We start from the raw sequence: 57,671 nt of genomic DNA on the forward strand, positions 1-57,671 counted from the left end.
CAATGACAACCCTTGCCCATCTCCGAGTGTATAATAGGCTTTAGTTTCAGGCTTAGCGCGGCGAATCTGCATATCGTTTAAAGGCATGTGGATAGGAATCCAAGACCGAACAGGAACATATACACAATCCTATACACATTCAGTGTCGGATTCTACTGGATGGTTACGGACGGTGATGGACAAAAAAGCAATAAAGTCGTTATAAATCAGTGTATTTATGGATGAATACGGACGTTTGAGGAACTTGAGATGGTGCCGATAATAGGAGTCGAACCTACGACCTTCGCATTACGAATGCGCTGCTCTACCAACTGAGCTATATCGGCCCTGAGAAGGGTGTGTTCACGCGGGTGAATCACGGGGTAGAAGGTTAAAACTAACCGGGCGGTGCGTCAATAGCCTTGCTACTCAACCGGCTATTTTTGCACCGCTCGTCATTAATTACGCACGAATCGTACCATCGCCAAAGCCTATCCACTTATAGGTGGTAAGCGCTTCAAGCCCCATCGGACCGCGGGCATGTAATTTCTGCGTGCTGACCGCCACTTCTGCGCCAAGCCCAAACTGCCCGCCGTCGGTAAAACGGGTAGAGGCGTTGACATAAACCGCAGCGGAATCCACTTCGTTCACGAAACGCGCAGCATTATGCATATCACACGTCAAAATCGCATCGGAGTGCTGAGTGCCATGTTCGCGAATATGGCCGATAGCGCCATCCATATTTTCGACCACCACAACGTTCAGATCCAGAGACAGAAACTCGTTATCCAGCTCTTCCGGTTTCAGCGGCACCAGTTTGGCAGGGCCATGCAGTACCTGCATGACGGTTTCATCCCCATGCAACGTCACGCCGCTCTCCGCCATCTGCTTGCTCAGCGCAGGCAAAAAGCGTTCTGCGATGTCCTGATGCACCAGCAAGGTTTCCACCGTGTTACAGGTGCTCGGGCGCTGGGTTTTAGCGTTGACAATAATCTTCAGCGCCGAGGCGATGTCTGCGCTGCTATCAACAAAAATATGGCACACGCCAATCCCGCCGGTAATCACCGGAATGGTGGATTGCTCGCGGCACAGTTTATGCAAGCCTGCGCCGCCGCGCGGGATCAGCATATCGATGTACTTATCCATACGCAGCATTTCATTGACCAGCGAACGGTCCGGATTATCAATCGCCTGAACCGCCGCTTCCGGTAAACCGCAAGCTTTCAGCGCCTTCTGAATGACACGAACGGTTGCGGCATTCGTGCGATGCGTCTCTTTCCCACCGCGTAGAATCACCGCATTACCGGTTTTCAGACACAAAGAAGCCACATCAACGGTAACATTCGGACGCGCCTCATAGATAACGCCAACCACGCCCAACGGCACGCGGCGGCGCTCCAGACGTAGCCCGCTGTCCAGCAGACCGCCGTCGATCACCTGCCCGACCGGGTCGGCGAGATTACAGACCTGGCGCACATCGTCAGCAATCGCTTTCAGACGCGCAGGGGTCAGCGCCAGGCGGTCCAGCATCGCTTCGCTCAGGCCATTGGCTCGCGCCTGCTCAATATCTTGTACGTTCGCGCTGAGGATACTTTCCATTTGCGCTTCCAGTTCATCGGCTATTTTTTCCAGCACGCGATTTTTTTCACCGCTGGAGAGCAGCGCCAGCTTATACGACGCCGCTTTAGCAGCAATGCCCATTTGTTCCAGCATATGCCTGTTCCTTATCGAGTAATCATGTCATCACGATGAACAGCGACCGGGCCATATTCATAGCCCAGAATCGCATCGATTTGTTGAGAGTGGTGACCGGCTATCCGCCGCAAAGCATCACTGTTATAACGGCTGACGCCATGAGCGATATCACGCCCTTGCAGGTTACAAATTCTGATGACCTCCCCCCGCGAGAAATTGCCCGTCACGCTTTTGATGCCTTTTGGCAGAAGTGAACTGCCACGTTCCAGCATTGCCGCGGTCGCGCCTTCATCAACCGTAATTTCGCCTGCCGGCGGCGCGCCGAAGATCCAGCGTTTGCGGTTCTCCAGCGGCGAGGCTTGCGCATGAAAACGGGTGCCGACGGAAATCCCCTCCATCACATCGCCGATCACGCCCGGTTTACTGCCTGAGGCAATAATCGTATCAATACCCGCGCGACAGGCTACGTCTGCCGCCTGAAGCTTAGTGCTCATACCACCGGTTCCCAGCCCGGAAACGCTGTCTCCCGCGATAGAGCGCAGCGCATCGTCAACGCCATACACATCTTTGATAAGCTCCGCCTGCGGATTGCTACGCGGATCGGCGGTAAATAATCCTTGCTGATCGGTCAGCAGCAGCAGTTTATCCGCGCCTGCCAGGATCGCCGCCAGCGCGGAGAGGTTATCGTTATCGCCCACTTTAATTTCCGCTGTCGCAACGGCATCATTTTCATTGATAACCGGCACAATATGGTTATCCAGTAATGCACGCAGCGTATCGCGGGCGTTCAGAAAGCGCTCTCTGTCTTCCATATCCGCACGCGTCAACAGCATCTGCCCGATATGGATACCGTAAATTGAAAACAACTGCTCCCACAGTTGAATCAGACGGCTTTGCCCTACCGCCGCCAGAAGCTGTTTAGAGGCGATCGTTGCCGGCAGTTCCGGGTAGCCGAGATGTTCACGTCCGGCGGCAATCGCGCCAGAGGTAACAATAACAATACGATGTCCCGCGGCGTGTAGCTGCGCGCACTGGCGGACAAGTTCTACGATATGGGCACGGTTCAGGCGGCGCGATCCGCCTGTTAGCACGCTGGTGCCGAGTTTTACGACCAGCGTCTGGCTGTCACTCATGATTCTCTGCCGTTCAAAATAAGAAATAAAGACCAAATGAACGTTTTAGCAGGACTGGCTCCGGTTGCCAACAACCTGTACGCGTAGCGTGAAATTTTGTTGCGCAGGATCAGCAAGCGTAGCGGCGGAATTTGACCATTTTATTACCGCAACAATTAAACATATTTTTTTAAAGGAATTCTCACTTTGTCATAAATCTTTCATTACCGAACGTTAAAAACCTTCCTGTTTTTTACCGGGTTTCCCGACAAATCATAGCGCGTAATTAAAACAGGAATGGAAATGAATAAGAGCACTCTGGCAATAGTGGTGACTATCATCGCATCAGCATCTGTTCACGCCGCCGAGGTTTACAATAAAAACGGTAATAAGCTTGATGTGTATGGAAAAGTTAAAGCCATGCACTATATGAGCGATTATGACAGCAAAGATGGCGATCAAAGCTACGTTCGTTTTGGTTTTAAAGGCGAAACGCAAATTAACGATCAATTGACCGGCTACGGGCGCTGGGAAGCTGAGTTTGCCGGTAATAAAGCCGAAAGTGATTCGTCCCAGCAAAAAACCCGCCTGGCCTTTGCTGGTCTGAAATTAAAAGATATCGGTTCTTTTGACTATGGACGTAACCTGGGCGCGCTGTACGATGTTGAGGCCTGGACGGATATGTTTCCCGAATTCGGCGGCGACTCTTCCGCCCAGACCGATAATTTTATGACTAAACGCGCCAGCGGGCTGGCGACTTACCGCAATACCGATTTCTTCGGCATCGTTGATGGACTGGATCTTACCTTACAGTATCAGGGGAAAAACGAAGATCGCGATGTGAAAAAGCAAAACGGCGACGGCTTCGGCACATCCGTGAGCTACGATTTCGGCGGCAGTGATTTTGCCGTCAGCGGCGCTTATACTCTCTCCGATCGCACCAGGGAGCAAAATCTGCAGCGCCGCGGTACGGGCGATAAAGCCGAAGCCTGGGCTACGGGTGTAAAGTATGACGCGAATGATATTTATATTGCGACCTTCTATTCAGAAACCCGCAACATGACGCCAGTTTCCGGCGGATTTGCCAATAAAACCCAAAACTTCGAAGCAGTTATCCAGTATCAGTTTGATTTTGGTCTGCGTCCGTCATTAGGCTATGTGCTGTCAAAAGGCAAAGATATTGAGGGCGTCGGCAGTGAGGATTTGGTGAATTACATTGACGTTGGCGCAACCTATTACTTCAACAAAAATATGTCCGCGTTTGTAGATTACAAAATCAATCAGCTTAATAGCGATAACACGTTAGGCATTAATGACGATGATATTGTGGCAATAGGGTTGACCTACCAGTTCTGATAAGTCGCATTGTGCCTGATGGCGCTACGCCATCAGGCATGACAGCAGGGTTATGCCGACAGTTTTACCGGCTCGTCGTTGAAATCGTCAGACGGCTCCAGCGCCAGCTCCATAGAAATCAGCAGGTCGCGTAGCTTTTCATGAAACTCGCGTAGCGTGTATTCCAGTCGCTCCACCACTTCGGTTTCGTTAATCGGCACTGCGGTCCAGTTGCCCTCTTTATCAAACAAACCAAACTGATAACGATAAGTGAAGCGTTTCTCTTGTGCTTCCAGCTCCATCCACCAGCCCCAAAATTCACGCTTCTCTGGCGCGGGCTTCACGTTGACGCAAACTGCCAGGCAATCGAAAAAAAAACGATTGTCTTCGCACTGCCCTTCCCGGATATAGGGGCCAAGCGCGGTAAATTTCTTGATCAATCTACTTTTCGGGTGTCCACTCGGTAACGTCATTGCGATCTCCTTTAATGAAGCAACTGTTTTACCAAATCAATAGAATTTATCAATCTATTAACACAATCTATGATTAATCCAGTCGGTAATTTCTTGCAGCGCGCGGTCAAAATTGCGGTACACCGGGTTAAAAGGGATCTCTATCAGCTTACCGTCTGAAGATGATGTTGTAATTAAGCGAGACTCTTCTTCCGGGCTGAAAGGATCGTTTTTCCAGAAGCCGGAAAGCATTGGCGTAGGACAACGTCTGCCCAGTAGCCCCTGTACTTTCAACGAATAGCGATTGAGCTCCACACGCAGCGCCTCATCCGAAGCATCATGCATACCCAGACGGCTGGCCAGCACATCCAGATACATCTCCGGCACCGTGCTCTGTCGTTGCGGATCGCTAAGTAGCGCATGGACCACCGGCCCCAGGCAAGCCACCGCTTTCAAACGCGGCGCTTCCAGATAGGCCAGACGCACCGCAACGTTGGCGCCAAAACGGAAACCAAACGCCGCAACACGGGTATGATCCACCCAGGGGACATTAGGAAGCGCTTTTAACACATGCTGGTGGAGCAAGCTGGAATCCTGGGTTAATTTCCACTTTGATGAAAACCCAACCGAAGGCATATCAAGCGTTAACATCGCGATACCGCGCGGCGCGAAATAGCGTTCATACAGGGTGTAATAGTCGGTTTGCATGGCGTCCAGGCCGCCGCACATGAGCACCGTCGGAAACGGACCATCCCCTTTCGGCATATGTAAAAACGCGGTGACAGGCGAACCGCCAGGAACGGCAAATTCCATTTCACGTAACGAGCCGGGCAACCGCTGCGCGGCCTCTTCATAGGCGCGATTCGCCAGCGCCTGCGCCTGCTCCGCCAGCTCATCGCCCTTCAAATGCGGGTAGGCGGCAATGTTATAGAGCGTTGAAGCATGAAGCCAGTAGCGTCCGCTGCGCATGGCGTCCTGTTCCTGACAGGCTTTCTGCTGCCAGTCCATCGCCTGCTTTGCCCACTCATAAATCCAGTTGCCGCCGCGGTAACCGATGACCGTATCGTATAAATCATCATCCGTTCGCTCTGCGTCGCTCATCACAATGCGCGCCTGCACATCAAGGATTTCTCGTGGATCAACGCCGCGCCAAATCCACATCAGGCGGTTTATCATGCGGTACCAGTGCGGGACGTTCTTACCGTCCAGCGCGGATTGCATGGGCGGCTGCGACCCACGATTGAACCGACGGACAAGGGTAGACGTTTCAGTATGTTTAAAGCGGGGTTTGAACAGGGTTTCGCTGAGGTTAGCCTGTGTCATTCGTGCAGCCTCCTTGGATACTCATAGAGGCTTATTGTAACCAATAAAACAGCGCCCGGCATTGCCGGGCGCTCTGAAAAGCTGCTGATTAACGACCTGAAATCGGCGGTACAAATACCACACCCATATCCCAGGGCTGTTCAATCCAGGTGTTCTGAGGAATATCAATAACATAATCATCAACCAGCGGACGGCCCGCCGGTTTAGCGAAAATCGTGACGAAATGCGCTTTAGGGTACATTTCGCGAATCGCGACGGCGGTGCCGCCGGTATCGACCAGATCGTCGATGACGATAAAGCCTTCGCCGTCGCCTTCTGCACGTTTCAGCACTTTCAGTTCGCGCTGGTTATCGTGATCGTAGCTGGAGATGCATACGGTATCGACATGACGAATGCCCAATTCACGCGCCAGTAGTGCGCCCGGTACAAGGCCGCCACGACTTACGGCAATAATGCCTTTCCATTGTTCTGAAGGCATGAGGCGGCTCGCCAGTTTGCGTGCGTGAATCTGCAACATGTCCCAGGTGACGACGTATTTTTCGCTCATGTGAAGTGTCCCAGCCTGTTTATCTACGGCTTAAAAAGTGTTCGAGGGGGAAATAGTTGCGCGAGATTATAGAGACCTGACGCGCTAAAAACCAGTGTTTAGCGGAATCCACGCCTCTTTTTGAATGCTTTATACTACCCGCAGGCGGAGAAAGTGGTATTCTCAGTCGCATCTCGTAAGAGTTATCAATTCCGCTAACCCTGTGGCCTGTAAGAACGTTTTTCAGACCACCGCCAAGGAGACTTATCGTGTCTGAACTGTCTCAGTTATCACCACAACCTTTGTGGGATATTTTTGCCAAAATCTGTTCTATTCCTCACCCGTCCTATCACGAAGAGCAACTCGCGGAACATATTGTGAGTTGGGCCAAAGAGAAAGGCCTTTACGTGGATCGCGACCAGGTCGGTAATATTCTGATCCGTAAGCCCGCCACTGCAGGTATGGAAAATCGCAAGCCGGTCGTTTTACAGGCGCATCTGGATATGGTGCCGCAAAAAAATAGCGACACCGTTCACGACTTCACTACAGATCCTATCCAGCCTTATATTGATGGCGAATGGGTTAAAGCGCGCGGTACTACGCTCGGCGCCGACAATGGTATTGGAATGGCTTCTGCGTTAGCGGTACTGGCTGATGATAATGTCGTCCATGGCCCGCTGGAAGTGCTGCTGACCATGACCGAAGAAGCCGGCATGGATGGCGCGTTCGGCCTCCAGTCCGGCTGGTTGCAGGCCGACATCCTGATCAACACCGACTCTGAAGAAGAAGGTGAGATCTATATGGGCTGCGCAGGCGGCATCGATTTTACCTCTAATCTGCCGTTGACCCGTGAAGCTGTACCCGCAGGATTTGCATGCTTTAAGCTAACCCTGAAAGGCCTGAAAGGCGGCCACTCCGGTGGTGAAATTCACCTCGGCCTTGGCAATGCCAACAAATTGCTGGCGCGTTTTCTGGCCGGGCACGCAGAAGAACTGGATCTGCGTCTGATCGATTTCAACGGCGGCACGCTGCGTAACGCGATTCCGCGCGAAGCGTTCGCTACCCTCGCCGTTGCCGCAGACAACGTAGGCGCTCTGAAAACGTTAGTGAACGCTTACCAGGATATTCTGAAAAACGAACTGGCGGAAAAAGAGAAAAACCTGACGCTGCAACTCAATGAGGTTGCCAGTGATAAAGCCGCATTGACCGCGCCGTCACGCGATACCTTTGTGCGCCTGCTGAACGCAACGCCGAACGGCGTGATCCGCAATTCAGACGTGGCGAAAGGCGTAGTGGAAACATCGCTGAACGTTGGCGTGGTCACAATGTCCGATGCGAATGTCGAAATTCACTGCCTGATTCGCTCTCTAATCGACAGCGGTAAAGATTATGTGGTGAGTATGCTGGATTCGCTGGGCAAGCTGGCTGGCGCGAAAACCGAAGCAAAAGGCAGCTATCCTGGCTGGCAGCCCGATGCGAACTCGCCGGTCATGCACCTGGTGCGGGAAACCTATCAGCGTCTGTTCAACAAGACACCGAACATCCAGATTATCCACGCCGGCCTGGAATGCGGTCTGTTTAAGAAACCCTATCCGGATATGGACATGGTTTCTATTGGGCCTACCATTACCGGACCTCACTCTCCGGATGAGCAGGTACATATCGAAAGCGTCGGCCACTACTGGACTCTGCTGACCGAATTGCTGAAAGCGATTCCTGCGAAGTAAGAAAGCGCTAAAATGCCCGTCCCATTTCTGGACGGGCTAGCAATATGGAATATCGGGTATCCATTGCCAGATAAGCTCTCCTGGATGCGCTGAATAGCGCTGCGGCTACACGCGAATAGCCGGACAGCCCTATAACAGCGCCGGTAACACCGAATTATTGTGGCGTAAACGCCATTCCTTTAAATATCCGTAGCGGATTGCCGCGCTCAATCTGATGATGGAACAGACGCCTTTCAGACTTCAACGCCGCACACTCATTTTGCCGTTGCTGTTCCAGCCGCCAGGCAATCAGCAGCCGGGCCAGACGCTTATTCGCATGTTGACTGCGCTCCGACTGAACCTTCACGCTAATCCCGCTCGCCAGGTGCGTGGCCCGCACTGCCGAGTCGGTTTTATTAACGTGCTGCCCACCCGGGCCGGAAGAGCGCAGAGTCTCGAAACGAATCTCATCAGACTGTATGTGTTCGTCGGCGGAAAAGCGCCCAATGCCGACGTACCAGTTTTTTCGCCCATGGTGCGGGCGATACGGGCTGGTACAAATCCACAGTAACGTGCCGCACCAACGTTCACTGAAAGCCATAGCTTTTTCGCCGTCCAGCGAGACCAGCGCGGAACGCAGCGTGTCTGGTAATCGTCCCGGCTCCGTTTCAAGCCGTGTCAGCGATACCTTTTCTCTGGCAGCTTCTTTCGTCAGACAATCCAGCGTTTTTTTTACCGCCAGACAACACTCGTCTGGTCCCTGCGCAGAAGAAAGTTGCAGTAAGATCATGCGCTTTTCTCCCCTGAGGTTTTCAGCGTCAGCACCGGACGCAGGCAGGCAACTGGCGTAATCAGTCCGGCGTCTGCCAGACAATCCACAACGCTATCGATGGATTTATACGCCTGCGGCGCTTCTTCATAAATGAGCTGGCGATCGCGGCAAATCACCCGGCTACCCATCCCGGTACGGCAGAGCTGTCGCGGGGTAAATTTTGCCGATAACCGGTCTTTACACTCGGTACGCATCCATTTGCGCCCCGCGCCATGCGCCAGGGAGAAGAGGCTCTCCTCGCTGACGACGGGTTTCACCAGCCAGCTATAATCGCCGCGCGAGCCGGGGATAATCACCAGTCCCTGCCCATCTGGCGTAGCGCCTTTACGATGCAGCCACCCCGCCTCACCCGCGACAGTACAGGGTTCAACGAAGTTATGCGCCACATCCAGCCGCGGTTCGCCCTCAGCCCTGAGCTGTTGCAGTATCCGGCGGGCAATCAGCGCGCGATTACTGCGGGCAAATGCCAGCGCATCGTCATGTTCTGCAAGGTAGCGGCGCGCATCGTCGCTATCTTCCGGCAAACCGTTATGCGAAAACGCCTCCACATGACGACGCAGGATAGCTTGCCCCAGACCGCGTGAACCACTGTGTACCAGCAGTAATAACTGCGTTTTTTGTAACCCCGACAAAGCGAACGAATCAGCATCGACGATGCGATCGACCTGCTGCAGCTCGGCAAAATGATTGCCGCCGCCAATGGAACCCAGCGCAGAGCGCCACGAATGATGCTGCATTGCGGCGGGGACATTCTCCTCCAGCCACTGCGCGTCCGCCACGTCAGGCAGCGACGCCAGCCGCTTCTCCAGTTTATCGGCGTTATATTTACGCCCTAAAATATCCGTTTGCCATAACGCCATGCCGCAGCCGATATCGTTGCCGACCAGCGCCGGATAAAAGCGTCCACGCGAGAAAAAGGCTGCGCCAATAGGATAGCCACGCCCCGGATGCAGATCTGGCATCCCGATAACGCGTTTCATACCGGTTAACTTAGCCGTCGTATATAATTGTTGGATCGCGGAATCTTCGATCCACAGGTTATCTGATGCGATAGAAAATACCACATCTGATAAAGGACGAATATAATTGCCCATATACCATTCCATATATGAATTAAAAAATCAGGAAATGGCAGACTAATCCAGGGCAATAAAAGAAAATTAATCCTGGAAATGTCTGCAAAGTGCGTTCAGAGAATAAAGTGTCATGATGAACCTCCTTTGCAGTTATTGAGAATGAGAAAACGCGGGTATAGTAATACTGAAATTTAGATGGCGCAATCGTAATAGTGATAAAATCTTAATAGCCTGACTTATAACCCTAACACCAACTGTCGTTCCAACTGAGGGTCGAGCAGCGTTACGTGTAGCCCCACCAGCCGTACGCCGCGCTCGCCGCGACGCTCGTCCCAGGTTTTACGGGCGGTGGTAATTAAGTCTTCTTTATTTAATTGCGGCCAGACATGTTCCTGAGTGGTTTGCTGAAAATCATTAAATTTTAATTTAACGCCCTGTCGGGCAATCAGTAAATCGGGCTTTACTATAGCCAGACGACGCTCCAGTTCCGGATATAAATGTTCAATAATGGCCTCGCAGTCCGACCATTCATGAATATCCTCCGCCAGAGTACGCTCAACGCCTACCGATTTACGCAGCCTTTCGCTGTTAACATCACGCTCGTCAATACCCTGACTACGCTCCCATAATACCCGGCCAAATTTACCAAAGCGTTTGAGAAGCATCGCCAGATCGCACTGTTGAATATCCCCGCAGGTTCTTAACCCCATATTTTCCAGTTTGGCGGCGGAAACTTTCCCCACGCCTGGAATTTTGGCTAACGGCAACGTTTTAAGAAAGCCGGGTACATCGGCTGGCGTAATAACATATTGTCCGTTCGGTTTATTGAGATCGGAGGCAATCTTCGCCAGAAATTTCACTGGCGCAACGCCGGCGGAGGCGGTGAGTTGCAGTTCATTGAAAATAGTCTGACGAATCTCCCTGGCGATCAGCGTCGCCGAACCATAACAGTGCGGGCTGTCAGTCACATCCAGCCAGGCTTCATCCAGCGAGAGCGGTTCAATCAGTGAAGTGTAGCGGGAAAAGATGTCACGTACATGCCGCGAAGCCTCTTTATAGGCGTCAAAGCGGCCAGGCAGTAAGGTGAGATGGGGGCACAGCTTTAGCGCCATGGCAGTCGGCATCGCGCTGCGTACGCCAAACTGGCGCGCAGGATAGTTGGCGGTACTGATAACGCCTCTTCGCTCACGACTCCCGCCAATGGCAATGGGGATATCGCGTAACGCCGGATTATCACGCATCTCTACCGCGGCAAAAAAACAGTCCATATCAACATGTATGATTTTGCGCATCGCTCGCCCCCACAATACTGTTTAAGTGTACAGTATGTTTTATTGCGCGCAAAGAGACATTCGCGTTAAAAATGCGACATATTCGAAGGTATGACGACGAAAGCGGCGGGAAAATTGTAAACGTACACACGGGGACTTGCGAAAAACTGCCGTGGTGCTAATGTGAGCGCTCCAAATCCAGATTACTCCGATTTGGGGACTCTTTTGCCGTTCTGGCGTGTGTAACCGTTTTATCAAGGAACAAGCAGTATGCGTAAAATCGCATTTTTTCTTGCGATGCTTCTGATGCCGTGCGTCTCGTTTGCCGGTTTGCTGAGCAGCAGCAGCCCCGTCACGCCGGTCAGTAAAGAGTATAAGCAGCAGTTAATGGGCTCACCGGTCTATATTCAGATTTTTAAAGAAGAGCGCACTCTTGATCTCTACGTCAAAATGGGTGAGCAATACCAGTTGCTTGATAGCTACAAAATTTGCAACTATTCCGGTGGGTTAGGCCCGAAACGCCGTCAGGGCGATTTTAAAAGTCCGGAAGGGTTTTACAGCGTTCAGCGCAATCAACTCAAGCCAGACAGCCGTTTTTATAAGGCCATCAACATTGGTTTTCCCAATGCCTACGATCGCGCGCATGGCTATGATGGTAAGTATCTGATGATTCACGGCGCCTGTGTTTCCGTCGGCTGCTATGCCATGACCGACAGCGGCATTGATGAGATTTTCCAGTTTGTCACCGCCGCGCTGGTCTTTGGTCAGCCGAGCGTGCAGGTGAGTATTTATCCGTTCCGGATGACCGACGCCAATATGCAGCGTCATAAATATTCATATTACAAAGATTTCTGGGCGCAGCTAAAACCCGGCTACGATTATTTTGAACAGACGCATAAGCCGCCAACTGTTTCTATCGTTGATGGACGCTACGTCGTGAGCAAACCGTTGAGTCACGAAGTCGTTCAGCCACAGCTGGCCTCAAATTATACGCTCTCCGAGGCAAAATAACGCCCATTCGCCTGGCATAATCTTTTGCCAGGTTTCATTCCCCGTTAGCGGCTGGGTAGCAATCACGGTAACCACGTCATTTGGCGTGGTCTGTGAACTGAAATCAATTTCCATATCCTGATCCACCAGCGTGGCTACGCCAAACGGCGCCCGGCGAGTGATCCAGTGCAAATGGGTTGAGCAAAACGCCATCACATATCGCCCATCTGACAGCAGCATGTTAAAAACCCCTTTTTCACGTAATACCGTCGCCAGTGTCGCAATATATTTAAATACCGCCGTCATGTTGCCCGGCGTGCGGGGATAACGCTGCGTTAATTTATGCAATAGCCAGCAAAACGCTTTTTCGCTGTCGGTTTCCCCCACCGGACGAAAATTACCGGTTTCCAGCGACTTATAACCGTTGAGCTGACCGTTATGAGCATAAGTCCAGTTGCGTCCCCATAATTCCCGGGTAAAAGGGTGTGTATTTTCCAGCGCCACTTCACCGCGATTAGCCTGACGGATATGGGCGATAACCGAGCAGGACTTGATCGGGTAATTCTGTACCAGTTTCGCAATCGGCGAATGGTAGCTCGGTTGCGGATCTTTAAACGTGCGACAGCCCTTTCCTTCGTAAAAGGTAATTCCCCAGCCGTCTTTATGCGGCCCAGTTCCGCCGCCACGCTGCACCAGTCCGGTGAAGCTAAAGCAGATATCCGTCGGCACATTGGCGCTCATCCCAAGCAGTTCGCACATACATCACCTCCACTAACGCCTTAAGCGGGAAGGCGTAATTTTTACAGCCAATCAAAAGTCAAAATATCAAAGAAAACAATATGCTATACCCTAAATAATTCGAGTTGCAGGAAGGCGGTAAGGGAGGAAATCCCCAGGAGCATAGATAACTATGTGACTGGGGTTTCTGAGCGCAACCAACGCACCTGCAGCTTGAAGTATGACGGGTATAGTTATTTAACCATCTCTTTTTCGATCAACTGAATCAAAATATGAATCACTTTGATATGAATTTCCTGAATACGATCGGCATAACCGAAGTGCGGTACGCGAATTTCAATATCCGCCGTTCCCGCCATTTTGCCGCCGTCTTTGCCGGTCAACGTGATCACTTTCATGCCTTTTTCACGGGCCGCGGCAATCGCTTTAATCACGTTACCAGAGTTACCCGACGTCGAGATCCCTAACAGGACATCGCCTTCGCGCCCTACCGCCTCAACGTAACGAGAGAAAATATAGTCATAGCCAAAATCATTACTGACGCAGGATATATGGCTAACATCAGAAATCGCAATTGCCGGGTAGCCCGGACGATTTTCACGATAACGACCTGTCAGCTCTTCAGCAAAGTGCATCGCATCGCAATGGGAGCCGCCGTTACCGCAGGAAAGTACCTTACCACCCGCTTTAAAACTGTCAGCCAACAGGACCGCCGCGCGCTGAATAGCGTGAATATTGGCGTCATCTTTTAAAAAATTAGCCAGCGTTTCCGCCGCTTCGTTCAGTTCGTTACGAATAAGATCCTGGTACATGAGGATATCCTTCAGCATGAATGTAAATGACAGTATGCAGTGTACCGGATAGCAGTACAGGCGAGAAGCATAAGCCGAATTAACGCCTCACGCTTTTGATTTTTCGTGCCCCCAAAAACGGCAACAATGTGAGCTTTGTTGTAATTATTTTGTAAACACATTGCTAAAAGATTTTACATCCACTACAACCTAATCATCACAAGTGGTCAGACCTCCTACAAGCAAGGGAGCTTTTCGTTATGATGATTTTGAGTATTATCGCTACGGTTGTTCTGCTCGGCGCATTGTTCTATCACCGCGTGAGTTTATTTCTCAGCAGCCTGATTCTGCTCGCCTGGACCGCCGCACTTGGCGTCGCTGGCCTGTGGTCCATCTGGCTGTTGGTTCCTCTGGCCATTATCCTCGTGCCGTTTAACCTCACACCGATGCGAAAATCAATGATTTCCGCACCGGTGTTCCGCGGCTTCCGTAAGGTCATGCCGCCGATGTCGCGCACTGAGAAAGAAGCGATTGATGCCGGTACAACCTGGTGGGAAGGCGATCTGTTCCAGGGCAAGCCAGACTGGAAAAAACTGCACAACTATCCGCAACCGCAACTCACTGCCGAAGAGCAAGCGTTTCTCGACGGTCCGGTAGAAGAAGCGTGCCGGATGGCGAACGATTTCCAGATTACCCATGAACTGGCGGATCTGCCGCCGGAACTGTGGGCTTATCTGAAAGAGCATCGTTTTTTTGCGATGATCATTAAAAAAGAGTACGGCGGGCTGGAGTTCTCCGCTTATGCGCAGTCCCGTGTACTGCAAAAACTGTCCGGCGTCTCCGGGATTCTGGCTATCACCGTCGGCGTTCCAAACTCACTCGGCCCTGGCGAGTTGTTGCAGCACTATGGTACGGAAGAGCAGAAGAATCACTATCTGCCGCGACTGGCGCGCGGCCAGGAGATCCCCTGCTTTGCGCTGACCAGCCCGGAAGCAGGTTCTGATGCAGGCGCCATTCCGGATACCGGCGTGGTTTGCATGGGCGAATGGCAGGGCCAGCAGGTGCTGGGTATGCGCCTGACCTGGAACAAGCGTTACATTACGCTGGCGCCGATAGCTACCGTGTTGGGCCTGGCGTTTAAGCTTTCCGATCCGGATAGATTGTTAGGCGGAGAAGAAGAGCTGGGTATTACCTGCGCCCTGATCCCTACCTCAACGCCGGGTGTGGAAATTGGTCGTCGTCACTTCCCGCTTAACGTTCCGTTCCAGAATGGCCCAACCCGCGGTAACGATATTTTCGTGCCTATTGATTATATTATCGGCGGCCCCAAAATGGCCGGACAGGGCTGGCGTATGCTGGTGGAATGTTTGTCGGTAGGACGCGGTATTACCCTGCCGTCCAACTCCACTGGCGGGGTGAAATCCGTCGCGCTGGCAACCGGCGCCTATGCTCACATTCGTCGTCAGTTCAAAATATCTATCGGCAAGATGGAAGGTATTGAAGAACCGCTGGCGCGTATTGCAGGTAACGCTTATGTGATGGATGCCGCCGCATCGTTAATCACCTACGGCATTATGCTGGGCGAAAAACCGGCGGTACTGTCGGCTATCGTGAAGTACCACTGCACCCACCGCGGCCAGCAGTCCATTATCGACGCGATGGATATCACTGGGGGTAAAGGCATTATGCTGGGCGAGAGCAACTTCCTGGCGCGTGCTTACCAGGGCGCGCCTATCGCGATTACCGTGGAAGGCGCGAATATCCTGACCCGTAGCATGATGATCTTTGGTCAGGGCGCCATTCGCTGCCATCCTTATGTACTGGAAGAGATGGCCGCAGCGCAGAATAATGATGTGAATGCCTTTGATAAACTGTTGTTTAAACATATTGGTCATGTCGGCAGCAATACCGTTCGCAGTTTCTGGCTTGGCCTGACCCGCGGATTAACGAGCCATACGCCAACCGGCGACGCCACGAAGCGTTATTACCAGCATCTGAACCGACTGAGCGCAAACCTGGCGCTGCTGTCTGACGTGTCAATGGCGGTACTGGGCGGCAGTCTGAAACGCCGCGAGCGTATCTCCGCGCGTCTGGGCGATGTGTTGAGTCAGCTTTATCTGGCCTCAGCCGTACTGAAGCGTTACGACGACGAAGGTCGCCACGAAGCCGACCTGCCGCTGGTGCACTGGGGCGTACAGGATGCGCTGTATCGTGCTGAACAAGCGATGGACGATCTGCTGCAGAACTTCCCGAACCGCGTCGTGGCCGGATTGCTCACCGCGATGATCTTCCCGACTGGCCGTCATTATCTGGCGCCGTCTGATAAGCTGGATCACGCCGTGGCGAAGATCCTGCAGGTGCCGAACGCCACACGTTCACGCATTGGGCGCGGTCAGTATCTGACGCCCGCCGAACATAATCCGGTCGGTTTACTGGAAGAAGCGCTGCGTGATGTCATCGCTGCCGACCCTATCCACCAGCGCATCTGCAAAGAACTGGGTAAAAATCTGCCGTTTACTCGTCTGGATGAACTGGCGCGCAATGCGCTGGCGAAAGGGCTTATAGATAAAGATGAAGCCGCCATTCTGGCGAAAGCGGAAGAGAGCCGCCTGCGCAGTATCAACGTTGATGATTTTGAACCTGAAGCGCTGGCGACCAAACCGGTAAAGCTGCCGGAGAAAGTGCGTAAAGTCGAAGCCGCATAATCAGTCTCGCGTCTTTCCTGCCCCGCTTTCGCGGGGCTTTTTCTTGCCGCTTTTTTATTATTGCTCATGCTACAGTGTAAAGACGCTGTTCAATGAGGAGCTCCGATCGTGTCTGGTTTGAAAATTACTCTGTTGCAACAACCTTTAGTCTGGATGGACGGCCCGGCAAACCTGCGTCATTTTGACAGACAGCTAGAGCTCGTATCTGGCCGGGATGTGATTGTTCTACCTGAAATGTTTACCACCGGCTTCGCGATGGAGGCCGCTAATAACTCACTTTCGCAAGATAGCGTGATTACGTGGATGCAGGCCAAAGCCCGACAAACTGACGCTCTGATTGCCGGCAGCGCGGCGCTACAAACTGAGCGCGGCGCCGTAAATCGCTTCTTACTGGTTGAACCGGAAGGCAAGGTTCATCTCTATGATAAGCGCCATCTGTTTCGTATGGCGGATGAACATCAACATTATGCCGCAGGCGATAAACGCATCATCGTGCAGTGGCGCGGTTGGCGCATTCTGCCGTTGATCTGTTACGATCTGCGCTTTCCGATATGGTCGCGCAACCGCAATGATTACGATCTGGCGCTGTATGTAGCGAACTGGCCTGCGCCGCGCTCGCTACACTGGCAAACATTACTGACAGCGCGCGCTATTGAAAATCAGGCTTATGTCGCAGGCTGCAACCGGGTTGGCACCGATGGCAACGGGTTACATTATCGCGGCGATAGCCGGATCATTAATCCCCAGGGCGACATTATCGCCACCGCCGAACCACACCAGGCGACACGTATCGATGCCGATCTTTCTCTCGTCGCCTTGCAGGACTATCGCGAAAAATTTCCAGCCTGGCGCGATGCCGATCCATTCACCTTGTAAGCAACCTGCCGCTCACCGCGGCGGGATTGTTTCACTCCGTAACTCTCCGTAAAACAAATTCGCGTGGCGTAATGTGGCAGGCAACGTATTCTGACTAAGAGCCTATCCCACCAGGCGTTATTGGCGCAGCCAGTTTGGACACGGACAGCGCGCAAAAACCGGAGCGTACACGTAGTACGTGAGGTTTGACTCGCTACGCTCGCCCTTCGGGCCGCCGCTAGCGGCGTTCAAAACGCTAACGCGTTTTGGCAAGCACTGCCCAGGTCCAAAATGGCAAGTAAAATAGCCCTAATGGGATAGGCTCTAAGATAATTGCTCGCCATTCGTGGGTAATAAAAACGGTTAATCACTCCCTTATCAGGATATCTTCATGAAAAACTTTGTACGCACAACTTTACTGGCAGCGACTCTGGCGGGCGTTTCTTTTGGCGCTTTCGCCACCGCTGTCCCCAATCCTCCCCTGCCCGCCCAAGATCCTATTGTCCAGCATCTGAAGCTGACAAACGATCAGATTACCCGGATCAAAAAACTTCACCAACAACTGGAAACCGACGTCAGTCAGATTTCTATGAAGGGAATTAAAGACGGTGCGCTGATAGAGGTGATTAAATCCGGTAAATGGGATGACGCCGCCGTAAAAGAGCAGCTTGCAGCCTTTAGTAACATAGAACAACAGGCTCGCTATTATCGGGTTAAATATTATTTTGATTTAAGCAAAGTCTTAACACCAGAACAGCGTCAACAGGTACAACAAGATCTCGCCCAGGCACTTGAGTAAATATTTTTGCCCGTTATTTCTGGATAACGGGCTTTATCCAGGACAGGTACAAATTCATCTTCATCTTTTTCTTACAACATCGCACCATCTCACACTACCCGTTACATAACGTAGAAGTGAAACCGTACGTGGGGCTGGCATACGTTGGGCAATTTGGCAAGGAGATGGATTTCCATACCGACGATTATCGTATTGTTATTTAAAATCTTCATCTCATTTTTTACCCGCTTACAGAAAACCCAGCGTTACAATAGACCGTTTTTTGGGCTTCGTTTATGTAATCGTTATATCACACCCTATACCGTGAAACTTGTCTTTTAGCCCAATATTAAGGCAGGTTCTGAAATGAAAAACTTTTTCGCAGTCTGCATCATTCCCCTTGTGGTAGCCTGGTCCGCTACTGCATCAGCAAAAGAAGGGATCTATATCACCGGGAAAGCGGGGACATCCGTAGTAAATGTCTATGGAATCAACTCAACCTTCAGCCAGGATGAGATAGTCAATGGTCATGCAACGTTACCTGACCGTACCAAAGGCGTTTTTGGCGGCGGGGTTGCTATCGGTTATGACTTTTATGATCCATTCCAGCTTCCAGTACGTTTAGAACTGGATACCACTTTCAGAGGTGAGACGGATGCTAAAGGCGGGCAGGATATTATTGCATTTGGTCAGCCAGTACACATAAATGTAAAAAATCAGGTCCGAATGACCACTTACATGGTTAATGGCTATTATGATTTTCACAATAGTACGGCGTTTACACCCTATATCAGCGCAGGCGTTGGCCTCGCTCATGTGAAGCTAAGTAATAACACCATTCCTGTTGGTTTTGGTATTAATGAAACTCTGTCTGCTTCAAAAAATAACTTTGCCTGGGGCGCAGGTATCGGTGCAAAATATGCTGTAACAGATAATATTATGATTGACGCCAGTTATAAATACATTAATGCAGGCAAAGTAAGCATTTCAAAAAATCACTATGCTGGTGATGAACATACCGCTTATGATGCAGACACAAAGGCTGCCTCCAATGACTTCATGCTCGGCATTACTTACGCCTTTTAAACACTATCGGTAAAATAGCTGGTCCTGTGGGTTCCCGAAGGCGCAATGGAGGATATCAGTAATGAATACTCCTGCGCCTTCAGAAAATCGTTGAACAGGTGCAACCTGGCGCCATTTTTCAGTACACTGCAACGTTTCTGGTATGGGCTTAACTTCCGGCTGCCCAAAAACAGCCCCGTCCTGTTGTATGATCTCTAAATGTGAATGGCACGATTATGCGAGATACTTACAAGTGTCTGGTATGAAGATATACTGCGAACGCCGATGTAAACGGCGCGCGTAACATTTTAGAGCGGGACACGCCGTGCTTGCCTGTGGAAGGAGCGTGCAGTCAGGCCGCCCGTTGAAGCAGGAACCCACGCCCTTCAGGACGTGGAGGATGTCAATGCACAAGAATTGGGGAATCTTTAGCAGAATTTATTATCTCTACAGTAGCATCTCTCTTGTTCCCGTCATAAATAACCCAATGCCTCCAGAGCTGAAGCCGCCTTCAGCATGAGCACTGGCTGCAAATAACACCAAATAAAATAATAATATAACAACTACCGAGACAAAAAACACCTCTCTAAAGTATTTAGAATTCATACAGTCAGCTCATTTAAATTTAACGTCACATGCAACCATGCATGCGTAAAACAAGAACCACACTCATATTAATAATGATTAGTAATGTGAGCGTGCGTATAAAGAGATACAGATGTATATTCCTTAATATAACGGAACATCATCAATGCAAATAGTAACCATCGATATATTAAACTAAAATAATACATCTAGTGCATATATAAACCATTCGTATGGTGGCTGTAATAAAATTGTTGATAAACGGTCATCCCCTAAACTTCCAGCCTCCCCACCACACGAACAATGATGTTCTTTATATTTAATCGTAATAAAAAAACAAAACAATAATTAAACAAAAAATAAATAAGATATTTTTGATTCAAATTTTCACTCCTTCTGTTATATACACCAAGTTTCATTTTTTTTATGATCCCGAAAGAAAAAACCGTCATATGACGATGGCCATTGCATTCCATACATGTAATCAACTTCGTTCTGGTACACGGCCCTCTGTTCTACATCATTTATATCCCCGACAAGAATCTTTTGGAACTTATGATAATGATAAACACTACTAATAAAATTAGGATCACGAGGCACTACGCAAGCCTGAAAAAAGAACCCAAGGTTTTTAATTTCACTGGAATAAGAATGTTTACCACAAAAATCAAACCAAACTTCCATACCATAATCTCTGCGACTCCTGATGTACTCGCTCAGAAATTTGTGGTTGTTATTAAAGTCAACAGAAACAGCAAATAACCCGACGCTATTTAATTTACTGATCCTTTCCATATGTATGAGCACAAATTCCCAGGGGATCCTGAGTATATATTTATTTAACCCATATTTATGGTTGAATAAATTAAATGACTTTTGTAACTCTTCAAAAAACATCAATGACTCAATTATGTTGTTTTCGCCTTCTTTCCAGAAGGGTTCAACGAAATAAATATCAGTAACATCATCTGTTTTAATGCGGTTTTTTGTTACATGCACGGGGTGATATTTAACCATGTGATATTCCGCTGTGTTATTCTGTGCCGCTTAATTTCACCACTGCTGATTAAAATCCTTGTTCAACAGCCGCAATCTGCCGTTGTTGTTCCGTAAGAAGGATAATAATGTATTAAATCAGTAAGTACACATCACACTTTCACACTGGTAGTTCGTTTGTTTCCTTTATTTGCTCAAGAACAAAGCTCGATGCAGATCCACTAATTGAAGAATTAGTTAATATTATTTTCTCATAAAAACTATAGTAATCGTTCATATCTGTAAATACTGTATGCATTAAATAATTAAATGATCCAGAAATTCGATAAAAGGCAATAACCTCAGGCATTGACTTTATTTTCTCAGAAATACTAGCGTATTGCTCCTCAGATATGTTAATCATAATAAAGACATTAAGTGAAAGACCTAGTTTTTCTTTATCCAATAAAGCGAACTGACCAATGATAACCCCCCTGTCTTTAAGTTTTTTTAAACGTTTGAAACATGGTGTGGGCGTAAGTCCCACTTTATATGCAAGTTGCCATAAAGTTTGCGCACAATCTTTTTGGATTTCTTTCAATAATTCTTTATCTTTATCATCTAAATACTCAGTCATAGGAAAGCAGAACCTCACGCATTGATTTTCATAAGTGAATAGATTCTCTTTATTAAATAAAACAAGTATATAAAGAGAACTCTGATTTAAAAAACCATATAAGAAAGATATCAATAAAATAAATAATTACTGTCAGGGGGTTTGTGTTCCCATCAGCATTGTCACTGTCAGCGTTCCCTGATATTCACCAGAACGCTTCTCCCTGATGTTAAAGGGTTGTGTTGTCAGGGTAAGGGGCACTGGCACACAACGTACCGCCTGCCGTTGCCCGGGAAGTACCACCGGACGCGTTGCTGCTTTATCCACGTTATCCAGACTGAACTCCACGCCACGGGTGACAGGAATACTTCGTCCTCCATAATTCATACTGACCGCATAATCAATCGTATCAGCAGAATCACTCTTTATAACCTGAAATCCCGTACCTGACTTATTGCTTCCTTCTATCTTCATCTGTAATGAACGGGCTTTCACACCTCCGTCATACAGACACATATCCAGATTAGCCCTGCCCGACATTTGTGAGGCATTCAGCCGGTGAAGATTCAGGTCAACACGAGGGGTTGCAGTACCAAACTGCGGAAAGTAAATAGCCGCATTTTCTGCAAAGTGGTCTGTTACATTCAGCGTGATATCCGACACTAAACTACCGATTGGAATATTCCACCATCGCAAAGATCGCATCTGCAGATGCGCAGTCCAGATGCCGGTAGTCGGGATTTTTTTCAACTCCTCACGCAGAATCCATGTTTTTATAATGACGTGATCCGCCATCTCGCTGTAGGTCACCGATCCTGCAAATCCCTCATCATGATTAGCAAACCTACCTGCCACGGTCAGGGTAATCGTCTCACCACTACCCTGCCGCGTAAACCGTAATGGCACGTTTTGGAAAGGTTGAGCACACACACCGTCTGGAACCCTTGTCCGGCATTTTCCGAAAACATCATCGTTTTCAGACAGGCACATTAATGAAAAGTACCCTAGACCGAAATCCCTTCGGACTACCTTAATAGACCATATATCCTGTTGTTCAGGGAGTGCATTCAGGTCTATATTCCCAGAGACTGGCAGGTTCCATGAATAGTCGCTCTCCCTTTCAGCCTGAGCTGAAACAGGTAACCACAGTACCAGAAGATGAATTGCAACCATCCTTGCAGAGCGAACGTATTTTCGGATGAAATTAATAATTGCTGACCAATGGGCTGTCATACTCGTCCACTTCATTTTATTACTCATAGTTAACGCCTTTATCTCTACGTCAGGCTTCCTGAACGGAATGGCGCAGCAGACCAGCAACGTTCAGTAAACGGATGACCCGCGGCGATATTTGCAACGCCTGTGGCAGGGCATCCACGTCACTTAATTCACACCGCACATCACCCACTACCTGCATAACATCCCGACGTTTATGTACTGACATCGGACAACGCAGGATCCTGTTTTTTGACAGCAGCCACAGGCTGGATTCTTTATGCTCGCTCTGCAGGCTAAATCGCCCGGAAGGTCCCAACGACAAAAATGGATAGTTCAGTGGCTGTGCGTCCAGCAGCGGTCTGCCATCCTTGTCCAGTACGCGGCCAACGTACAGTCGGCTCATACTGGCGCTGATGTTGTGAACCAGCAGATGCCCGGGTGTCAGGAAGTAACGCCTGCTTCCCCCTCCCGCTTTTACGCCTGCCATACCCTGTGAACTACCCCCTGCATCCTCAATGGTCACCTCCGTGGCGTTATAGCCTTCCATCAGCAACAGCGACTGCTGACCAAAACCGAGACTGAACGGCTGGCTGCTGCCACGAACGCTGACTACTTTCCCGCTACTGCCCTCGTCCCCCTCTGACTCCACGTTCACCGCCATGCCAGAGGCCGGTTCACCGTCCTGACCACCTCCCCAGAACAGTCCATTACGGGATAACGCCAGAGACGAGCTGTAGCCAGCGGTGAGTGAACTGGCGCTGCCCGCATTACGTTGATGGGAGTTACTGATAGTGGCGCTCAGTTCACCCATACGGCCGCTCATGCGTCCGCCGAGACTCCCGCTCCAGCTGTCGTCGTTATAACCGGAGAAACCCACCGACAGTTCACGATACAGATCCTGCTGCCAGGATCTCACATGGTTCACATTCCAGGACGTCTGTGTTTTTTGATTCCGGCTACTGTGAATATCGGTCCCGGCTGAGGTATACCCATTACTGCCAGTCATTGTCGGTGGTTGAGAGGCATATGACACACTGACACTCATAAACAAGCCATCATCATTCACTCCGTCATTTCGGGTTCGCCATACTCCCCCATGGGTATTAATATTCATGCCAGCCATATTAAGGCTGTACGTTGCACTAGCCTGAGCAGATTCGCGGTGAGAGGCAGGGATGTATGCCTGTCGCCAGAACACATTTTCTTTGTCACTGTTATCATCATATCCCCGGTAAACCGGCCGACCTTCTGTCCTGCTGGTACTGTATCCCAGTAGGGCATACCAGTTCCCCACCGGAACCGACAGGGAGGCGTTCATCGAAGTCTGGCAGGTCATACTGGCATGCACTGACTGTGGATGACGACCACTACAGGCATCACTTTCCGTATGGTTACGCCACAGACTCGCGGAAAATCCGTCGTTGTATGTCACCTGCTCAGTGTTACCGCTCGTGCTGTCTGTCCCATGCAGTATCCCGGCAGAAAGGTCCAGCGTGCCATCCAGCACTGCATGCTGTGAATTCAGTCGGGTTTCACTGTACCAGGCCTCATGTGCCAGAGAGATACCTTCGGTCAGACTGATATTTTTCCGCAGCCCAGTTCGGAATCCGGCAGCCATGACAGTCTCACCGTCATAATGGCTGGCTTTATCCCCGGTATCTTCCAGCCCGCCCTGAATAAACCACTGGGTCTGTGCACTGAAGCTATTGCCCCCCTTACTGAAGGGCTGGGTCTCCGTTCGCCGCAGAATCCCATCCTCATACACCCGCAACGCCAGAGGATAGCTTCCCGGTGGAAGAGAGTGAGTATCCAGGGTATGCATTCCCGGGGTCAGGAACTGACTCCCCAGCAACTCGCTGCCACGATAAATATCAATACGGGCATTTCGGGTAACCTGAACCATAACCGGAGTGGCATTCTGGTCCACCTCATGGTTAACATAAGCTTGGGTGGTCCCGGTTCGTAATCCATCAAACCGGCTCAGGGGAAGCAGACTGAACCCAAAATCCCCCCCCGTGGCGCTGGACAGATTCCGCTGATCCATCCGACCAGCCTGGAGATAATACTGATTGCCGAGATCCTGACGGACAAACAGATTGTCAAACCAGGCCTGACTGTTATTGTAATGTTCTGACTGATTCCAGATAGCCGCCCAGTTGCCTCCCAGATAACGACCATCACCAAGCCCCAGGGCACCGCTACCATTCAGTGTCATATTACGACTGTGGAGATCATCACTCAGATACAGCGTCTGGCGGTGAATAAATGCGCTGACACCCTCCGGGGTCGGAGTCAGCCAGCGTTTATCACGTCGTTCTTCATCCGGCAACCAGTCCCGGTTAAGAAACAAAGATAACTGAGCGTTGTTCTCATCAAAAATAACCGCAACATCCTCTTTATCTGTTGCCACGTAACCACACTCGCTGCTGTCTTTTGCTTCTGAGACACCACAGACCAGATTGCTGTTACGTAGCAACGGACGGCTGAGTGCAGCCAGCGCTTTTTGCCGTTCTGCGGCCGGCAACGCGGCAAGCCCACTGCTTTCAAGTACCATCAATGGGGACATGAACTGCACGGTGTCCGGTTTAACCACCACCGGAAATAATCCCAGTGAATGCCCTGGTAGCAACACTTCAATTTGCTCAGTCTGTCCTTCCAGCAGAGATTCAAATCCAGGAGGGGGAATAAGAGTTGCCTGGCTGGTAAAACTGCACAATCCCAGTAAATAATACATCCAGAAATAACGACTCACGTAAAGAGACCTGAATTGCAATGAATAATAAGATCAATACCGGATCCGGTTCAGGTACGAACGGTGACACCCCAAAACCGGATCAGATGAAGAGCTAATAACCGGTTATTAGCCGGCAGTGACAGCCTGTGAAATCACCAGACTGACCAATCCGCTGTATTCACCGGCAGGCAGGTTTTGTAAGGCTGCTCCAGCCTTCTGACCAATATCCAGGTTCAGCGGAGCTGAAGCATCGCCAGTTTTTCCGTCCGGGAACAGGGTTTTAGCTTCCAGTACAGAATTGGTGGTGGTCAGTGACCGTCCTCCCAGAGTCACTTCCATATCAATGGTTTTGGTGGGATCCAGGACGTTGATAAGTTGTGGAGCATTCAACAGTTTTACATTAACCGACTTGGTCTGATCGTTGCTGTAAAGGCGGGTCTGGAGTGATTTATGGACCAGGCCCTTACCCGGCATGAAATCCAGCTTCATAGTCGACGGGAGGGATGAACCATCGGCCTGCAGCAGTTCAAGTGTACTGTCAATATTGGCAGTGACGGTAATATCCTTCTGAACCGCAGAAACAGAAAAAGAATAAACGGTGGCCAATGCCACAGCTGCGGCAATAAAAGATGTTTTCATGTTCATAAAAAATAACCTTGCTTTGTTGTTTATTACAGTGATATATGTACACTCGGTATACATCCGCTCCCCCTGAGAATAAATGTAGGGTATAGCGTACGCTCCGTGTGTTTTTACTTTCCGGCTGCTGTTAAATCAGCAGAGATTACCGGTGAATTTGCACCCGTACGATATTCCACACGAAATGCATTACTTTTTATTCCGGCCGGAATATCAGCACTCCCGCCGGGATAAATACTTTTGTCTATATTCTGCCAGTGGCATGTGGTGTCGCAGTTGCCGGCCCGAATAAGAGAAAGCCGGGTATTTCCCGTATTCAGCAGGTGGTGACCGTTCGTTACCAGCGCAGGCCTGGGGTCTGACGGAGAAACACGCAGCAACACCCCCCAGACAAGATTCACACTTACGGATGAATTTTGCTTTCCGCCTGCCTGTGGATCATCTTCCAGTTCAGGAACAGCCTCGAAGTATACCCGCCAGGCTTCCTCTCTTTCCGGTGCCTGAGTACTGATAACACGTATTGTTTTTTTTGTTCCCGGGGAAAGAGCAAATTTCTCCGGGGAGACAACAAGTCCTGTCTCTATATCATTCCCTGCTGGTACCTCCTTCTCCTGTGGCATACCAGGGTGTTCAATACGCATGATTCTTGTTCGAATATATTGCACATGATCTGATTTAGAATAGACGAACAGCGAGGTGGCCTCTTCGCGGCTACTATTAATTTCTGCCGCCATGGGATAAACGAGCATATTAGCCCTGGCATGACCACATGCAAACATAGCGACACAGAGAAACACCCCGGGAAGAGTATCTTTAAAATTCATACCAGATTTTACCGTATAAAAGTCATCTAAATTTTAGTATTAGCATAGACAGAAAGTTATCAGCATAAAGAAGCAAATTACGATTCAGTGTTAATACATTTTGTGTGGAGGGCATCATACGGAATAAAATTTTTCGCTCAATACCTCTGTATTTTTCAGGAAAGAAAAAATTAGTAAATAAAAGTCCACGGATTTCATTCACTAAAAGCGAACGACAGATCTGTAAGAATCGCTGAACAATTAATAACGCCGCAGTAAAAATTTTGGAAATTCTTCATAAGAAAGTTGTTACTGTGTACCTGACTTACTCAGATAAATGGAACTGTATTTCCCCTCCTTCAAAGCAACAAATACGTAACATAACAACGTAGGAGACAGAGAATCTAAAGAAAGCCCTCCAGGAGGGAGATACAATTCAGACTACAAAACCAAATAAACCTTAAACAAAGCCACAAATAGACTGATCATCATGAGGTTTTACAAAACCAGGTAAAAAAAAGTAAGCAAAGTAATTAATTTAGAAAACTAAAGTTACAGTTAGATCAGATTTACTTGCTCAATATCTGTTAAAAATATGATATCAGCAAACAAAAACTTATATACATCATATGGTTACGCTTGATGTTTACACCTCTCCAGCAAAGTGTAATCAATATAATACACTATTTTTAGATAAAATATTGGTTAAATATTCCATAAATAACAACATAAAACAGAATAATTCACCATGAAAATACAATTCACCTTTTAAAACATAATGTTATAAAAAAACACCATTCAAATTGATGCCAGTCCCTTACCTGTCAATGTTGTTTACGGTTCCTTTCCCCCTTTTGTGCGAGTAAGCAACATGAATATACAAGTCTTAACGACCAATGCCTCTGTCAGCCCAAAAATAAGTCGACATTCCTGTGCATGGCGCTGCAGCAGTTCGACTTCAGCTTCCAGCCAGGCATCGATCGTAAGGTCGTCCGGGAGTTGGCCGGTCTGGCGTTCGTGGAGCGCTGCGAGAATGTGATCCTGCTGGGGCCCCCGGAGTGGAGAAAACCCACCTGGCCGTTGCCCCCGGTGTGAAAGCGGCAGATGTGGGCCATCGGGGGTTGTTCATGCCGCAGGACAGGCTAGTAGACGCTGATGAAAGCGAAGCTGGTAAACCGCCTGGAGCGCCAGCTACAACAACTGAGCTATGCGCGGGGGCTGATCCTGGACGAAATAGGTTACCTGCCAATGACCAGCGAGGAAGCCAGTCTGTTCTTCCGACTGCTGAACCGACGGTATGAAAAAGCGAGCATTATCCTGACGTCAAACAAAGGCTTCGCAGACTGGGGAGAGATGTTCGGTGATAACGTGCTGGCAACAGCGATCCTGGATCGGCTGCTGCATCACTCAACCACACTGAATATCAAAGGAGAAAGTTACCAACTGAAGGAAAAACGCAAAGTCGGGGCGCTGACCAAAAGCGCAACGCCAATCAGTGAAGATGAAATGGCGGAAAGCGGACAGCAGAAGTGATCAAACAGCGGATATTAAAAATAGCGAAAAACGACCATAAATCCTGGCGTTGACATCCTCAAGATTTAATATCAGAAGCTTCCATGCCGCCGTATCCAGACATCCAGTTGTCCCTGGTGGCTTCAGAAATACCGGCCTCCCGGTAGACATCTTTAACAGTCCGTCCGGATTCGACTGATCTAATCACAGCGATGATCTGGTGCGCAGTAAAACGGGCTTTACGCACAGCGATCTCCTGCGTTGGCAGATTGATTATGTCGGATGATCTCTAAATGTGAATGGCTCGATTATGCGGGATACTTACATACTCACGCATTGAGAGACTTTCAGTTCGTTTGTACGGTGAATGGATGCCGCAGGCGGGGTTTATTAACGGGATGCCCGTCAAGGTGCGGGTAATGAGGGATTGCATCGTGATCACGCCGCAGCATACCCACGGACTCTTTGTCTGTATTGAAGGGATGGGCGTAACCCGCATTAATAAACGGAGTGCAGAACAGTGGTTAAAAAAATTTCTGGGGGCGCTGAACAATACCGGAGATATTCCGGTGATTAAACGCAAAAGAACGGAACAGGAGTTAATGAGTAATTGATAATAAAAAGCCGGGAAAAGATAACCCCTCCGGCTTTTACACATTATTCATCCGGTTCCAGATGTTTTATTTCAATCCTTTTGGTTTTATTTCTGGATGTTTTTCATATAATGGATTCATTATTTTAATAAGCATTTCACCCATGATAAAACCAACCGTTTCTCGATATACATTAAATTCATCCTCATCACAACGGGACTGAACAACAGCAACAGATTCATCAAGCTCCTTACCGAATCTCAACATTAAATCACTAATTAATATAGCTGTATCCTTATCGTTAACCATATCTATTCCTGTAGTAAAACATCAATAGCCTTGATTTCCTTTACATTCGTTAACACAATTCCAGCAAGCAAATCCGTTACTTTTTGTAGGTAAAGACATAAATAAGCATTCACTAATGCAATTATTTTCAACCATTTTTCATCTTAATAACTTGCCAGAATCACCTCTATCAGTACCACAAGTAATAAGACCAAGAAGATCACTATCTGTAATAGGATTCAGCGGATAATGATATCGGCTCCATCCCCCTTTCAGCCCTATTGGATCTACGTAATATACCTTCCCAGTCCCGGATTATAGAAACGGCGCTAGTTATAATACAGCCCCGATTCTTCATCGCATTGGGATAGGTTCTAACTGGAGTTATCACACATTAATGTAATTTAATTACTTCCCCATGTTTCCCCGCATCATCCGTATACATTGCTTGCAAGCATATTTTTTGTCCATCATTTTTAATATAATTAAATTCTTCAATTAAAGAATAGTTAATATAGTCCACTCTATAATATAACTCCACGGATTTTGAATTAATGACATTGCTATATTGAAGTTTTCGCCCTTTAAATTCACCGAGTATTTTCATTTTAGTTCCCATAACTGTTAAAAAATCTTTTCTCGCAGTGGCATTTTTGAAAGAGTCACATGACAAATCATATATCTCAGCATACTCCCCTTCATTATAAAGAGAAAAAAGCTTATCAACTTCTTCTTTCGCAACTTCTCGAATAGCGCTATCATTTTTAATATTCTCTCTACCTAACCATGTAAAAAATAGAATAACGAACAACACAATCAACACCATAAATAGTAACGATAGAAAAAATCTATTTCTTTTCACTTGAATTCACCTGATAACCAATCATATCCCTTATCCATCAGATCGAAAATCTCCGATAGACACCTCGAATGCCGGGAGCATGTGAGTTCCCCCTAGTCTCCAAATCCGGGTCCCATACTCACACCTTTTGTATATTTATAACTATCAGTTTGATCACAAGCATCTGTATAAGCCATTCCCGCAAGAAGTGCCTCCATAAGAATCCCCTCCAGACTCTGATATTCCTGGTAATAAATCAGCATCAGGGGCTGATATTGTGAATAACAAACCAGCAGAAGTACCTGTACCGCAATGATCACACAATGAATAATACGCACAAACCTCTCTTTCCTTTGGGGGTGTGTACTCCAGCTCCAGTTGCCCCACCATCTGCTCTGGCGTCAGCCTCCCGTAACAGTCATACCGGTACAGTTACTGCATATCTTCCGTGATGCGGTTATCCGCCCATAATGATTTCCCGGCTTTTATTCAACGAAGGATTAATAATTTCATGTACAGTCTCTGATATTCTTTACTCAGAGTTATCAGCCTATCCCCCAAAATAAATCACATATTATCTTGATTATTTTTTTAAGATTATCTCTAAACATCCCTCTTTTCGATAAAGTGGCATATAATATCCATATTATCGCGATTATACTTCCAATAATAAAGATCAACATGGATATTTTATTAATCATATACATCAAACATCAATGTCCCTATCTCTTTGATGAAATTCATTGGAGAATCCATCATGTTATGGAATTTCTCTTTACACACATCGCTAATTGATAGCTCATCTGGATCGTCAAACTGTTCACTATAAGGCAATACACCTAATAAATTTCTCCAGCACCTATCCTTGTCGGTTTCATTAAGTGATTCTGATAATCATAAATTTGCTCTGTTATATGAAGCAGTTGCTAATTTGATATTCCCCCCATGCCAGAGAGACATTGCCCACTGGAGACAATATAATAAATCCATCAGCAGCAATACCTATCCCGAGTTTGGTTACCCCACTTGTGTGCAATCTTGCAGAATTAGCCGTATTTAAACTAGCCGTTAACATTTTTGCCGGATTAAATGGAAGATTATCCAGACTATTATTAGTCTCATCTATCATGCGACTACATAATTCACATGTAAACAATCCCAGCGGATCTGTATCTGTGACGGGATTCAACGGATAGTGGTAAGGATTTAATCCTCCTTACAGCCCTGTCGGGCCCTGACTGACGAACCTGCCACACTCCGGTGCATAATATCTGAACAGATTTTAATGCAGGCCCGCTTCATCGTCAAAATACGGCCCCGGCAGCCGGTTGCTCATCACCGCCCGGTGCTGGCCGGGGAGAGGGGGGCACAGTGCCAGGATGTCGCGCCCATACTCACTCACCCTGAGCTCCACAATCAGCCAGCATCCGGCGGAGAATTAAGAATTTATTTAGTCAGCAAATATGAATGCCTCCGGCGCCAGCGTCCGCCACATCAACAGCGAAACCTGCATGACCGCCTGTTACTCACAAATCCCCAGCGGCGACTGCCAGGAAGAAGCGGGATTTGAGACCGGGGAGCGGCGTGACGGTGAAGATTTCGGACGGGTGTATTGTGCTAATGGCGGACGGTAACGAGGTGTAGAAGCTGCGCGAACAGCTTTATCAGGCTGAACGGGTGGTTAAGGGGTTGAAGGATGTACTGGTTTAGTGGACTGAACGGGGGTTAATAAAAAAACCGGGAAGAGTTAATTTCTTTCCCGGCTTTATATTACTACGAATCTTTCACAAAATTAACTATCTATTTTTCGTAATGATAATCTTCATATTCCCATGAAAAATAGCGTTGTAATACAAGACAAGATTCGTCCCAATTTTCTCTTGTACATTTTTTTAGAATATTTTCGATTACTTTCCTAAGTAAATAATAATCAAAATAATCAATTACAATAACTCTGTTATCAGATATGAGAAAATTCTTTGATCGCTTTCTCAAGGCTTCTGGAGTGGCAACTTTCACATAGAAATAGTTGCTTCCTTTTTCACCATCATTCATCCCAAGGCATAAATCAACAGCCACATATGTATCTTCAAGAGAAGCAGGCTCCCACTCACTAAGTGGATCGAACATTGTTGAAGACATATCGTATAAAATAAGTTGTGGTTTATTTTTTTTCATGGCCGAAAATTCTCCACGTTAAATGAACATTGGCAATAACATCACCATCCCCATTTTTGGTTTCAAAATTCACTTGCTTTCCAGTCTTCGACCATGGACGACCGTTAACACGATCAAATCCCCTTTTATCAGCAGGGAATCTGAATGTTCTCAAACCATCTTCTGGCACAAGTCCCTTACCACTGGACATAACCTATAATTAGGACCTACAAATGCTTTCCCTAATCTGAAAGCATCATTCTGTGATACAACGCCAGTAATTCCCCGATTACCACCTGCGGCGGTCTGATTTCTAATTCGTTTAAGCTTATTCTTAAACTACTGGTTTGTTAACTTGCAGGTTAAACCAAGAGGATCGATCCAGCTTAATGGATTCGGCGCATACTGATAAAGATTTATCCCACCCCGGATCGAAATAGGATCTGGCTGTGAGAATAATCCATAGCCCGAGTCGTAACACCTGAACAGATTGTAGTGCAATCCAAAATTGCAAGATCAAGCATCAATCCTGAAAATATAATAAGAAATTATTATATTCCCAGTCGCTGGGTATTATGGAATATCTCGTAGCATTCCTTATTTAAATTCCATATCATTATATTTTTTTCACTTTCCATATCCTTTGTGCAGCTAAAAAAGACAATCACTTAAGTTAGAAAGAATATTCTATAGCTTGCTCCCACGAATATATCCTATGCGAACTAAGTTTTATAGATTCATCTTGGTTCATTATTTCAATAAAATAATATCCCTTATTATAATCTCTTTTTTCTATTCGATCTTCGGATCTTGCCGACCGTATAGCAATGACACAATCATCTAATAAATAAAGTTTCTTCTTTAAAACTGCTTCATCCCTATTCCATGGATTTATACTGGCCAGTACTTCTGATTCATTAAGTTCGCTCACTACCGTATACCAAATAGCTTCAGTGCCACTTGACTTTGCATTCACTCTATCAGACTCGGCTCTAAATATAATTTTATCCATATCATGTCAAAATACAGGGTCATTATTCATACTTTCAATTAAGGCATCATTGGCTCTTTTAAATTGAACAGCATCGCTTTAACACCTATTTAACGGATCAACCAAATGATCAAACAATATATTATACTTACCATTATTATATCTATTTCACCCCCTAATGGGTCGAGCCAAGAAAGGGAATCAGGCGAATACTGAAACAGAACTTAAATAATAAATGAGCCGGGAAAATTTAACACTTACCGGCTCTTTTCAGGAGAGTCAGGGATTAATCCATAAAGTCATCTTCTTCCAGATAATAAATCACTGCTTCTAAAAGTTCATCTCTATTGGAATTGGGATGATGATTAAGTCTATTATCAATAATGTCACAAAATGTTGGAGATTCTAAAAATGTTCTAATCTTATCATTTTCTGCCATATCAAAAGACTCATCACGATTTTCAGCGAGATAATAATCTTTATTTAAAATATCCATTTTAGATTTTAAATTAAATTCCTTATCCACATATAGCCAGCCAACATCCGGCAATGTCTTAACTTCAGATAATAAACTATCAAACCCTTTAATTATTCTCATTGAATATCTCCAATTGTGGTTAACGACATCCAGTACCTCCCCCCCATTTCTTACGCCCACCTGAACCATCAGGGTGATAAATCTTGTGGTAAGTTTTATGATCCAAGCGATCAACTAAACTTAATACCCCAGGTTTATTTTCGTGATGCCACGTCAAACCTGGAGGTGATTCCGTACTGAATTTTCCGCCTGAACTTGGTTGTACATGCTCAACAACACCCGGATACTTAGTTTGCATTTCTCGTCTGAACGCAGGATCATTTTTCATCCGTTCATAAATAGCCTGATTTCCACGGCTAAAATGTTCCGCATCTGATAATCCATATTCAGTAATATCTAGATTGTGTTCATGAAATACATGATATTTGCCAAGTTCACGTTGACCTTCACCGTTATATAAGCCAAGTGGATCTATCCATTTAATCGGATTAGGCGCATACTGATAAAGATTTATCCCGCCCCGGATCGAAATAGGGTCGCCCGATATAAACTTCCCGATATCCGGATCATAAAATCTGTACAAATTGTAATGCAGCCCCGTTTCCCTGTCCAGATATTGCCCCTGGAAACGCAGGTTCTGCTGTACGGGCCGGGTTTCTTTTTCATGCGTCAGGTTCCCCCATACCTGATAGCCCGCTTCCCAGACAATATTGCCCCCGCCGTCCGTCATCTCCTCCGGCGCGCCGTTTACGTCCGTATGGTAATACAGCACCTCATCCGCTTCGCCCGGCGCCGCCCTGTCCACCCGCGCCAGCGGCTCGTGGCTCCCCTGGTCGCTGTAGATATACAGGCTGCTGCTTCTTCCCAGCCTGCACTCCTGCGCCAGCCGCATTCCGTCCCATAAAAACGTCGTCCGGTTATACGGCTTTCCTTCCGCGTCCAGTTCGTGCTTCTCCACCCGCCTGCCCGGCGCGTCGTACACGTACCCGTAACGCCGTACGGTGCTCCCCCGGATGACCGCCACTTCCGTCAGCCGGTGCTCCGCGTCCCAGCGGTAGTGCTGCGTACCGTTGCGGCCCCGCTTTTCCACCACCCGGCCATATTCATCGTAACGGTAATGCAGCCCACGGTATGACGTTATCCGGTTGAACGGCACCACGCTGCCTGCACCCGCCTGCGCGGTCTCTCCCTGCCGCCTGTCCAGCAGGTTCGCCGCCGCGTCGTACTGCCAGCTGTCCAGGTATGCCTCATTCCGGCACGCCGTGATGCGCCCCGTCGTGTCGTAAAAATAATCCGTCACCCCCTGCCGGCTGTGCCGCTTTTTCAGCAGCTCGTCCTGGCCACTATACGCATATTCCCGGTCAATAAACGTCTCCGGCACCACACCGCGCATTCCTTTACAGGTCAGTTTCCGCGTTAACCGGCCCGTCCGGTCGTACATCCGCCGCGTGTCCAGCCGCCCCTGGCTCCGCTGCACCTCACGGTGCAGGTGGTCGCGCGTGAACTCGCTGATGACATCACGCCCCAGGTTGATTTGCTGGAGATGGCCGCTCCCGTAGTACAGGTACCGCAGCGTCCGCCCGTCCGGCATCTGCGTTTCTGTGCGGTTGCCCTGAACATCGTACCGGTGCTGCAGCACGCCCTGCGCCGTCTCCTCGCTCAGCAGGTTACCCGCACTGTCGTAGCTGAACCGGATAACTTCCGGCTCTCCGCCTTCCGCCGCATCATGCCGCCTGCGGCGGATTTCCAGCAGACGGTCCGCCGCGTCGTACCAGTATTCCGTGCGCGTCTCCGGCGTGGTTTTCGCCGTCAGCCTCCCCGCCGCATCACGCTCCAGACCGTGACGGATTTCTCCCCCGCGCTCCCCGCCGTATATCACCGCCGTCACCGCATTCAGCGCGTTATACCCGTATGCCCGGCGGCTGCCGCCGGGGTCCGTCTGTTCCGTCACCCGGTCCAGAACATCGTACCGGAACCGGTAGCTTTCCCCGTTCTCGTTCGTGAGCGTGGTCAGCCGCCCGTAAGCGTCGTACTCATACGCCGTCCTGCGACCCGTCGCATCCGTCTGCCTGCGCACCCGCCCCTGGCCGTCCCGCTGCCAGCGTGTTATCTGCCCCGCCGGGCTGGTGTATTTCACCAGCCGTCCCGCCGCATCCGGCTGGTAACGCTCCGTACGCCCGTCCGCGAACATGACCTCCGTCAGATGTCCGTTGCCGTCATAGCTGTAACGCGTACTGTTACTCTCCGCGTCCGTCACCCTTTCCAGCCGCGTGCGTTCATCATAAAACCATGCCGTCTGCGAGCCAGAACAGTCCGTGTGGCGCATAAGCTGCCCGTCTTCGTTCCACTGCAGGTATTTATCTCCGCCCCGCGCGTCGGTTATCCGCACCACCTGGCCGTGCCGGTCATACCCGTATACCGTGCGCTGGTGCAGCGGATCGCTGACCGCCTGCAGGTTGCCCCGCTCATCATACTCATAACGCCACGCCGCCCCCGCGGCATCCACCTCCGTTTCCGGCAGGTGCCACACCGGATGCCACTGCGTCTGCTCAACCCGGCCCAGCGGGTCATGCGTCTCCGTCAGGTGGCCGAGACGGTCATAGACATAACGCCATTTGCCGCCCTGCGCGTCCGTCATCCCCAGCAGTAACCGCTCTTCATCGCTCCAGCGGAAAGTGGTCATCTGCCCGGCCTCGTCCCGGTACGCCGTCACCAGGCCCTGCGCATCCCACCAGTGGCAGCGCGTACGCCCCAGACTATCCGTCACGCACAGCGAACGTTCTGCCAGATTCCAGTCCAGTCGGTACTGCTCGCCGCTGTCCGTATGATGGCCCGTCACCCGCCACGCCGCATCGTCCGGGCCTTCAAACCACGCCCAGGAGTAGTAATACCGTTCGCCGCCCGGCTCCCGGTGCATCGTCATGCAGTCGTTGTCGTCATACGCAAACTCGCGCTGATACTGACCTGCGTTGTCCACCACCCCGTTCAGCCGCCCCGCCTCATCGTAACGGTAACACCGCAGCAGCTCCGGCTCCCCTTCCGGGTAATGGCGGAAGATGCGCGTCACGCGCTGCGGGTGCGCTGCCAGCTCATAGTGCAGCCGGATGCAGGGGCGCTGCCGATCGCCGCTGATTTCCACCAGACGCCCGTGGTTGTCGTAGGTCAGGTGCTGGCAGTTACTGTTGCGGTCGCCCAGCATTTTCAGCCGCCGACGCTGTGGGCTGAACGGGTCCGCTTCAAACAGCCTGTACACGCCGTCATCACTGCTGATAAGCCAGTGGCCCTGTTCGCTGCGCCGCACTGCCAGCCCCTCGCCGGGGCTGTAAAAACCGCTCCCCGGCTCCACCGCCTGCAGGTCAATTCGCCGTCCCATCGGGGCCACATACGTCATGCAGTTTTCATCCGGGTTGTCCGGCGTACGCTCCAGGCACACTTCATACAGCACGCTCCAGCCCCGCCCGAACATCCCCTCCGTCCGTTCATCACGGCTGCTGTAGGTCCGCTGCCACTCCAGCGGGAAGTGGCCGGGCAGACTGAAATCAACGTCATCATCGCCTGCCAGGTACTTGGCTCCGGTGGCGGCGTTTACCGGGCGGTTCAGCGCACTCCCCGCCTTCTGAACCATCATGTTAATGCCCAATCCCATCATAAAGCAGGCACTTTTAGCTGACGCCCGTCCGGGCTGCATGAACGTCAGCGCAATGGTGGTCACCAGGGTTATTTGTGACTTACCGCTTTTGATATCCCGTACCACCAGAAGCGGCCCGCCGATACGTACATCACCGGATACATGTACGCCGTTCTCAGGCTCATCCACCACTTTTGCCTCGCAGGTACAGCGTACCCCGCTGCGCGCCGCAGGCTGGCTGTTGATACGCACATCCCGCGTCCCTTCGGCGATATATTCTGCTGCGGGCGGCTCATCGTCGCCTTTGAACAGGTTCGACACGCTGCCGATAAGCGCGCTTGCCGCCTGAAAACCGGCTTCCAGCACATCGAAAGTGTTCATCGCCCCCAGTACCGTCCCCACCGGGTCATCCGTCAGCGCCTGCAGTTTCTGCGCCATAAACTGGGTGAATGAAGAGGGATGTTTGTGGCAGTCGATTTTATCATCCTGTTTCGGGTCAGACCCCGGATATGCCGTTGCCACCGTGGGCTGCCACATCTCTGAAATAAAGTGGCCCGTGTCGGAAAGCATATCGCCCGCCTCCGCCAGAGCATCATTTCCCAGCGAGGCCCATCCTTCCGCTGATCCCATCCGGCTCACCACGGAAACGACGCCCTTAGCCATATTCTCTGCCCGGCCTTTTACTGCATCCAGATATTCCCCAGCCACATCCCACATTGATTTGGCGTCCTGCCTGCGTTTTTCTTCTTCTGCCTCTGCCTGCGCCTGCGCATCCAGGGTTTCTACATCATGGCGTGATAATGCCGTTGCCGCCGCCCGCGCCGCCCGTTTGCTGTTAATCCGGGTGTCGCCTGAGCCGGTCAGGATATATCCCTCAATTTTCGGCGGAAAAAGGCTGTTGGCTATGTCTTCACAGGCTTTACTGATTTTCTCCCCGGCGCCACTCAGCAACATCGTCGCGCCGACCACGGTCCCCACAAGTAATACGGCGCTGCATCCCAGCGTTGCCACCGTAGCCCCCGTCGCCAGCGCCACAACAGCCAGTGCCGCAAAATCAATAACCGCATTGATGGCGAATTCCAGCGCACTGCCCACCAGATCTGCCAGAAAGGACGTATGCAGCAGCGCGTCGCCTTCCCTTGCCGCCCAGAATGCTTCTCCCATACCACACTCCCTGTGTTATTGTCCGGTTGCCGTGTTTTCCGGGTCCAACCTGAAACGCAGATTCTTTTTGATATCCGCCCAGCGCCCCCTATCCGCTTCGGTTAACGCTGTTGAGCGGGCATAGGTCAGGGCCATCATTACCCGGCTGCTCTGTAGCACAAATACCGCCTGGTACTGATATACATGCTCATTACCCCGGATGAACTGACTCTGTATTTCCAGCCCTTCCATTTTCCCGTCAATACCCAGCCGGACAACCTGTGCTGGCGTATAACGCAGTTCCTTAACCTGCTTTTCCAGTTTTTTCATCTGTTGTTCAACCTGGGACGCCAGTTCATCACCGTCCTGCATTTTGCCGCGGCTGATAATCAGCGCCGCATCCGGATCGCTCAGGCGGATCATATTGAGGGTGCTGTCCTGGGATATATTACCGGAGAAACTCAAGATGGCTTCGTTGATATAATAGTTCGTCATGATTATATAAAATCCTTTTTGGTCTGAAAGTGTTGATAAGTCCGGCACTAAAATAAAAACTATTCTTTGGGTGGGAAAGTTTCCTTAATTACTGCTGCCATTGCTGTTTTTTCTGACTCACCAAATGTTCCCACTTTGGGTTCTCTTTTATCCATATTTAAATCCAGCTGCCCTTTTATAGTATTAATCTGACCATCGGCATCTGTTGCAGTAATATTGAACGTTTTACAGGTTACGTAAAATTCCCCCTTACTGCTCATGTACAGAACGGTGTCACCACAACTCAGGGTAATAGAATCACCCGCTGCCAGATATAACTCTTTTACCGTCTGAATGGTTTTATTTCCTCCGGCCAGAGAGGTATCGTCATACTGAACTTTATGGTCGCGGACAGCGCCAATAGTGGCTATTTCTGACTGATCAATGACCTTAACCCGATTATTCCCCACCCAGTGACTTTCATTATTATTAACTTCAATACGCTGATCTTTTTCAGCATGTAGCCAGACCTCTTCACTACCGGGTTTATCTTCAAAACGCAGAGCGTTGGCATTGGTCGGTCCGCCGCCGATAGTGTGGCTGTATATCCCGCTCTGTGTTGCCGCGCCCGGCAGTCCCCACGGCGGCATGGTGTCCTGGTTGTAGGTACGCCCCACGATGATCGGCAGATCCGGATCGCCGTTTTTGAAATCCACCAGCACTTCCTGGCCGATACGCGGGATCTGGATCATCCCGAAGCCTTTGCCCGCCCATGGGTAGCTGACGCGTATCCAGCAAGAGCTGTTTTCATCCATTTTGCCGTAGCGATCCCAGCCAAACTGTACCTTTACCCGCCCGTACTGATCCGTCCAGATTTCCTGGCCCGCCGGGCCGGTGACGATGGCGCTCTGCGGCCCTTTGGTGTGGGGTTTGCTCACCGTCCGCTGCGGGCGGAACACCTCGCGGGTGGGGTGCAGTTCAAAACGGGTGGAAAAGGTAAAGTGCTGGTCCTGCCCGCTGTGCTGCGCGTTGTCCTGCACAAACAGCAAGGTCTGCATCAGCAGGTATTCCTGATTGACTTCGGCAGTGGGATAGTTTTCCAGCGTGAAGGTATAACCGGTCATGAGTGTGCGGATATTCCCTCCCCCCAGCACCCGACTGCCGGGGCTGCGCTGCGCTTCCATACGAATGCGCGTCAGCATCTCGCCTTCACTCTTGTCGAAGTAGTCTCCCGGCCACTCATAATGCTCGTAGGTGGCATGACCGGTTTCACGCGGGTTTGCCACCGTGTTTGCCAGCAATGAACGTGGCTTCGTAAAATCGAAATCATCCAGCACCCACTGGCCAGTCCGCAGACTCTCGTTTGCCGTGATAGTGTGGATAAACTCCTTGTCCAGCTTCAGCCCTTCCTGGTGCCACTCGACCAGCGGCGAGTCCGGACATGCTTTGTGGGCGCTGATGGCATCCGCCAGCACCAGCGTGTGGCTGTCCTCGCTGTGCTCAAACCACCAGTAGATGCCCCACTCCTGCATCAGTCGCTGAAGAAAATCAAAATCAGTTTCACCGTACTGCACCTGCCAGGTACGTACCGGGTAGCTTTCCACCAGCCGCTTTTCCACCGGGTAGGGGTATTCCGCCAGAACCTCATCCAGAATATCCACCACGGTTTTATTCTGGAATGCTTTGTAGTCGCTGGTATGGGTCAGCAGTTTTACCCACGGCTCCATACGCAGCTCATAGGTAACCGAACGCCCTTCATGGCCCACCACCCGCGCCGCCGTGACCAGCCCGCTGATATGTCGTTTACCGCCACCATCCAGTTCGATGTTGACGCACAGATCTTTGCCCACCATCGGTTTGAGCGGCAGGTTGGCCGCCGGGGAGACATAGCCCAGATTCAGGGTGTCGGGCGTTTTTAGCTGTACCACATAGCTGAACAGTTCACTTAATGTTTCGCCGCCGTCCAGGCTGGCGAACAGTAATGCGCCCGGCGGTACGGCGCTGCCGCTGACCGTCACATTATGCGCCCCCGGCCCGCCTGCAACAGCGGAGACGATGGCCGATACCGTATCCTGCGCCATACCTGCGGCGGCGGCAGCCTGCGCCGCTGCCACCGCGGCTTTCACCAGTCCTGATGGCTCCGGCAATGCGCCAAACAGCGATCCCGCAGCCTGTTCCACGGCGGCTTCCGCCGCATCGGCCACGCTTCCGGCGACTGAATCTGCGGTGACACCGCCACTTTCTCCGGTTATCGGCGGCGTGGTTGTCGTCAGCCCTCCCATACCGGATTTATTATTTGTGGATACAAAACTCATGGTAGTGACTCCTTTAATACCGGATTAAAATAAATAGACTCACCGTCAGGAAACAGTGCCCCGCACTTTATAATGCAACCAGCCTGTTATATTTAAATATTTACCAGAAGAGCAGGGTATATTGCTGACAAGAGCCATGAAAATAAAAACACAAAAATTAGCACATAACATAAATACTGAATTACATAAATAAGGAAATGAACATAACAATATTATGATTTTATTTTTATTACGCTTACCAGATTCGCATTGCATTTTATAGAAATTTGATTAATAACCAGCACACCGCCAGTCATATACTTTATCATTGGTGCTCATTACTTATCTGGCCACCATTGTAATCATTGTCAACCACAGCACGTCCAGACACGATAATTTCATCCGGTTTTAACGGTATTATTGTTTTGTTCCACCATTCGTTTGCTGACCAGAAACATACTTAACATTAACCGTAAATGTCTTTTCACCATTTTCTTTTTCCGTCTCCTGTTTCAGAATACGGAAAAACACCGGTTCCACTTCAATACAACCATGACTGTAACCTTTGGTGGAATCATGGATATAAAAACCACCCCGCTTGCCCCCACAGGCTTTTCGGGTCTTCTCATCCGCTGATTCCAGCCGGATACGGTTATATCCCCAGTTCGCCCAGTATATCTCACATGTTCCGGCAGCCTGGCCTCGCGGAATGGTACTCCAGCCCCATGATGGTCCCAGATCACAATCCGCAGCATTTCTTATCGGTGCCTCCCCCTGAAACTGAATAAACAATTTATAATTCCCTTCCGGTATCGCCGCATCCGGCACACACTGTTTATCTGGCCACTGTAAATCCGGTAACCCCGTGGTCGCCTTAAATATCCCGATACCAGGCCATGTCAGCTTTTGCCCGTCAAAAGTCAGTCTTACTGCCATCATCTTCTCCCTGACTATTCTGTGTATTACAGCGGTGGTGTACAACGTATCATTAGCGCCAGCTTCTGATCCCGTACAGACTGGTTATCCACCGATAATACAAAGCTGAAAGGATAACGTCCCTGCATCTTCGCCAGTGAGATATTCCCCTCCTGAAGGGAATATGCACTTCCGCGTCCGTAACCCTCAACATCCTGCGCCAGTAAGCTGGTATAGTTGATTAATGTTGAGAAACAGCCACATTCACCGGTACTTTTTTTCAGTGTGACCGTTGTTTTCAGAATGGTAAGGTTATCCATTTCCTGACGATGAACGGGATGGATATCCACACACTCCGCCAGCGGGTTATCAATGTTTACATCTGTTCCGCCCCAGGCAAATACGGGCAGGAACATTCCTGCACAGGCAGACATAAACAGAACCTCTACAGCGTACTTTTTCACAGCATCTGACCTCTATTTTCTTCATCCACCAGCCGCAGCGCATCCACATACCGCCCTTCACTGTTCTGCTGCCAGAACCAGCCTTGCCCCGGTGTTGCCTGCCCCAGCGTCTTACCCGGCCAGCCCGGCCACGGCAGATAACGCACGCCCGGCAGTTCTACTACCGGTGCTTCATCCGGCAGCCCGGTCAGTTCCCGGCTGCGCTGCGATGTTCGTCGTAACCCACGCAGCCACTGCGCCCACCACGGCCCCGGCTGCCACATCGCCCATAGCTGGTCCACCTGCTCCGTCAGCCGCCCGCGCCGCATCGTGTCCGGCGTGATATGCTGCGCCGCCAGCCTCGCCAGCCAGTACAGCCAGCCCTGCGTCTCCTGCAAACTCTCGTCCAGCCACTCCCGACCGCAGCGCTGGTAAATCACCAGCGGCCACGGGCGTCCCACGCTATCCCGTGACGCCATCAGCACTCCGGTCAGCCAGTCAGTCGTCCCCCCCATCGGCAAAAATCCCGGCGACATCACAAAGCTCCACGGCAGCGGATGGTGTTCCGGCGCGGGCATATCATGTTCGCCACGCGGCGACAGGTGCATCCAGCCGTCACGCTCTTCATCGGTCGTCTGGCCTTCCGGCAACACGATATGCCGCCCGCTGCCCACCCATGTCTGGCGGTTCAGCCAGTCCTGCCATATTCGTCCCTCTTCAGCGCCCACCCGCCAGCGCACATAGTCGCGCTGGTCCGGCAGCCTGCCGAACATCGCCGGGGCTGATACCACCGCTGGCCGGCGCATTACAACGCCCTCGCCGGACAACTGAAGTTCTGCAACAGCTCCCGGCTGACCGGGTTAAAATCCCGCCCGGCGGTGATTTCCAGCACCACCCGGCGACCGTCAAAATCATATTCCACCAGTTGACGCCCCCGCACCGCCGTTTCCTGTACCATTCCGGCGTCCAGCAGATGAAACAGCGCCCACGGCCCGCCAGTCAGTAGCGTTGAGGTATCCTGGCGAATACGCGGGCTGGCGGTGATTTCCGCCATCGAGCCGTTGCGCGGTCCCGGCCACGTCACTTTCAGGGGCCGGTCCGGACCATGGGCGTAGCGCAGCACCTGACCGTCGATATCAATCACCAGTTCCGTGATGGCCGGATCCATATCCACCACGCTAATCTGCATCGACCAGGAAAATTTTTTCCCGCCCTCGCTGTTAAAAAACACGCTGCGGATCTGCTTCGCCTGCTGAAACGGCGTTAAATCCGGCCCCTGCAACGTCATGTTGCCTTCGGTCGGTTTGTAGCGCCACGGATCGCTGGCGGTGTCCGCCAGCGGAGCCAGTTGTTTGCTCCAGAAAGCATCCAGTACGCCACCGCTGGCGAAGATGCGGTTAAAGTCCTCGGCGCTGACCTCCTGCGGACTGTCGGCGAACGGATAGCGCCCGTCGATGGCGTCACGGCAGTCGTCGCCCATCATCGCCTCCATCTGGGTGTTCAGCACATCGCCGGTCCCGGCGTTGATTTTGCGCGTTCCCTGCTTCGTCAGATCCAGCAGGATGTTTTTCAGCGGCGCAGGCAGTTTCGCCGCCTCCAGTTGCAACTTGTCTGCGGCAGTAATGCGCGCTGGCAACGTCCCCGCCGCCAGCGCGCTATCAGCAATGGTCAGTTGGGTGTAATACTCGTTGAGCATGGTCAGCAGCGAAGCGATCTGCATCGTCCCACCGCCGCTCTGTCCGCCGTCCGTCCGCCCGGCAATGACCTCGCGCAGCGCGGCGAAACGGTCATCCACCAGCGTTTTTTCCAGCCGTTCTTCCGGGTGAATATCCTGGAACAGTTTTGCCGTCTGTACCACTTTCCCCGCGTTACCGGATGCGCGCTGCGCCAGTTGTTTCTGTCTGGCCTGCGGGTCCGGCGGCGGCACCAGCGTGGTCTGCTCCACCACCGCTTTTCCCAGCCGCATCAGCGGTGAGTCCGGCGACGCCAGGGTGCGCAGCACCTGTAAATCATAAGCCAGGCCGGAACTGCCCTCTTCCCCGGCACTGTTGATACTATGGATACTGTCCAGAAAATCCTGCCAGCGGCGGGCATATTCCGTCAGGTACAAACGGCGGACTTCGCGGGCGACAGACTGCTCCTGCCCCGGTATCTGGCTGCGCAGGCTGTCAGTCAGCTTTTTTGGCGTACTCTCCCGGCCCATCACCCAGCCATCGTTCGCCGTCGCCGCCGCCACAAATTCCGGTAATCGTTTGTCGAACAGCTCCCGGTAACCTTCACGGGTAAAAATACCCGGCACGCCCCGATCCAACGGCGCGCCGTTGCTACGCACAAACACCGTTCCCGCATCCGCGCCGACGGCGCGTACCAGCGTGAACTCCTGCGGCGCTTCGCTCTCCATCGCCGCCAGCGCCCGCGCATAGATACGCTCGGTACTGGTGTGACCGTCGAGGAATGCCCGCGCCTGACGGATCAGCGCCTCATTTTTCTCATACGGTGAATGCACCACCCGGCTGCCGTCAAACAGCGCTTCGATATGCGTCAGCACGGCGGCGCGCCCGCCAAACCCGGCCACGCTGTCGCTGTTCCCCAGCTCGTTAATCACCCACGACTGGATCTCCGCCGCGTTGTATTTATCTTCGTGATCTTTATCCAGATTCAGTAGCAGATAGATGCGCAGGGCATCATACGCAGCTTTACTGTCCTGACGGGCAATGGCGTCCGCCAGCACATACTCCATCCGTTTCACCAGCGGCGGCAGCAGCAGTTGATCCAGCAGGCGGTTGTACAGCGACGCCACGCTGTCGGTTACCGGCGGTACGCTGTACAGGCCGTAGCGCCAGGTCAGCGGCGGCGCGTCCGGGTCCAGTTCCGGCCAGGCGGACAGTTCCCTTGCGCTGTCCAGCAGTGCCGGGACGGGAGCCATCGCCGGTTTACCGGTGTAGGCTTTCACCTCGCCGTCCAGCCGGGTCGCGCGGGCGCTGATTTCATTCAGATAGTCGCCGTTGGTCTGCTGGCTGGTCTGCATCCCCTGCCACAACAGGAATGCCAGCACCAGTACCAGCAGGTGCCCGCCGAGGCGCAGCAGGCGGTAACGCCAGGCCCACTGGAGGTTTGGCTCCACCAGGTGCGCTTCACGGAAAATAAACTGTGTCAGCAGGTCATGCAGAAAGTAGCTGCGGTTGCCGTCCGGCAGAGCGTGTGGGAGAGAGGCGGAGGATTCGCCACGGGCGGTTTTTATCGCCCGGACAAAGCGCTGCCAGATACTCAACTGGTCGGCCACGGCGTCGGCCTGCGCCTGCGCGGCACTGGTGAAAAACACCCCGCGCAGCGTGTTATTCAGTTGCGTGGCATCGAATTTTGAATCGAGGAAGATCTGTTCAATAGCCTCCAGCAACGGCTCGCCGAGGGCGGCGAACTCACGCGGGAAGGTATACAGCCGCTGGCGGCTTTTAAGGTCGTACTCTTCCTGTAACCGGGTATCCAGTCCCTGATCCAACCGCAGCGTCAGGCGCGCCAGCTCCTGCGCGCAGGCGGCATGCAGCGCCTGCGGGTCGCCCGTTTTTCGCCTGCGGCTGTACGGCAACGTAAAGCCCCAGATTTGTGCGCGAAGATGGCTGGTCAGCGTGCGAAAATACTCGCTGAACCCCGGCAACAAATCCATTTTAGTGACCACCAGATAGACCGGAAAGCGAATCCCCAGGGTCTCGCGCAGTTCTGCCAGTCGCGCCCGCAGAGCGGCGCAGGCCGCCAGGCGTTCCGCCGGTGACTGTGCGGTTAAATCCGCCACGTTTAGCGTCAGGATCACGCCGTTAAGCGGCGCGCCGGGGCGATGTTTACGCAGCAGACCGAGAAAGCCCTGCCACTCTCCGGCGTTACGCTGCGCGGCGCTCGCTTCGCCGCCGTCATCGTGGCGGGCGTAGCGTCCGGCGGTGTCAATCAACACCGCTTCGTTGGTAAACCACCAGTCGCAGTGTAGCGTGCCGCCACCCGGCACTGTCAGGATACGCGAGGTCTGCTCCATTTGCTCCGCCAGCGGGAACTGCAATCCGGTGTTCAGCAGGGCCGTGGTTTTGCCATCGCCGGGACTGCCGACCACCATGAACCACGGCAGCTCATACAGAAAGCCTTTTCCCTCGAAGATTTTACGCCAGCCAGGCATATCCACCCGCAACTGCCGCAGCTGCCGGATGGCCTGCGTGACAATATGGTTGACGGTGCGCAGGTCAGCTTTGATCTCGCCTGCCACCGGTACCTCTTCCCCGCGCGGATGCAGGAAGCGACGCAGCAGTTGTTCATCCATACGCAGCGCACGCCACAGCCGGTACAGGCCGTACAGCGCGTACATCAGCAGGATGAAACCAATCAGGGTCAGGCGGACCCACAGCGGCGCAAACGGATGGACATCGCCCAGGGCCAGCAGCGGTGTGACGAAGCCAATCGCCAGGCACAGGACACTGATGCCGATGATACTCATCGACCAGTTGACCAGCCACAGTACCAGCAGCATCAGCAACAGGGCAATGGTCACTACCCGGCTACCCACGGAGGCCAGCGGGCGCAGGGTATCAAATGACACCAGCGGCCCGACAAACCAGACCAGCAGCGCCAGAACCAGAACGCCCACAACCGCCAGCGCGCGCCGGGAAAAAAGCAGACTAAGAAATTTTTGCATTATATTTCGACTCGCCACCCAATAATCAATATTTTAAAATTCCCTGAATAAAGTAATATAACCATTAAATCTTACAGAACACTCATCAGCATTCATGAAGCTGGATGCAATGAAAATATCTTTTTCTTTATCTTTGTTAATATAGGTATATTTTGCCACGATAGATTTAACCTGATTTTCATAGTAACTATCGAAATAGGATTTTTTATCTAATATTGCCACTTTATTTTTGGCCTTATCTTTTTCATAATCCATCCTGGCCAGAGATTCTGCATAGACCTTAGATACAGGCGAGATATCAAGAATCTCTACCTTTGTTTTATCCTTTATAATAGCAGCGACATCTATATTCAGGTCATTTTTTATGGCATCAAATAATGATGACTCCATTGATGCTCCAACCGTAGCACACCCATAATCGTGCGCATAAGAAATGGCAGGAACACCCACCAACAGACAGACCATTATCTTAAACATATCAATCCCTTACTACCAAGACTTTACCACCAAGACTTTACCACCAAGACTTTATCTGAACTGGCAGCGATAACATTATCACAGGGTATACCTGTCACATTTCAGGTTACATGTGCGCTGGCTTTACTCTCTTACCCCAGTCACGAACTAATGTACGTTCCTGGGGATTCACTCCCTTGCCGCCTTGATGCAACTTGAATGATTTTATATATTACAGGGATACTCTATTAATTTATTTATGATAAGTTCAGCCGCGCGAGAATTAAGTTCTTTATGTGTTTTATTTTTAAGAAAAACATAGACAATTTCATTTAATGTTAGCGTCTTAAATAAATCGTATCCACACCATAGTTTTTTCTCCGTTGCATCCTCCACGCCAAGCAGATAGATACCCGCCCTGAGTTTATCCAGTTGATTACCAGATACCCAAAATTTAAAAAAGTCATTACCTGAAAGATTAAGCGCATCCGGCGTCAGGGATAACACAGGAGATGACCGGGAAGCAATTTTTACGGAGGGTTCAGTCCCCTGACAGGGGAAATTTTTAACTAATGCTTCCTCTATCAGCACCGAAGCTCTTGCATCAGGCTTTTTCACAGAGTACCGATCAAGCCAGGCCAGCACAGTATGGTTTATTGTTATACTGTCAACCTGACCATATCCACACCACGTCTTACCTTCTGTGGCATCCGCTACCCCCAACACATACATCAGTGTATTATCTTTTTCCTGTAAGTTATCACTGGCATAAAATCCCAGAAAATCCCGTATACTGAGGTTGACATTATCGGGGGAAATGAATCCTGCGTTAATCAGGGACCCGGCAAAAACGCCACCGGGTAATAAACAACATAAAATGATCAAAAAAACACGGATAGATCGTTTTATGTGATATGTCGCTGAGATCCGATAATAATCCCCCGTCACGCCACATACTGCCGAATGATGAGACACATCATAGGTTGATTTTTTCATCATTCATTCACTCCACTACCAGAATTTCCACCCGACGGTTTTTCGCCCGCCCGGCTTTACTGCCGTTATCCGCCACCGGCACCGTATCGCCCTTGCCGACGATATGTACCCGTCCGGCAGGTACGCCGCCGGAGGTCAGCAACGCCGCAACTTCCGCCGCCCGTTTTTCCGACAGCACCAGGTTGGATGGGAATTCAGCCGAATGAATGGGCTGGCTGTCAGTGTGACCCGTTACAGTGACTGCGCCGCCCACGCGGGCGATTTCCCGCGCCGCTTTGTTAATCACTGGCCGGATTGCGTCACTCACCGTTTTCTGTCCCGACACAAACATGGCGTCGCCACGGAAGACCACCCTACTGTGCTGGTCATCTTCGTCCACGGTCAGCAGGCCACGGGCGATTTCGTTTGCCAGCAGGATTTTCAGCCGCAGCTTATGAACCGGCACGGGCGGCGGCGGCAGTTTTATACCAATCGCATCAATATGCTGTTGTACGGTGACGGTCTGCACATCCATCCGGTGGCTGTAAAGGCCAAATAGCGTCAGCATCGCCAACAGGGCTATCCCGGCGCTCAGCCAGACCGGCACCCGGCGCATCCGCCGCAGTCGTCCGCTTATCGCCCCCTGAAAGTCAGGCGAGAGCGCGGGCATAACCGGATCGCGACGCTGTGAAAGCTGTGTCAGCAGTTGCTGGCGAATATTGTCCAGTTGCTTACGCCCGTCTGGCTGCACGCTGTAGCGGCCTTCAAATCCCAACCCCAGCAGGTGGTAGATAACCTCCAGTACGTTGCCATGCTCCTGGAAGCTGGCCGCCAGACGCCCGATGATCTGGAAAAGTTTTATCCCGCCTTCGCTTTCACCATGAAATGTTACCAGCAGGCTTTTTCCGGCCCAGACGCCGCGCCGTCCCCAGGTTGTGTTATTGGCGGCTTCATCAAGCGCCGTACACAGGCAGTAACGTACCGCCAGTACGTGCTCGCGCCGCAGGTTCGCCTGATCGCATAATGTCTGGTACAGATGCATCTCGCGTACCAATAGATTACGGTAAGGCTCTACCAGGGCCGCATCCAGTTTAGCGGGCATGGCTGCGAGAGCGCACAATAAAGGCCGGGCAGCGGCGAGCAACGGGTTAGCCGCCGCGCTGATTTCAGCCAGCCGGAGTTTGCTGTCCGGACCGTCTTCAACGATGACATTGAGTTCCGTGCGCTGGCTGGTGTGTACCGGCGTTTCATATTCACTGTCCTTATGCTCCGGCGTGGTGGACAAAAAGGACATCATGTCCGCCGCTGGCGGCGTCAGGGTACTGTCTGTCATTTATTGCGCACTCCCCACAGTTCTGTCTCCAGCCCCGGAAATTCCCCGGCGGTATGCATGGCCATCCCGCCGTAACGGGCAATGTGTTCCCACAATGCTCCCTCGCGGCGGATGTCGTAATAGATGTATCCGGCCTGAAACGGGATTTGGCGCGGTGGTACAGGCAGAACCTGCAAAGCCAGCCCCGGCAGATGCGAGCGGATCAGTTCCGGCAGGCGATCGGATGGCCCGATTTTGGTCTGGGCGGCAAAATGTTGCAGTAGCACATCGGTCGGCATTGAAGCCTTTATCGCCAGTACCAGAGTGCTGAAATCGGCAAGATCGGAAGGAGCCACCACCGCATTCAGGATGCCGTAAGTCCCCTCTTTCAGTTCGATGCGCTGCGCGCCCCGGATCAGTACCGCATTCAGCAGGAACTGCACCTCATCAACCAGCGATTTCAACCCGGCATAGGGCGTCAGGTGTTTGTACTCTTTGTATTCAGCGGGCCGTCGCGTTTGTGGACGCACATAGGTGGAGAGTTCCCCGGCCAGTTCGGACAGGTAGCGATACAACACTTCCGGGGCCAGCGGGGTTTTCGCCAGGTGAGTCAGCAGCGGCTCAAAGCGATTGAGAATTTGCAGCAGCAGGTAATCGGAGACCTCCGCTGCTTCATGGCCGTGGTTGTCGCTGCCGGTCAACCGTTCCGCCAGCGAATCGGCCCGCATTCGGATGAGATCGTTGATCCACGACAGCCAGGTACACATCAGTGAACTGGCCTGATAATTAATGATGGGCGGGATCAGGTCGTGGTCGATATCTATCCGCCCGTCAGGGTTTAGCCCGGTGATGCGGGTCAGCGGCAGGCCAATCCAGGCGCCCGTCACCGCTTTTTCCGGCAGCAGCCGCAGGCGCAGGTGACTGAGCTGTAATAACTGCGCGCCACGTCCCAGCGAGTTGGCGTCGCGGATGTCGTGTTCATGTACCGAGAAACGCGCCAGTGATTCCGGGTTATTGTCAAACGTGGTTTCTTCGCTGTTCGGCGCGCGTACCGGTACCGCCAGACAAATCTGCTGGTTCAGGTGCTCCGGCAGGATGGTCAGCGGCGGCGGCAGCGGGGTGTGGTCCGGTGCGTTAAACGGCGTGCCGTCAGGAAAAATCCCTGATGCCTCTTTCAGTATCAGTTTACCGATGTTCAGCGCTTCGCCATCAATATTGTAGTGGCTGAATCCCCAGAAAAAGGGGGTCAGCGGCAGGCTGCGGTAATGCATGACGTGTTCCAGATAACGCTCTTGCTGCTGAAACATCTGCGGCAGTAAAAATTGTCCTTCACTCCAGACTACGCGGTCATTCCAGCTCATAATTCATTTATCCCGTTCCGTAATTACAATGGCGCTTTGTTCCAGTTCCGCCTCCAACTGCACTTTTCCTTTCCCCGGTATGAGGCTGCTGTACCAGGCTTTTTCCGGGGCTTCCGGGATTTTATAGGTTACCCGCCAGACCGATTTGGCCAGGTTACGGTATCCGGCCAGTACGCCGATTGCCGTGGTCTGCGCATTCAGCGGGCGACGCAGTTTTTTCTCTTCGCCGGGACGCAAAATAAAGCTGTCGCGACGCACTAAATCGTCGGTAAGGACGGATTTGTCGTTGTCATGGAGCGACCAGTAATCAGCTGTCGTGAAAGCGGCGTCATTTTTTAGTTCATAAACACGTATCTCAATGGGCGCGGCCTTCTTCTGATTGTCAGGATTCACCTTATCGGAGGCTTTCACGCTCAGGTCGAGTCGCTGTGATTCGAGGTCAGGTAACGCATCGCTACTGCCGCATCCGGAAAGCAGGAGCAGTGCAAAAGGCATAGCTACCGCACATAACCACCGAGTGGGGTTACGCCATTCATTCACTGTAAATTCCTTTAAAATCAAAATAATAAATCCGGCCAGATATAAATCTGGCCGGAAAAACAGCCGTTAAATTTCTTTGTTGGCCTTGAAGTCGTAGCCTGCGGTGATGGTGCCGCCGCTGCCACCCTGCTGGTTCTGCACCACGTATTCCTGCTTCACGGTGCTGAAGGAGAGTTCAATTGATTCGCGAGACGCAATTTCCCCTCCCTGGCTTCCGCTGGGCGATACCATTGCAATAATCAGATCTGTGAAAGTGTACTTGAGGTACTCCAGCGGATTGCCGCCAGCCTTACGCATAACCAGAATGGCCTGCGGAATGTGCTTACCGGAAGAGCAGTATTTGAACAGGTTCGGGCTGGCGCGATCGATGTAATGTTCAAATGAAAGATTAGTGACGGAGACCTTACCGGAACCGAGACCGCTACCGGCGTGCATGGTGGATTCCTGATGAATATTCCAGCGCCAGCTCAGTACTTCAATTTCATTTTTGTGTTTGTCATCCATTGACTCGCCGTCAATGCCGTCAATTTTCAGAAAAATGTCATAAGACATATCTACTATCCTTTTAACTACCTAAATTAAGCCCTGATTTATCTGCTTTATTAGGTGAACAGATTAACTATTCCTGTACAGCTCTTTCTTACCCATAAATTCATCAGAGCAAGAGAACGTATGCTTTTAATATCTTTGAATTTTACTTCTCGACACGCCTTTTAATTAATTCATTTAATTCCCTGTCATGGATAAAATCTATGCACTTCATGGTATTAAAATCTGATGATATCGAACCGTTATATTTCAACCCTGAATATTTTTTCGCAATCTCATCAATTTCATGGTAAATCTCCACAGATTGTTTACCATATTCAAGGTAAGCACTGGCCGTAGCTCTGGCATCGTTTTTAACGACATCATCTTTGTATACTAATGCCAGACAATGACTCAGCGCCCAATTTTTTAAGAGTTCCGACTGTGAATATTGTGTGGTCAATGCTTCTTGTGCAAAGGATGGCTGCCATACCAGCATTCCACTTATGCTGAAAGTAACTAATATTAACCATTTCACGGCAGTATCCACAGAGTCCCAACTTCAGGAACAAATGGTCCATTATCTGGGTCATTTAATAAGTGGCACTGATCTGAACAGATACTGCCATTCCATAATGTAACGTGTCCTCTGGCATTGCTCCAGCCATGCCCTTTTACTACGATAATTCCTTTCTTCCCGATAAAGTCACTCTGTTTCGGATTATTAACAATAAGATCAGGCTTGCCCATAGTATGAGTAAGATAATCAATCATATCATTCACGCGATAAATATAGAATTTATTATCGGCACCACTAACCTTTGCATACGGAGAGTTACGGGCTATTGGGAACCCTGTCGCATTCAAAACATAGCTCATTCGAATAGGGCAGGCATTTTGAAAATAACCACCAGTTATATTTTTCCCAACGTTTCCACCAATAATGCTACCCACATCAGCGACGGAATGATTCACCTTCCTAAAAGCTAACCACGCTTCATTGAATGAAGGTCTGTTCATTTTGCTTAACCTCTAAAAATTCTGTGTAGGTCATTAATTCTCAACACGTATCTTCATGGACGCCGCTTTCTTCTGATTGTCAGAATTCACCTTGTAAAACGCTTTCACGCTCAGGCCAGGCCGCTGCGATTAGGGGTCAGGTAGCGAATCGCTACTGCCGCATCCGGAAAGCAGGAGCAGTGCAAAAGGCATAGCTACCGCACATAACCACCCAGTGGGGTTACGCCATTTATTCACTGTAAATTCCTTTAAAATCAAAACAATAAAACCAGCCAGACATAACATCTGGCCGGAAAAACAGCCGTTAAATTTCTTTGTTGGCCTTGAAGTCGTAGCCTGCGGTGATGGTGCCGCCGCTGCCGCCCTGCTGGTTCTGCACCACGTATTCCTGCTTCACGGTGCTGAAGGAGAGCTCCACCGTTTCACGGGAGGCGATTTCACCATCGTGGCTGCCGCTCGGGGAAACCACGGCGACAATCAGGTCGGTGAAGGTATACTTGAGGTACTCCAGCGGATTGCCGCCAGCCTTACGCATAACCAGAATGGCCTGCGGAATGTGCTTGCCGGAGGCGCAGTATTTGAACAGGTTCGGGCTGGCGCGATCGATATAGTGATCAAAATCCAGGTTGGTGACGGAGACCTTACCGGAGCCGAGGCCGCTACCGGCGTGCATGGTGGATTCCTGATGAATATTCCAGCGCCAGCTCAGTACTTCAATTTCATTTTTGTGTTTGTTATCCATTGACTCGCCATCAATGCCGTCAATTTTTAAAAAAATGTCATAAGCCATTTTTATATCCTTATTAAGTTTTACTTAAAATAAACCTGATTTTATCTATATCTTTTTGTTTATAGATAAATCATTGCCGTACAGAATCCTTCTCCAATAACTTCAGGAGAACAGAAGACTGTATATTTTTCCGGTACCGATAATGTATTTAGTTATTTTATGAATTTGCATTATTTAATGCATATGAATAATGCTTCATAACTTCCGATAATAAAAACCATAACCTGTACTGAAATTTTCACGTCTCAAATCGCTAATTACAGATAAAAGATATAGACTGGTCTTCTGGCGATCCCTCAAAATTATGAGTCTTACAGCGAGTAGAAGAAGCAGGTATTGGTTGCGTCAACCATATCTGTTCATGACCATAAATACACGAAACCCAATAGCGATCGGTTTCTTTATCGCTAACACGTTCTGTTTCCCATACAGACCAATTTTCACCGTTTACTTTTTTAGTCTCTGGTTTGAGATCCATCAGGTTTTCAGGTTTACCCTGCGTTACCCCAATACTACTTAACCATAAACGCGACATATATCGGGGAGAAAGCTGCCACGGCGCTGGGACATCAGACTTCAGGCTCACAGCAGAAGACTGAGTATCAATAACAGCCGGACAACTGACTTCCCAGGCTACAGCATATTGTGAAAAGAGCAGAACAATACCAGGTAACAGATGAAAAGTTGGGCTTATGGTCATAATATGTATTTCCTACTCAATGATATAAAAAGCTTCGGCATTGTTACTGGCATTCGGATATGTGTCATCATTACGTACCCCACCTTTACGAGAAAGTGAGCGGGACGAAATTCTTTTCTTCATATCCCTCTTTATATTCTCTATCTTCTCTGTCTTCACTCGCTTAAACATTCATAAAATATATATCAGGCATTGCCCTGCTTCACTGACGGCAGTTTTGTCACCAGGCGCAGCGATCCCGTCAGCCCTTCAAGCTGGAAATGCGGACGCAGGAAGAATTTCGCGTCGTAATAACCTGGATTGCCTTCCACCTCTTCCACCACTACCTCTGCGGCAGCCAGCGGACGACGGGCTTTGGTTTCTTGCGAGGAGTTCACCGGATCGGCGTCGACATAATTCATAATCCATTCATTTAGCCAGCGCTGCATATCCTCACGCTCTTTAAAGGAACCGATTTTGTCGCGGACGATACATTTGAGGAAGTGAGCGAAGCGCGAGCAGGCGAACAGGTACGGCAGACGGGCGGACAGGTTGGCGTTGGCCGTCGCGTCCGGATCGTAGTATTCCTGTGGTTTTTGCAGCGATTGTGCGCCGATAAAGGCGGCATAGTCTGAGTTTTTACGGTGGATCAACGGGATAAAACCGTTTTTCGCCAGTTCAGCCTCGCGGCGGTCAGAGATGGCGATTTCGGTCGGGCATTTCATGTCCACGCCGCCATCGTCAGTCGGGAAGGTATGGCAGGGAAGATTTTCCACCGCACCGCCTGATTCCACACCGCGAATCAACGTACACCAGCCGTAGTGTTTGAAGGAACGGTTGATGTTTACGCCCATCGCGTAGGCCGCGTTGCTCCAGACGTATTTGGTATGGTCAGAACCATCCGCATCTTCTTCAAAATCAAACTCGTCCACCGGGTTGGTTTTTGCGCCATACGGCAGGCGGGCAAGAAAACGCGGCATCGTCAGGCCAATATAACGGGAGTCTTCGCTAGCCCGCAGCGAGTTCCACGGCGCATATTCCAGGTTCTGGGTGACGATTTTGGTCAGGTCGCGGGGATTCGCCAGCTCCTGCCAGGAGTCCATTTGCAGTACCGAGGGGGAAGCCCCGGCAATAAACGGCGCATGGGCCGACGCGGCGACTTTGGCGATAGAGCCAAGCAGATCCACATCGGGCGGTGTATGGTCGAAGTAGTAATCCGCAATGATACAGCCATAAGGTTCGCCGCCTAACTGGCCGTATTCAGCTTCATACAGTTTCTTGAACATCGGGCTTTGATCCCAGGCGATGCCCTTGTAACGCTTCATGTTGCGCCGCAATTCATCTTTTGACAGATTCATGAAGCGAATTTTCAGCTTTTCGTCGGTCTCGGTGTTGTAAACCAGATGCTCCATACCGCGCCACGAGGATTCCAGCTTCTGCCAGTCGGGATGTTGCAGGATCAGTTTGATCTGTTCGGTCAGTTTAAAGTCGATCTGCGCAATAATAGCGCTGATGCTTTTATAGGCGTCATCGCTGACGGTGATCGTGTTCGCCAGCGCCTGTTGCGCCAGCGTCTGCACCGCGGCTTCCACGGCTTTTGCCGCCTGGGTAGTCTTGGGTCGGAAGGCCTGATTCAGCAACGCATCAAATTCACCGGATGCGGAGACGGTATCCTGAGCAACCGCGTCGGTTGCCTGCATATTACTGTTTGCCATGAAAATTCCTTAAAAATTCGACGTTATTCCGCTGATTCATTATCCGCTGACACACCTTGCTGGGTAGCGGCCGGTTTCGGCGCATTCGCCAGCGTTTTCAGCAGAGTCGGGTCCTGCAACAGTTTATTGACCAGATTTTCCGCCCCGGCCTTGCCATCCATGTAGGTCTGGAGGTTCGCCAGTTGAGTGCGGGCTTCCAGTAACTGGTTCAGGGCGTCCACCTTGCGGGCAATCTGTGCCGGCGAAAAGTCGTCCATATTTTCCAGCGTGATATCGACCATCAACTGACCTTCACCCGTCAGCGTATTCGGCACAGCGAACGCCACGCGCGGCGCAATGGCTTTCATGCGCTCATTGAAGTTATCAATATCAATATCGAGGAATTTGCGATCCGTCACCGGCGGCAGTTCTTCACGCGGTTTCCCAGCCAGATCGGCCAGCACCGCCATCACGAACGGCAGCTCGATTTTTTTCTCAGAGCCGTAAATCTCTACGTCATATTCAATCTGCACGCGCGGCGCGCGGTTGCGCGCGATGAATTTCTGCGCGCTATTGTTGATAGCCATAATCCTTCATTTCCTTTTTAGTCAACTGGTTGCCGCCAAGGGAGCGGTATACCGGTACAGTTTTTAAAATCGCACTACGGACACTTCGAACGGCCGGTTTCAGCAAACGATCTCAAAAACAATCTGCTCATCACCATTAACGCCGATATCAATTTGCCTGATAGCGGCTTTTTCCGTCATGGCCTGCAACCAGTAGCGCGACAGTTGCGGCAGGATGTGCTGTTCGATGTAGCCAATCAGCAACCGCGCGCCCGTTTCATGCATTGGACAGCACGCCACAATATGTGCGACCAGTTCCTCGCTATACGTCAGCGTCACGCCGTGCTGTTCACTCATCCGCGCCACCAGCCGGTCAAGGTGCAGATGGGCAATCACGCCACGCGACGTTTCGTCCAGCGGCAGGTAAGGGATCACCGTCACGCGGCCCAGAAATGCCGC

The 57,671-nt window shown here is 50.6% G+C and carries 52 protein-coding genes, 1 tRNA gene and 10 pseudogenes (2 of these 63 cut by a window edge); 11 read left to right on the forward strand and 52 right to left on the reverse strand.

Annotated features, from left to right (window positions below; genetic code table 11):
- From ABVN36_RS19285 to proB, 4 genes and pseudogenes are all read right to left on the reverse strand, one after another.
- Positions 1 to 87, reverse strand: a pseudogene (locus ABVN36_RS19285) (Arm DNA-binding domain-containing protein) (its annotated part extends 171 nt beyond the left edge of the window); the annotation flags it as partial.
- Positions 88 to 250: 163 nt separating this feature from the next.
- Positions 251 to 326: transfer RNA gene (locus ABVN36_RS19290), tRNA-Thr, on the reverse strand.
- Between the two features lie 115 nt (positions 327 to 441).
- Complete coding sequence (proA, locus tag ABVN36_RS19295) at positions 442 to 1,692, reverse strand: glutamate-5-semialdehyde dehydrogenase (protein WP_023139058.1); 1,251 nt, start codon at positions 1,690 to 1,692, stop codon at positions 442 to 444.
- Between the two features lie 11 nt (positions 1,693 to 1,703).
- Entirely contained in the window at positions 1,704 to 2,807 is a 1,104-nt protein-coding gene (proB, locus tag ABVN36_RS19300) for a glutamate 5-kinase (protein ID WP_001285275.1), read from the reverse strand.
- A gap of 282 nt (positions 2,808 to 3,089) precedes the next feature.
- On the opposite strand from proB, the gene phoE reads away from it, so the two are divergent.
- Positions 3,090 to 4,142 (forward strand): phosphoporin PhoE, encoded by a 1,053-nt coding sequence (gene phoE / locus ABVN36_RS19305; protein ID WP_023139059.1) that lies wholly within the window; start codon positions 3,090 to 3,092, stop codon positions 4,140 to 4,142.
- Between the two features lie 50 nt (positions 4,143 to 4,192).
- On the opposite strand, the gene crl is transcribed toward phoE, so the two are convergent.
- The 3 genes from crl to gpt form a co-directional block, all read right to left on the reverse strand.
- Entirely contained in the window at positions 4,193 to 4,594 is a 402-nt protein-coding gene (crl, locus tag ABVN36_RS19310) for a sigma factor-binding protein Crl (protein WP_000174693.1), read from the reverse strand.
- 57 nt (positions 4,595 to 4,651) lie between these two features.
- Positions 4,652 to 5,896, reverse strand: coding sequence for an esterase FrsA (frsA, locus tag ABVN36_RS19315; RefSeq protein ID WP_000189588.1), 1,245 nt, complete (start codon positions 5,894 to 5,896; stop codon positions 4,652 to 4,654).
- An 88-nt stretch (positions 5,897 to 5,984) separates the two neighbouring features.
- The gene (gene gpt, locus ABVN36_RS19320; RefSeq protein ID WP_001292018.1) at positions 5,985 to 6,443 is read right to left on the reverse strand and encodes a xanthine phosphoribosyltransferase; all 459 of its coding nucleotides are present in this window, start codon (positions 6,441 to 6,443) and stop codon (positions 5,985 to 5,987) included.
- A 248-nt stretch (positions 6,444 to 6,691) separates the two neighbouring features.
- Here gpt and pepD point away from each other — a divergent pair, with 248 nt between their 5' ends.
- Complete coding sequence (gene pepD / locus ABVN36_RS19325) at positions 6,692 to 8,149, forward strand: cytosol nonspecific dipeptidase (RefSeq protein WP_001292977.1); 1,458 nt, start codon at positions 6,692 to 6,694, stop codon at positions 8,147 to 8,149.
- Between the two features lie 154 nt (positions 8,150 to 8,303).
- On the opposite strand, the gene prfH is transcribed toward pepD, so the two are convergent.
- The 3 genes from prfH to dinB all read right to left on the reverse strand — a co-directional run bounded on the left by prfH (position 8,304) and on the right by dinB (position 11,328).
- Entirely contained in the window at positions 8,304 to 8,918 is a 615-nt protein-coding gene (prfH, locus tag ABVN36_RS19330; RefSeq protein ID WP_001524786.1) for a peptide chain release factor H, read from the reverse strand.
- Complete coding sequence (locus ABVN36_RS19335; protein WP_000528890.1) at positions 8,915 to 10,054, reverse strand: RNA ligase RtcB family protein; 1,140 nt, start codon at positions 10,052 to 10,054, stop codon at positions 8,915 to 8,917. Before ABVN36_RS19335 ends, prfH begins: the two co-directional genes overlap by 4 nt.
- A 218-nt stretch (positions 10,055 to 10,272) precedes the next feature.
- On the reverse strand, positions 10,273 to 11,328 hold the full coding sequence (gene dinB / locus ABVN36_RS19340) for a DNA polymerase IV (protein ID WP_001226204.1): 1,056 nt from the start codon (positions 11,326 to 11,328) through the stop codon (positions 10,273 to 10,275).
- A gap of 249 nt (positions 11,329 to 11,577) precedes the next feature.
- Between dinB and dpaA the strand changes: the two genes are divergently transcribed.
- Positions 11,578 to 12,318: a peptidoglycan meso-diaminopimelic acid protein amidase gene (gene dpaA / locus ABVN36_RS19345; RefSeq protein ID WP_001225658.1), complete on the forward strand. Its 741-nt coding sequence runs from the start codon at positions 11,578 to 11,580 to the stop codon at positions 12,316 to 12,318.
- On the opposite strand, the gene ABVN36_RS19350 is transcribed toward dpaA, so the two are convergent.
- Positions 12,289 to 13,056: a class II glutamine amidotransferase gene (locus ABVN36_RS19350; protein ID WP_000333387.1), complete on the reverse strand. Its 768-nt coding sequence runs from the start codon at positions 13,054 to 13,056 to the stop codon at positions 12,289 to 12,291. The genes dpaA and ABVN36_RS19350 overlap by 30 nt on opposite strands.
- Before the next feature lie 212 nt (positions 13,057 to 13,268).
- The gene (lpcA, locus tag ABVN36_RS19355) at positions 13,269 to 13,847 is read right to left on the reverse strand and encodes a D-sedoheptulose 7-phosphate isomerase (protein WP_000284051.1); all 579 of its coding nucleotides are present in this window, start codon (positions 13,845 to 13,847) and stop codon (positions 13,269 to 13,271) included.
- A gap of 239 nt (positions 13,848 to 14,086) precedes the next feature.
- On the opposite strand from lpcA, the gene fadE reads away from it, so the two are divergent.
- From fadE to pagN, 4 genes are all read left to right on the forward strand, one after another.
- Positions 14,087 to 16,531, forward strand: a complete 2,445-nt coding sequence (gene fadE / locus ABVN36_RS19360; RefSeq protein WP_000973041.1) for an acyl-CoA dehydrogenase FadE — start codon at positions 14,087 to 14,089, stop codon at positions 16,529 to 16,531.
- A gap of 108 nt (positions 16,532 to 16,639) precedes the next feature.
- A complete protein-coding gene (locus ABVN36_RS19365) occupies positions 16,640 to 17,407 on the forward strand; it encodes an amidohydrolase (RefSeq protein WP_000015789.1) in 768 nt (255 codons plus the stop codon).
- 370 nt (positions 17,408 to 17,777) lie between these two features.
- Positions 17,778 to 18,185 carry a Spy/CpxP family protein refolding chaperone gene (locus ABVN36_RS19370; RefSeq protein ID WP_001622793.1) on the forward strand — a complete coding sequence of 136 codons (408 nt, stop codon included), beginning with the start codon at positions 17,778 to 17,780 and terminating at the stop codon, positions 18,183 to 18,185.
- Between the two features lie 345 nt (positions 18,186 to 18,530).
- Positions 18,531 to 19,250 carry an adhesin/invasin protein PagN gene (pagN, locus tag ABVN36_RS19375; RefSeq protein ID WP_000787605.1) on the forward strand — a complete coding sequence of 240 codons (720 nt, stop codon included), beginning with the start codon at positions 18,531 to 18,533 and terminating at the stop codon, positions 19,248 to 19,250.
- A gap of 3 nt (positions 19,251 to 19,253) precedes the next feature.
- On the opposite strand, the gene ABVN36_RS19380 is transcribed toward pagN, so the two are convergent.
- Positions 19,254 to 19,442 carry a hypothetical protein gene (locus ABVN36_RS19380; RefSeq protein ID WP_031603649.1) on the reverse strand — a complete coding sequence of 63 codons (189 nt, stop codon included), beginning with the start codon at positions 19,440 to 19,442 and terminating at the stop codon, positions 19,254 to 19,256.
- A gap of 56 nt (positions 19,443 to 19,498) precedes the next feature.
- On the opposite strand from ABVN36_RS19380, the pseudogene ABVN36_RS19385 reads away from it, so the two are divergent.
- A pseudogene (locus ABVN36_RS19385) lies at positions 19,499 to 19,611 on the forward strand (hypothetical protein); the annotation flags it as partial.
- Between the two features lie 602 nt (positions 19,612 to 20,213).
- Here ABVN36_RS19385 and tioA read toward each other — a convergent pair.
- The 6 genes from tioA to tcfA all read right to left on the reverse strand — a co-directional run bounded on the left by tioA (position 20,214) and on the right by tcfA (position 26,820).
- Positions 20,214 to 20,831: a protein TioA gene (gene tioA, locus ABVN36_RS19390; RefSeq protein ID WP_023138325.1), complete on the reverse strand. Its 618-nt coding sequence runs from the start codon at positions 20,829 to 20,831 to the stop codon at positions 20,214 to 20,216.
- A gap of 139 nt (positions 20,832 to 20,970) precedes the next feature.
- Positions 20,971 to 21,426 (reverse strand): Lrp/AsnC family transcriptional regulator, encoded by a 456-nt coding sequence (locus ABVN36_RS19395; protein WP_000141547.1) that lies wholly within the window; start codon positions 21,424 to 21,426, stop codon positions 20,971 to 20,973.
- Positions 21,427 to 21,558: 132 nt separating this feature from the next.
- Positions 21,559 to 22,665 (reverse strand): CfaE/CblD family pilus tip adhesin, encoded by a 1,107-nt coding sequence (locus tag ABVN36_RS19400; RefSeq protein ID WP_023138326.1) that lies wholly within the window; start codon positions 22,663 to 22,665, stop codon positions 21,559 to 21,561.
- A 22-nt stretch (positions 22,666 to 22,687) separates the two neighbouring features.
- Positions 22,688 to 25,375 carry a fimbrial outer membrane usher protein TcfC gene (gene tcfC / locus ABVN36_RS19405; protein ID WP_023138327.1) on the reverse strand — a complete coding sequence of 896 codons (2,688 nt, stop codon included), beginning with the start codon at positions 25,373 to 25,375 and terminating at the stop codon, positions 22,688 to 22,690.
- Between the two features lie 108 nt (positions 25,376 to 25,483).
- Positions 25,484 to 26,059: a fimbrial protein TcfB gene (gene tcfB, locus ABVN36_RS19410; protein WP_000287812.1), complete on the reverse strand. Its 576-nt coding sequence runs from the start codon at positions 26,057 to 26,059 to the stop codon at positions 25,484 to 25,486.
- 50 nt (positions 26,060 to 26,109) lie between these two features.
- Entirely contained in the window at positions 26,110 to 26,820 is a 711-nt protein-coding gene (tcfA, locus tag ABVN36_RS19415; protein ID WP_001009507.1) for a fimbrial chaperone TcfA, read from the reverse strand.
- A 915-nt stretch (positions 26,821 to 27,735) separates the two neighbouring features.
- Between tcfA and ABVN36_RS19420 the strand changes: the two are divergent.
- Positions 27,736 to 28,332 (forward strand): annotated as a pseudogene (locus ABVN36_RS19420) (ATP-binding protein).
- A gap of 64 nt (positions 28,333 to 28,396) precedes the next feature.
- Here ABVN36_RS19420 and ABVN36_RS19425 read toward each other — a convergent pair.
- Positions 28,397 to 28,558: pseudogene (locus tag ABVN36_RS19425) on the reverse strand (transposase); the annotation flags it as partial.
- A 52-nt stretch (positions 28,559 to 28,610) separates the two neighbouring features.
- Between ABVN36_RS19425 and ABVN36_RS19430 the strand changes: the two are divergent.
- Positions 28,611 to 28,925: a SymE family type I addiction module toxin gene (locus tag ABVN36_RS19430; RefSeq protein ID WP_023892102.1), complete on the forward strand. Its 315-nt coding sequence runs from the start codon at positions 28,611 to 28,613 to the stop codon at positions 28,923 to 28,925.
- Between the two features lie 66 nt (positions 28,926 to 28,991).
- On the opposite strand, the pseudogene ABVN36_RS19435 reads toward ABVN36_RS19430, so the two are convergent.
- The 5 genes and pseudogenes from ABVN36_RS19435 to ABVN36_RS19455 form a co-directional block, all read right to left on the reverse strand.
- Positions 28,992 to 29,269: pseudogene (locus ABVN36_RS19435) on the reverse strand (hypothetical protein).
- Between the two features lie 130 nt (positions 29,270 to 29,399).
- A pseudogene (locus ABVN36_RS19440) lies at positions 29,400 to 29,557 on the reverse strand (RHS repeat-associated core domain-containing protein); the annotation flags it as partial.
- A 29-nt stretch (positions 29,558 to 29,586) separates the two neighbouring features.
- On the reverse strand, positions 29,587 to 30,054 hold the full coding sequence (locus tag ABVN36_RS19445; RefSeq protein ID WP_000828178.1) for a sugar tyrosine-protein kinase: 468 nt from the start codon (positions 30,052 to 30,054) through the stop codon (positions 29,587 to 29,589).
- A gap of 92 nt (positions 30,055 to 30,146) precedes the next feature.
- Complete coding sequence (locus tag ABVN36_RS19450; protein ID WP_023138331.1) at positions 30,147 to 30,371, reverse strand: hypothetical protein; 225 nt, start codon at positions 30,369 to 30,371, stop codon at positions 30,147 to 30,149.
- Positions 30,372 to 31,186: 815 nt separating this feature from the next.
- Positions 31,187 to 31,360 (reverse strand): annotated as a pseudogene (locus tag ABVN36_RS19455) (RHS repeat-associated core domain-containing protein); the annotation flags it as partial.
- 136 nt (positions 31,361 to 31,496) lie between these two features.
- On the opposite strand from ABVN36_RS19455, the pseudogene ABVN36_RS19460 reads away from it, so the two are divergent.
- Positions 31,497 to 31,743 (forward strand): annotated as a pseudogene (locus tag ABVN36_RS19460) (hypothetical protein).
- Positions 31,744 to 31,833: 90 nt separating this feature from the next.
- Here ABVN36_RS19460 and ABVN36_RS19465 read toward each other — a convergent pair.
- The 27 genes and pseudogenes from ABVN36_RS19465 to tssH all read right to left on the reverse strand — a co-directional run.
- The gene (locus ABVN36_RS19465) at positions 31,834 to 32,211 is read right to left on the reverse strand and encodes an Imm8 family immunity protein (RefSeq protein WP_000739708.1); all 378 of its coding nucleotides are present in this window, start codon (positions 32,209 to 32,211) and stop codon (positions 31,834 to 31,836) included.
- A complete protein-coding gene (locus ABVN36_RS19470; protein WP_139760049.1) occupies positions 32,198 to 32,380 on the reverse strand; it encodes a hypothetical protein in 183 nt (60 codons plus the stop codon). The genes ABVN36_RS19465 and ABVN36_RS19470 overlap by 14 nt, the downstream gene beginning before the upstream one ends.
- Before the next feature lie 170 nt (positions 32,381 to 32,550).
- Positions 32,551 to 32,694: pseudogene (locus ABVN36_RS19475) on the reverse strand (RHS repeat-associated core domain-containing protein); the annotation flags it as partial.
- A 169-nt stretch (positions 32,695 to 32,863) separates the two neighbouring features.
- The gene (locus ABVN36_RS19480) at positions 32,864 to 33,202 is read right to left on the reverse strand and encodes a hypothetical protein (protein ID WP_023138333.1); all 339 of its coding nucleotides are present in this window, start codon (positions 33,200 to 33,202) and stop codon (positions 32,864 to 32,866) included.
- Positions 33,203 to 33,467: 265 nt separating this feature from the next.
- Positions 33,468 to 33,779 (reverse strand): hypothetical protein, encoded by a 312-nt coding sequence (locus ABVN36_RS19485; RefSeq protein WP_001220174.1) that lies wholly within the window; start codon positions 33,777 to 33,779, stop codon positions 33,468 to 33,470.
- A 19-nt stretch (positions 33,780 to 33,798) separates the two neighbouring features.
- Complete coding sequence (locus tag ABVN36_RS19490) at positions 33,799 to 38,511, reverse strand: RHS repeat-associated core domain-containing protein (RefSeq protein ID WP_023138334.1); 4,713 nt, start codon at positions 38,509 to 38,511, stop codon at positions 33,799 to 33,801.
- 15 nt (positions 38,512 to 38,526) lie between these two features.
- The gene (locus ABVN36_RS19495; protein WP_000186513.1) at positions 38,527 to 38,985 is read right to left on the reverse strand and encodes a DcrB-related protein; all 459 of its coding nucleotides are present in this window, start codon (positions 38,983 to 38,985) and stop codon (positions 38,527 to 38,529) included.
- 59 nt (positions 38,986 to 39,044) lie between these two features.
- On the reverse strand, positions 39,045 to 41,279 hold the full coding sequence (locus ABVN36_RS19500; RefSeq protein ID WP_023138335.1) for a type VI secretion system Vgr family protein: 2,235 nt from the start codon (positions 41,277 to 41,279) through the stop codon (positions 39,045 to 39,047).
- Positions 41,280 to 41,675: 396 nt separating this feature from the next.
- The gene (locus ABVN36_RS19505) at positions 41,676 to 42,197 is read right to left on the reverse strand and encodes a DUF2778 domain-containing protein (protein WP_000968384.1); all 522 of its coding nucleotides are present in this window, start codon (positions 42,195 to 42,197) and stop codon (positions 41,676 to 41,678) included.
- A 23-nt stretch (positions 42,198 to 42,220) separates the two neighbouring features.
- A complete protein-coding gene (locus ABVN36_RS19510; protein WP_001596567.1) occupies positions 42,221 to 42,637 on the reverse strand; it encodes a DUF2195 family protein in 417 nt (138 codons plus the stop codon).
- Positions 42,634 to 43,422, reverse strand: coding sequence for a TagF domain-containing protein (locus tag ABVN36_RS19515; RefSeq protein ID WP_001254128.1), 789 nt, complete (start codon positions 43,420 to 43,422; stop codon positions 42,634 to 42,636). Before ABVN36_RS19515 ends, ABVN36_RS19510 begins: the two co-directional genes overlap by 4 nt.
- The gene (gene tssM / locus ABVN36_RS19520; protein ID WP_393923691.1) at positions 43,422 to 47,291 is read right to left on the reverse strand and encodes a type VI secretion system membrane subunit TssM; all 3,870 of its coding nucleotides are present in this window, start codon (positions 47,289 to 47,291) and stop codon (positions 43,422 to 43,424) included. The genes ABVN36_RS19515 and tssM overlap by 1 nt, the downstream gene beginning before the upstream one ends.
- A 33-nt stretch (positions 47,292 to 47,324) precedes the next feature.
- Entirely contained in the window at positions 47,325 to 47,756 is a 432-nt protein-coding gene (locus ABVN36_RS19525; protein ID WP_077908610.1) for a Shiga toxin A subunit, read from the reverse strand.
- A gap of 216 nt (positions 47,757 to 47,972) precedes the next feature.
- Positions 47,973 to 48,746, reverse strand: coding sequence for a Rap1a/Tai family immunity protein (locus ABVN36_RS19530; protein WP_023138338.1), 774 nt, complete (start codon positions 48,744 to 48,746; stop codon positions 47,973 to 47,975).
- A gap of 4 nt (positions 48,747 to 48,750) precedes the next feature.
- On the reverse strand, positions 48,751 to 50,055 hold the full coding sequence (gene tssL / locus ABVN36_RS19535) for a type VI secretion system protein TssL, long form (protein WP_023138339.1): 1,305 nt from the start codon (positions 50,053 to 50,055) through the stop codon (positions 48,751 to 48,753).
- Positions 50,052 to 51,395 (reverse strand): type VI secretion system baseplate subunit TssK, encoded by a 1,344-nt coding sequence (gene tssK / locus ABVN36_RS19540; RefSeq protein ID WP_023138340.1) that lies wholly within the window; start codon positions 51,393 to 51,395, stop codon positions 50,052 to 50,054. The genes tssL and tssK overlap by 4 nt, the downstream gene beginning before the upstream one ends.
- A gap of 3 nt (positions 51,396 to 51,398) precedes the next feature.
- Positions 51,399 to 51,935 (reverse strand): type VI secretion system lipoprotein TssJ, encoded by a 537-nt coding sequence (gene tssJ / locus ABVN36_RS19545; RefSeq protein ID WP_001007107.1) that lies wholly within the window; start codon positions 51,933 to 51,935, stop codon positions 51,399 to 51,401.
- Between the two features lie 66 nt (positions 51,936 to 52,001).
- Positions 52,002 to 52,487: an Hcp family type VI secretion system effector gene (locus ABVN36_RS19550; protein ID WP_000119443.1), complete on the reverse strand. Its 486-nt coding sequence runs from the start codon at positions 52,485 to 52,487 to the stop codon at positions 52,002 to 52,004.
- Between the two features lie 142 nt (positions 52,488 to 52,629).
- Positions 52,630 to 53,013: a type VI secretion system amidase immunity protein Tai4 gene (locus tag ABVN36_RS19555; RefSeq protein ID WP_000379146.1), complete on the reverse strand. Its 384-nt coding sequence runs from the start codon at positions 53,011 to 53,013 to the stop codon at positions 52,630 to 52,632.
- Entirely contained in the window at positions 52,998 to 53,483 is a 486-nt protein-coding gene (locus ABVN36_RS19560) for a type VI secretion system amidase effector protein Tae4 (protein ID WP_001081550.1), read from the reverse strand. Before ABVN36_RS19560 ends, ABVN36_RS19555 begins: the two co-directional genes overlap by 16 nt.
- A gap of 42 nt (positions 53,484 to 53,525) precedes the next feature.
- Positions 53,526 to 53,720 (reverse strand): annotated as a pseudogene (locus ABVN36_RS19565) (type VI secretion system lipoprotein TssJ); the annotation flags it as partial.
- 67 nt (positions 53,721 to 53,787) lie between these two features.
- Complete coding sequence (locus ABVN36_RS19570) at positions 53,788 to 54,273, reverse strand: Hcp family type VI secretion system effector (protein ID WP_023138341.1); 486 nt, start codon at positions 54,271 to 54,273, stop codon at positions 53,788 to 53,790.
- A gap of 253 nt (positions 54,274 to 54,526) precedes the next feature.
- The gene (locus tag ABVN36_RS19575; RefSeq protein WP_001804665.1) at positions 54,527 to 54,973 is read right to left on the reverse strand and encodes an STY0301 family protein; all 447 of its coding nucleotides are present in this window, start codon (positions 54,971 to 54,973) and stop codon (positions 54,527 to 54,529) included.
- Between the two features lie 12 nt (positions 54,974 to 54,985).
- Positions 54,986 to 55,144 carry a BPSL0067 family protein gene (locus ABVN36_RS19580; RefSeq protein WP_001804664.1) on the reverse strand — a complete coding sequence of 53 codons (159 nt, stop codon included), beginning with the start codon at positions 55,142 to 55,144 and terminating at the stop codon, positions 54,986 to 54,988.
- 14 nt (positions 55,145 to 55,158) lie between these two features.
- Positions 55,159 to 56,667 carry a type VI secretion system contractile sheath large subunit gene (tssC, locus tag ABVN36_RS19585; protein WP_000013884.1) on the reverse strand — a complete coding sequence of 503 codons (1,509 nt, stop codon included), beginning with the start codon at positions 56,665 to 56,667 and terminating at the stop codon, positions 55,159 to 55,161.
- Between the two features lie 23 nt (positions 56,668 to 56,690).
- On the reverse strand, positions 56,691 to 57,233 hold the full coding sequence (tssB, locus tag ABVN36_RS19590; protein WP_000996815.1) for a type VI secretion system contractile sheath small subunit: 543 nt from the start codon (positions 57,231 to 57,233) through the stop codon (positions 56,691 to 56,693).
- 99 nt (positions 57,234 to 57,332) lie between these two features.
- Positions 57,333 to 57,671: the 3' portion of a type VI secretion system ATPase TssH gene (tssH, locus tag ABVN36_RS19595; RefSeq protein ID WP_023138342.1), read on the reverse strand. It continues 2,301 nt past the right edge of the window; the window shows 339 of its 2,640 coding nt (coding positions 2,302–2,640); its start codon lies beyond the right edge, outside the window — the gene reads right to left on this strand; it ends in the stop codon at positions 57,333 to 57,335.

It is taken from the genome of Salmonella sp. SJTUF15581 (assembly GCF_043356775.1).
GTDB classification, from domain to species: Bacteria; Pseudomonadota; Gammaproteobacteria; order Enterobacterales; family Enterobacteriaceae; genus Salmonella; species Salmonella enterica.

Excerpts from the sequence above, each read along its gene's own strand:
- ABVN36_RS19490 (WP_023138334.1), bottom strand. The coding sequence starts at position 38,511 with ATGGGAGAAGCATTCTGGGCGGCAAGGGAAGGCGACGCGCTGCTGCAT.
- prfH (WP_001524786.1), bottom strand. The coding sequence starts at position 8,918 with ATGATCTTACTGCAACTTTCTTCTGCGCAGGGACCAGACGAGTGTTGT.
- ABVN36_RS19560 (WP_001081550.1), bottom strand. The coding sequence starts at position 53,483 with ATGAACAGACCTTCATTCAATGAAGCGTGGTTAGCTTTTAGGAAGGTG.
- pagN (WP_000787605.1), top strand. The coding sequence starts at position 18,531 with ATGAAAAACTTTTTCGCAGTCTGCATCATTCCCCTTGTGGTAGCCTGG.
- proA (WP_023139058.1), bottom strand. The coding sequence starts at position 1,692 with ATGCTGGAACAAATGGGCATTGCTGCTAAAGCGGCGTCGTATAAGCTG.
- tssK (WP_023138340.1), bottom strand. The coding sequence starts at position 51,395 with ATGAGCTGGAATGACCGCGTAGTCTGGAGTGAAGGACAATTTTTACTG.
- proB (WP_001285275.1), bottom strand. The coding sequence starts at position 2,807 with ATGAGTGACAGCCAGACGCTGGTCGTAAAACTCGGCACCAGCGTGCTA.
- tssL (WP_023138339.1), bottom strand. The coding sequence starts at position 50,055 with ATGACAGACAGTACCCTGACGCCGCCAGCGGCGGACATGATGTCCTTT.
- ABVN36_RS19580 (WP_001804664.1), bottom strand. The coding sequence starts at position 55,144 with ATGTTTAAGCGAGTGAAGACAGAGAAGATAGAGAATATAAAGAGGGAT.
- ABVN36_RS19400 (WP_023138326.1), bottom strand. The coding sequence starts at position 22,665 with ATGAGTAATAAAATGAAGTGGACGAGTATGACAGCCCATTGGTCAGCA.
- ABVN36_RS19530 (WP_023138338.1), bottom strand. The coding sequence starts at position 48,746 with ATGATGAAAAAATCAACCTATGATGTGTCTCATCATTCGGCAGTATGT.
- phoE (WP_023139059.1), top strand. The coding sequence starts at position 3,090 with ATGAATAAGAGCACTCTGGCAATAGTGGTGACTATCATCGCATCAGCA.
- ABVN36_RS19485 (WP_001220174.1), bottom strand. The coding sequence starts at position 33,779 with ATGAGAATAATTAAAGGGTTTGATAGTTTATTATCTGAAGTTAAGACA.
- lpcA (WP_000284051.1), bottom strand. The coding sequence starts at position 13,847 with ATGTACCAGGATCTTATTCGTAACGAACTGAACGAAGCGGCGGAAACG.
- tssB (WP_000996815.1), bottom strand. The coding sequence starts at position 57,233 with ATGGCTATCAACAATAGCGCGCAGAAATTCATCGCGCGCAACCGCGCG.
- ABVN36_RS19550 (WP_000119443.1), bottom strand. The coding sequence starts at position 52,487 with ATGTCTTATGACATTTTTCTGAAAATTGACGGCATTGACGGCGAGTCA.
- ABVN36_RS19515 (WP_001254128.1), bottom strand. The coding sequence starts at position 43,422 with ATGCGCCGGCCAGCGGTGGTATCAGCCCCGGCGATGTTCGGCAGGCTG.
- ABVN36_RS19465 (WP_000739708.1), bottom strand. The coding sequence starts at position 32,211 with ATGAAAAAAAATAAACCACAACTTATTTTATACGATATGTCTTCAACA.
- tcfB (WP_000287812.1), bottom strand. The coding sequence starts at position 26,059 with ATGTATACCGAGTGTACATATATCACTGTAATAAACAACAAAGCAAGG.
- ABVN36_RS19495 (WP_000186513.1), bottom strand. The coding sequence starts at position 38,985 with ATGACGAACTATTATATCAACGAAGCCATCTTGAGTTTCTCCGGTAAT.
- ABVN36_RS19370 (WP_001622793.1), top strand. The coding sequence starts at position 17,778 with ATGAAAAACTTTGTACGCACAACTTTACTGGCAGCGACTCTGGCGGGC.
- ABVN36_RS19430 (WP_023892102.1), top strand. The coding sequence starts at position 28,611 with ATGGCTCGATTATGCGGGATACTTACATACTCACGCATTGAGAGACTT.
- crl (WP_000174693.1), bottom strand. The coding sequence starts at position 4,594 with ATGACGTTACCGAGTGGACACCCGAAAAGTAGATTGATCAAGAAATTT.
- ABVN36_RS19525 (WP_077908610.1), bottom strand. The coding sequence starts at position 47,756 with ATGGTCTGTCTGTTGGTGGGTGTTCCTGCCATTTCTTATGCGCACGAT.
- ABVN36_RS19500 (WP_023138335.1), bottom strand. The coding sequence starts at position 41,279 with ATGAGTTTTGTATCCACAAATAATAAATCCGGTATGGGAGGGCTGACG.
- ABVN36_RS19570 (WP_023138341.1), bottom strand. The coding sequence starts at position 54,273 with ATGGCTTATGACATTTTTTTAAAAATTGACGGCATTGATGGCGAGTCA.
- ABVN36_RS19505 (WP_000968384.1), bottom strand. The coding sequence starts at position 42,197 with ATGATGGCAGTAAGACTGACTTTTGACGGGCAAAAGCTGACATGGCCT.
- ABVN36_RS19395 (WP_000141547.1), bottom strand. The coding sequence starts at position 21,426 with ATGACTGAGTATTTAGATGATAAAGATAAAGAATTATTGAAAGAAATC.
- fadE (WP_000973041.1), top strand. The coding sequence starts at position 14,087 with ATGATGATTTTGAGTATTATCGCTACGGTTGTTCTGCTCGGCGCATTG.
- ABVN36_RS19575 (WP_001804665.1), bottom strand. The coding sequence starts at position 54,973 with ATGACCATAAGCCCAACTTTTCATCTGTTACCTGGTATTGTTCTGCTC.
- frsA (WP_000189588.1), bottom strand. The coding sequence starts at position 5,896 with ATGACACAGGCTAACCTCAGCGAAACCCTGTTCAAACCCCGCTTTAAA.
- tcfA (WP_001009507.1), bottom strand. The coding sequence starts at position 26,820 with ATGAATTTTAAAGATACTCTTCCCGGGGTGTTTCTCTGTGTCGCTATG.
- ABVN36_RS19350 (WP_000333387.1), bottom strand. The coding sequence starts at position 13,056 with ATGTGCGAACTGCTTGGGATGAGCGCCAATGTGCCGACGGATATCTGC.
- tssM (WP_393923691.1), bottom strand. The coding sequence starts at position 47,291 with ATGCAAAAATTTCTTAGTCTGCTTTTTTCCCGGCGCGCGCTGGCGGTT.
- gpt (WP_001292018.1), bottom strand. The coding sequence starts at position 6,443 with ATGAGCGAAAAATACGTCGTCACCTGGGACATGTTGCAGATTCACGCA.
- tssC (WP_000013884.1), bottom strand. The coding sequence starts at position 56,667 with ATGGCAAACAGTAATATGCAGGCAACCGACGCGGTTGCTCAGGATACC.
- tioA (WP_023138325.1), bottom strand. The coding sequence starts at position 20,831 with ATGGTTAAATATCACCCCGTGCATGTAACAAAAAACCGCATTAAAACA.
- dpaA (WP_001225658.1), top strand. The coding sequence starts at position 11,578 with ATGCGTAAAATCGCATTTTTTCTTGCGATGCTTCTGATGCCGTGCGTC.
- dinB (WP_001226204.1), bottom strand. The coding sequence starts at position 11,328 with ATGCGCAAAATCATACATGTTGATATGGACTGTTTTTTTGCCGCGGTA.
- ABVN36_RS19335 (WP_000528890.1), bottom strand. The coding sequence starts at position 10,054 with ATGGGCAATTATATTCGTCCTTTATCAGATGTGGTATTTTCTATCGCA.
- ABVN36_RS19480 (WP_023138333.1), bottom strand. The coding sequence starts at position 33,202 with ATGGATAAAATTATATTTAGAGCCGAGTCTGATAGAGTGAATGCAAAG.